Here is a 54,902-nt window from a genome sequence, read left to right on the forward strand (position 1 = left end):
TTTTCTAAATTCATCTGATTTTTTATTTCTTCTGATTGCGCTTGGTCCTTCCCTTTCATGATTTCTGAGAAAATTTGGTCCGGATCTGCCCGGAATAACGCAAAGATCGGATTGAGCATCACGACAATTAACAATAAGCTGACGACCATTTTTGCATACTTCTGCATGCTTGAATTGGGAAGCAAAAGATCAATCACAATCGCAAATAAAATAAATAGGATAATACTTGTGATCCATTCTGTGAGAAAACTCAAATGGTGTCCCCTCCTTACTTCATCATCATGGTGAGGTTGCCAGCTGTGATGATAACGGTAATGCTTAAAAAGAACATAAGCGATACAACAGCTAATGCAGCAAATATATAAAGAACACTTTTTGAAATGACATCAAGGCAGCTAATAATTGGCCCGCCCCCTAAAGGCTGAAGAATCGCAGCGGCCAGTTTATAAATCAGAGCGAGCGACAGCACTTTAATCGCTGGGAAAGCCGCAATTGAAATCAAAATGGCGACGCCTACAAGGCCAACCGTATTTTTCAGCAGCACAGAGGCGCTGATAACGGTATCTGTCGCATCTGTAAACATTCTGCCAAGGACAGGGATGAAATTTCCGGTAATAAACTTGGCTGTGCGAAGAGCGATTCCATCAGTGATAGCAGCAGATGCCCCCTGTACAGAAATGACGCCGAGGAATACAGTTAAAAAAACAGCGAGCCCGCCAATGGCGACATTTCTTAACAGCTGGGCAAGCTGGGTCACTTTGTATTGTTCGGTCAATGTACTGACTATGCTCAAGATCGCTGATAAAAAGATGAGCGGAAGAACGACATATTGAATAAAAACACCGCTCGTGTTCATTAAAAACAAAATCACAGGATGAAAGAATCCGGCTGAGACAAGCCCGCCTGATGAGGCAATAAGTGCTAATAAAAGAGGAATAAGAGCAAGAATAAAACTAGTCATCGTTTGAATGGCTTCTGTTGCATAAGAGATCGCAACATGAAAACTGTTTAATGCAATAATGATAAGCACCATATAAACAAGAGCGTATGCAACTTTACTAACAGTGCTTTGTTCAAACGCATTTTGCAAAAGCTGCAAAAGCGAACAAAAGATGGTAAGTAATATAAGTGTGCCTAAGAGCTTTCCATTGGCAATCAGCTCATGAAACAGATAATGAACAAAAGCCTTCAGCCACGTTTGGGGAGACAGCTCTTTATCGCCATCGATCATTTCCTTCACAGTACCTTTTTGGCTTTCAGGCAGAAAGCCGCCATACTCGTCCAATATCGTTTCCCAAAAGTCACTGATAGAATGAAGCTCTAAGGCATCAGCCTGTCCACCCGCAACTTCTTCTGCGACCGGTTCTTCACTTGATAAAGGCACACTTTCTTCTGCACCTGCATACGGAACGATCATCCAAAAGAACATCATAAACCCCAGCACAGCTGTCACCCGTTTCATCATCATCACCTCTTTTCCATCAAGTCATGGACGGGATCATACCTAGGATCGTCTCAATGATGACCGTTAAAATCGGTACCGCCATGACCAAAATAAGAATCTTGCCGCCAAGCTCTATTTTTGAAGCGATGGCGCCTTGTCCAGCATCCTTTGTGAGCTGGGCACCAAATTCTGCAATATAGGCAATGCCAATGATTTTCAAAATGGTTTCAACGTATTTCATATTGACGCCTGCACTTGCTGCAATTTTTTCAATCATGGAGATAATGGCATAGATTTGATCGATTAAATAAAGGAAAATGACACACCCAGTAAACACAACAAGCATAAAGGCAAAGGTTGGCTTTTGTTCTTTGACGATTAATGCTAGAAAAGTAGCGATTAAACCAAGTCCAACAATTTGAATAATTTCGATTTGTAAGCCCTCCCCTATCCTTGAAATAGAAATACGGCTTTAATCTTCTTAAACAAATCATCCACAATGGTAGCAACCATAAATAAAATGTAGATAAATCCAAGCAGTGTGACCCACTGTGCGTACTCTTTTTTCCCCATTTGATCTAAAATCGTATGGAGAAAAGCCACGACGATACCCACTCCCGCAATTTGGAAAATGACGTTTACATCAACGCCCATGCTCTCGACTCCCTTCCTCTCACATCAATAACAGAATCAGTAGTAACCCACTTAGAAAACCAAGACTTCTCACCATTTTTTCATTTTTCGCTTGGGCAACTTCAGCTTCTTTCTCCTCTGATTCCAAATGGCCTAAAGCTAGCTTGATATATTTTTGCTGAGCCGTCACATCATGCTGACCAAGGGTTTCTCCAAAGTGCTTCAGCGCCTCATATTCGCCTTTTTTTAATACGGTTTTTTTCCATACATCCTCTAGACTTTCATTCCATGCATGCCTCGCAGAAAAGGTTCCGACGTTGAGTTTTTCTGCAAATTGTTCAAATAGCCGATTCACAGGCGGTCCTACTTGGGACGCAATTTGGTCAGCGGCTCTAGCTAAAGGTGTTTGACCATACATAATTTCAGCTTCAAGAGATTGGAGTGCAAACCGGAGCTGGCGGATTTGCTTTGGCCGATCACTGTACCGCTTTGCAAACTCGAATCCTCCCCATGTCGTAGCCGCAACAATGAAAATAGCACCAATAAGCTTTAACATACGTCCACTCCCCGCCTCCGCTTCAGCTCTTGTCCCTCTTGGTCAAATATCCGTCCGATCGTGCCAGGCCCTTTTTCTCTATTTAATTCCACATATCGATCAAACACACGAAGCTGCCATAACGGTTCAAATGATGGCCGTTTAGATAAGTCTTCAAGAGAATACCCATGAGCTGAGACGATAATGGTGACTCCCGCATGGATTGCTTCTAACAGTGCCTGTACATCTTCACTTTTTCCGATTTCATCGACAATGATGACTTCTGGGCTCATGGATCTGATCATCATCATTAATCCTTCAGCCTTTGGGCACGCATCAAGTACATCAATCCGGTGCCCAAAAGAATGCTGCGGCACTCCTCTTATACAACCTGCGATTTCAGAGCGTTCATCTACAATCCCTGTTTTTCTAGGAGAAATGGCTGTTGTTCCTGTACTGACAAGACGTGCTAGATCACGCAGCAATGTCGTTTTCCCGGTTTGCGGCGGACCTATAATCAGTGTGTTACACCAATGTTTTTCATATAAATAAGGGAGAAACGGCAGAGCAATTCCGATCTTCTCTTTTGCGATGCGAATATTAAATGAAGAAATATCTCTTAAACCTTTGACGAATCCATTTTCGACGATGACCTTTCCAGCAAGCCCAACCCGATGTCCGCCAGATATGGTGATATAGCCCTGTTTTAACTCTTCCTCAAGTGTGTACATACTGTAATTACTGAGCCTGCCTAATAACTGAGCCGCATCTTCACCTGTTGTATAATAGGAAAGAAAGCGGGGTTTTCCTCCTTGCATCAGCTCAATTGGGCGATCGGTGCGAATGCGGATTTCTTCTATTTGCGCCCACTCTGCTTCTTTTAACATGCTGAGTTCTTGTCCAATTGAGTGCGGGAGAATATCCAACAAACTCCGCAACGAATTCCCCTCCTTTTTTTCTTCTCTAAAATGTATGATGCATGCCGTTAATTATGCCAAGCCATTTCACTTATAAATTCCAACAAGAATAAATACGACACCAATGAAAATAAACACAAGCTTCGCATAGGATAACTGCCCTGCAATTTGGTAGATTCCAATCGTCATCGTAATAATAAAAATGAGCGGCCCGATGATCGCTAATATACTATTGATGACAACCGCTTTACGCACATCATTTGTCACTAAAATGAGGATGGCGGCCGTCAGTTCAATCGCGGCAGATAAAAACCTCATCCCTGCCATGGCAGCGACTGATGGGTGTATACCCGGGAGAAATTGTTTCATATAGAACCTCCAGCTTTTTTTACACTATATGCTTCACTAGCTAGAAGTAGTCTTGTTTTTCAAAAGGAAGAGAGATGGATGAGAGAATAGAGTAAGGGGTGTCATAACGAGGCGTCCTATTTTTCAAATAAAAAAAGACTGTAAACACGAGGTTTACAGTCTCTCTCCGTTCATTACGCTCTTGAAACGTATGAACCGTCAGATGTATTGATCACTAGTTTATCACCTTGGTTCACAAAGAAAGGAACGTTCACGATTAAACCAGTTTCTGTTTTTGCAGGTTTTGATCCACCTGATGTCGTATCACCTTTAATACCAGGCTCTGTTTCTACTACTTCTAGTTCTACAGTGTTTGGAAGTTCTACTCCAAGTGTTTCATCACCGTACATGACGATTTGAACAGACATATTTTCAAGCAAATATTTCAGCTCATCTTTGATTTGCGCTTCGCTTAGTTCAAGTTGTTCGTATGAGCTTGTATCCATGAATACATGCTGATCGCCATTTGCATATAAATATTGCATTGTTTTTGTTTCAATTTGAGCTTTCGCTACTTTTTCACCTGCACGGAATGTTTTCTCTTGAATCGCACCTGTACGTAGGTTACGAAGTTTCGAACGGACAAACGCTGCGCCTTTTCCTGGTTTTACGTGTTGGAAATCCACTACACGCCAAATACCGCCGTCCACTTCAATTGTCAGGCCTGTACGAAAATCGTTTACTGAAATCATTTTGTCATCCTCCTACATTTCACCATCATAATATGATAAGTTCTTTCGGTGAGTGGGTCAATCGTTTATTGCCGTCAGCTGTCAGGACAATATCATCCTCAATTCTCACGCCGCCGACATCTGGCAAGTAAATGCCTGGTTCAACTGTCACAACCATTCCCTCTTCTAACACGACATCTGAGCGTGAGGAAAGGCCAGGTGCTTCATGTACTTCCATACCAAGACCATGTCCAGTCGAATGCCCGAAGTATTGACCGTAGCCATACTTTTCAATGATGTCTCGTGTGATGCGATCAGCTTCTTTTCCTGTTAAGCCTGGCTTGATTTTATCCACACCAGCGTTTTCTGCTTCTAATACGATATGATAAATTTCCTTTAATTTGTCGCTTGGTGTTCCTACAGCAATGGTTCTTGTCATGTCTGAGCAATAGCCTTTATAATAGGCACCGAAATCCAGTGTCACCAAGTCGCCAGATTCAATCACCTTTTCGCTCGCTCTCCCGTGTGGCAGGCTTGAACGAACGCCAGAGGCAACAATCATATCGAATGAAGATCCTTCTGCCCCTTCTTTTCTCATGAAAAATTCAAGCTCGTTCATGACCGCAATTTCTGTCAGGCCCGGCTTGATGTACGTGAGAATATGATCAAAGGCATGATCTGCAATCTTCGCAGCTTCCTCTAATATCTTAATCTCTTCATTAGACTTAATCAAGCGCAACTTTTCAACTGATTCTGAGACTGGAACAAGCTCGATACCGCTTGCTTTCCCCGAGTACTGCTGGTAGGTGGCAAATGTCATATGGTTTTGTTCAAAACCAAGACGTTTCACCCCAAATTCGTTTGCCGTTTGGACAGCAGTTTCCACAATGTTTCCTTTATGTTCAATGATGTCATAGCCCTTTACTTGATCCTTGGCTTGCTCCGTGTAACGAAAATCCGTAATAAAGGCGGCACGATCCTTTGAAACGATGGCAAGACCGGCTGATCCAGTAAAACTCGTCATATAATGTAAATTAAAGCTGCTCGTAATCACTAAACCATCTATGTCTAATTCGGCTAAAAGTTTTCTTAGTTTTTCAAGTTTCATGATACTGCTCCCCCTTCACTGACTAAATAACGAATCGCCAATTTATATCCTTCTAAACCAAGTCCAACGATTTGACCTTGGCATACTGGAGCAAGAACCGAATGATGGCGGAATTCCTCTCTCTTATGAACATTTGTGATATGTACTTCGATGACAGGTAACGTAATACTTGCAATGGCATCTCTCAGTGCATAGCTATAGTGGGTAAAAGCACCCGGGTTAAACACGACGCCATCGTACTGATCTTCTGCTTCATGAAGCGCATCAACCAAATCTCCTTCGTGATTCGATTGAAAGAACGTCAATTGAATATTTGCTCTTTCTGCAAACTGAAACAAATCCGTTTCTAAATCTGTTAGTGTTTTACTTCCATAAACTCCTGGCTCTCTCTTGCCGAGCCTATTTAAGTTGGGCCCATTCAGCACTAGAAAATGAGGCATATGACCACTCCTTCACCCTAATTCACTCTATATCGATGTCTGTTTCTTTTTCCTTAGAAACCTTTCGTTTCCAAAAATAATTTTATCATATGAATGGTGGATTTACACTTTATTCTGTCTTTTTCCCGAGTGCCCTTGCAAGCTTCTGACTCGTTAATTCATTGTATTCAAATGAAATACTGTATCCGACAAACATGCCATATAAAATATATAGGCAAAATGTCGTCACAATGGTGCTTTGCTGCAAATCTTGCACTTGCTTCACATCGGGGAATATAGGATTAAATACATAAAAAACAAGCAGCCACAAAATCCCTCCATAAATCAGTCCCATCCAAAAACCTTTGATCCGTTTGAGCAGTCCATAATAAATAAAGGCTGCCCCAATAGATAAAATCCCTAAAAGAACAATACTCATAAATGTACCAAGTCCGCCTTTTTTCCATTCACCAAGCACAAATGGCTGCAGCAGCATATTTGGACTCACCTCTGAAAAATGAAACATATGGGTCAGAAATCCGATAAAGCCCCAAAAAACTCCGCCGACAAAACCTGTGGCTGCTGCCCTTGCCACCATTGAAGACGTTTGTACTGATTGATTTTTTTCTTCTTGGTTTTTCTTTTCATCACGTTTCATATGAACACCTCCAGCAAGTAGTATGTCCAAAATGTCATGAAAAAAAAGGATTTCCGTGCGAGAGTGTAAAATTTTTATAACAGGGTATACTGGCTAAAAAGAGGTAGATAGAATTCTAGTAGATAATCGACCTGTGAGCTAGTGATTTCCCCTCTTTTCCTGTACAATAAAGGTATAAGGAAATGCATGTAAATTACAGGAAACAGGCAGGTTGATGAAATATGTCCAATCAAACAAAACCTCCAGCATATGGAGGGCAGGCAGTTGTGGAAGGTGTGATGTTCGGAGGTAAAAAGAACTATGTGACAGCGATCCGGCGTAAGGATCAGACCATTGAGTTTTTAAAGCTTCCCCGGACCTCCAATAAACGAACCGCCTTTCTTAAGAAAATCCCTTTTGTCAGGGGTGTTGCTGCACTTGTTGAAGCAAGCGCAAACGGCAGTAAGCACTTAAACTTCTCCAGCGAGCGCTATGACTTAGATCCTTCTGAAGATCATTCTCTTGAAAAAGAACAAAAAAGCTCGAAATTATCAATGATCTTTGGCATTGCTGTGATCGGAGTTCTCTCTCTTCTTTTTAGTAAATTTGTCTTTACTTTAGTGCCTGTCTTTTTAGCCGAACTTGTGCGTCCGGTGTTTTCTGGAAACTTCGCACAAATTGCAGTGGAAACATTCTTTAAATTGATCCTGTTATTAGGCTATATTTACTTTATTTCCATGACCCCTTTAATTAAAAGGGTATTTCAATATCATGGGGCAGAACATAAAGTCATAAACTGCTATGAACAGAATCTTGACATCACAGTGGAAAATGTCCAAAGCCAATCTCGCCTGCATTATCGATGCGGCAGCAGCTTTATTTTATTCACTGTCATTGTCGGCATGTTCGTCTATTTACTCGTACCGACAGATCCTTTATGGGTGAGAGTTCTGAATCGCTTGGCGCTTATTCCGGTTGTTCTGGGCATTTCATTTGAAGTGCTTCAGCTCACAAACAAACTCCGTGACGTGCCAGTGCTTAAAGTGCTTGGCTATCCTGGCCTTTGGCTGCAATTGCTCACAACAAAAGAACCCTCTGATGATCAAGTCGAGGTAGCCATTGCAAGTTTTAATGAACTTCTTCGTTTAGAGGAAGCATCTGCGAAACAAGCATCAGATTCTGCTCATCAAGTGATCTAGTTTATAAATCCGGTAAATTCTTTCGGAGGTGGACAGTTATGAATCGCCGAGTACATCCTGCTTTTACCATTATTTTCGCTTTAGGTGTTTTGGGATTTGTGTATTTACTCACAACGAATCCAAGCAGACTCTTTACAATGCTGCTATCAGTTGTGATCATTGGAGCGGTTATGTTTTTCCTATTTAGATGGCTGATGAATCGAAGAACTGGAACAGAAGGAAATCTTTATCGTAAAGCAGTCAAACAATCAAAACGTCGCTACCAGCAGCCTAAACCAAAAACGAAAAGCCAGATGAAAAACCGGGTCACTCATTTGCGAAGCGTGCCGACTGACCACAAGTCTAAGCCCGTCCTTCTCAAAAAGAAAAGCCAAACACATTTGACAGTCATTGAAGGCAAGAAAAACAAAAAGAAAAATCGCGCCTTATTTTAAAATGTCCAGCTCTTTAAAAATTGCTCGGCCTTCTGTCTGCCTAGATCGACGAGCGCCTTTTTCTTTTCTGTCATGAGATGAAAATCAGTGGCAATGACGTGTTCTACAGGGATAAAAATAATATGACGTTCGTGTTTTGTGGCAATATGTCTTTCGTCATGAGCACCACGCATCGTTTCAAATAGAGCGCCAAACAGTTCAAACGCATTGCGGATGGAATGTTGAGGGCGTTCTTTTTCGTTTGGGGTTAATGTGACACCGACAAACGGTCTTTTTTTCTCTTCAGCAAAAAGCCAAATCGGAAAGTTGCTGAGCACGCCGCCATCCACTATGGTACAAATTCCTTTTGAAGACCTTAGTTTGACGGGTTCAAAAAAATACGGCAGACTGCAGCTCATCCGAATGGCTCTGGCGACAGAAAACCGTTCTGGATTTAACCCATAGGAAGGAAGGTCATCTGGAAGGACAAGGATTTTGCCATTTGTTAAATCAGAAGCGACGATTTTGAGCGTATCTTTTTTCAGATCACCGAATACGGTGACGCCTTTTCGTTTTAACACGTCTGTCAGCCATTTTTCTAGACGGTCACCTTTGTAAAGGCCAAGACGCCAATAAATAGACACCCACCTGAGCATTTTAAACGGGATGAATTGACACCTTCGGTCAAGCAATTGATGCTCATCCATTTCGTCTAACAGCTCCCGAATCTCCTGACTCGTAAAACCCGCTGCGATGAGTGAAGCAATGATTGCTCCCGCACTTGTTCCAGCGAGACGGACAAATTGAAATCCTCTTGCTTCAAGCGCTTCATAGGCGCCTGCAAGTGCTGCACCCTTAATGCCTCCACCTGAGAACACACCATCTATCTTCATCAAGGAGCCCCCTTTTCTGTCACACTATTAATAGTGTAGGAGCATTTGCCTTTCATTAGAACTATATTCAAAAAGGACACCCTTCGCCAGGTGTCCTTTTTCTTAAGATTCTTGATTTGTTTGTTCGTTTTTCTTTTGAATCGCTTTCAGCTGAACGGATCGCTCATCGTTTTCTTCAAAGAATTGGACGAGGTCGCCGATGCGGTCAATGCTGTTCCAGCTGAGATGATGCTCAATACCTTCTACATCATCATAAATTTTCTCTTCATCTACACCAATGATTCTTAAAAATTGCTCTAGCAGTTCATGTCTGTATACGAGACGTTTTCCAATTTTTTTGCCTTTCGGGGTTAAAATTAGACCACGATATTTCTCATAAATGAGGTATTCATCTTTATCTAGCTTCTGAACCATTTTTGTTACAGAGGAGGGATGGACAGCGAGGGCTTCTGCAATATCAGATACTCTTGCATATCCTTTTTCTTCTATCAGCATATAAATTTGTTCAATATAATCTTCCATACTAGGTGTAGTCATAAAACCCCTCCAAAATGCACCTTTACTTAATAATCATAACAATTCTACACCATCGCCCATTAAAAAACAAGAAGAGTCCTTCGTCTTAACGCTTGTAATTCCAATCATCTGTGGCGTATTTCGTTTTGGCGAGGTGATGAACAAATGCCAACTCTTCATCTGTCAGCTCATAAGGCACAAGCTCGATATTTAATCCTTTTTCAAACCCTCGTTTAAATGCAACACGCGCATCGTCTATCGTACATGTTCGATCTGAAATTTCATTGATCGCCACCGCTTTGTTTTTAAAGCTGCGCTGCATCCGCTCTCTCACCCGGTCGTTTGGATACAGAAATAAATCAAACAATTTGTCCTCATCAAGATCAATTAAGATCGAGCCATGCTGGAGGATCACACCTTTTTGTCTTGTTTGCGCACTGCCTGCTACTTTTCTGCCTTCTACAACAAGCTCGTACCATGAAGGCGCATCAAAACATACAGACGATCTTGGATTTTTTAAGCTTTCTTTTTCTTTTTCTGTACGAGGAATGGCAAAATACGCATCGAGTCCCAGTTCTTTAAAGCCCTCTAAAATCCCTTCTGAAATGACGCGGTATGCCTCTGTCACCGTCGCTGGCATCTCTGGGTGCTCTTCTGACACGATCACACTGTAGGTCAATTCCTGATCATGAAGAACACCGCGACCTCCTGTAGGCCTGCGAACAAATCCAAGACCATAGCGCTCAACCGCTTCCATGTTGATTTCTTTTTCAACATGTTGAAAATATCCAACAGATAATGTCGCTGGATTCCAACCATAAAAACGGATCACAGGCGGGATCAGCTTCTCGCTATGCCAATAAAGCAAGGCTTCGTCCATGGCCATGTTAAAGGCTGGGTCTTGGTTTCCTGTATCAATGAAACACCATTTCTCTTTTTGCATATAAAATCCCTTCTCTTTTACGTAGTCAATGTTAGATAATGGTGGTGACCACCGATTTTCTCTCTTCATCAGTCTATCAAATAGGGAAGGAATTGAAAATAATTCTTACCATTTATGATGACAAGTTTCTTTTGCTTTACTATAATAGTATTTGTCTAAAACGTACCATCAGACAGGTGACTGTGCTGATGCTCAAGAAGGAGTCGAGTCGTATTGCCAATATTCAACTATATCGTCCTCTCACTTTGTGGACTTTTCGTTCTTTATTCCATCGGCAGTTACATTTATCAGCAGCGCATAATGAAAACGCTGACGGAAGCAGAATTTATCAAAGGTTACCGCAAAGCCCAACTCATTGATGTGAGAGAACCAAATGAGTTTGAAGGTGGACATATTTTAGGCGCAAGAAACATTCCCCTTTCACAATTAAAGCAGCGCAAAAATGAAATACGCCCTGACAAGCCTGTTTATCTCTATTGCCAAAATAATTTAAGAAGCGGAAAAGCTGCTCAAACGTTACGTAAAAATGGCTGTCGTGAGATTTATAATTTAAAGGGCGGCTTTAAAAAATGGGGCGGCCGCATTAAAACAAAGAACTAACAAAAAAGACTCTGGGAGCTAATGCCCCCATGAGTCTTTTTATTTTCTTTCAAAAACCAGCACTGGATTCCGTGCAGCCTTTGTTTCATCCATTCGTTTCACAACGGTTGTATGTGGTGCTTCCTGTACGATTTCTGGGTTCTCTTCCGCTTCTTTTGCAATTTGAATCATCGCTTCAATAAATGCATCAAGGGTTTCTTTTGATTCTGTTTCAGTTGGTTCAATCATGATACATTCCTCTACATTTAGCGGGAAGTAAATCGTTGGCGGATGATAGCCAAAATCAAGTAATCGTTTGGCAATATCAAGTGTCCGCACACCTAGTTTCTTTTGACGTTTACCTGAAAGGACAAATTCATGCTTACAGTGGCGGTCAAATGGCAAATCATAATGAGCACATAAGCGGCGCATCATATAGTTTGCATTCAACACCGCATGATCCGTTACAGCCTTTAAGCCGTCTGGTCCCATAGAGCGGATATACGCATACGCTCTGACATTGATACCAAAGTTCCCATAGAACGGTTTCACACGGCCGATAGATTCTGGACGATCGTAATCAAAGAAATAACGACCTTCTTTCTTCACAAGCACTGGCTTTGGCAAATATGGAATCAAATCCTTTTTCACGCCAACTGGACCTGAACCAGGGCCTCCTCCTCCGTGTGGACCTGTAAAGGTTTTATGAAGATTTAAGTGAACCACATCAAATCCCATATCCCCCGGTCTTGCTCTGCTTAATACAGCATTTAAGTTCGCTCCATCATAATAAAGCTTCCCGCCTGCTCCGTGGACGATTTCAGCCATTTCTAAAATATTTTCTTCAAAAAGGCCGAGTGTATTTGGATTTGTGAGCATGAGAGCCGCTGTTTCTTCATTGACAACACGGCGCAGGTCGTCTAAATCGACAAGCCCATGTTCATTAGATGCCACCGTAATCGTTTCAAATCCTGCTACTGTTGCAGATGCGGGATTTGTTCCATGAGCAGAATCAGGCACGATGACTTTTGTTCGTTTAAGATCTCCTCTTGCTTCATGGTATGCACGAATCATCATGAGCCCCGTCCATTCGCCATGTGCTCCTGCCGCAGGCTGTAATGTCACGGCGTCCATTCCTGTAATTTCTTCTAAATGGTCACCTAAATCATAAAGTAACTCTAATGCACCTTGCACAGTGTCTGCCTCTTGAAGTGGATGCACGTTCGAGAAACCTGCAAGACGTGCCACCTTTTCGTTAATCTTTGGATTATATTTCATCGTACAAGAGCCTAGAGGATAAAAGCCAGAATCGACCCCGTGATTACGCCTAGATAATGCTGTGTAGTGACGCATAATATCCAGTTCAGAAACCTCTGGCAGCTCCGCATCTTCATGGCGGATATACGCTTCATCAAATAAATCTGGGAGCTTCTCCTCAGGTACGTCTAAATCAGGCAGGCTGTAACCAATTCTTCCTTCTTTGGATAATTCAAAAATAAGCGGCTGATCTTGTTTATTCATGACGATCCCCCAATTCCTTGATGAACGTATCAATTTCTTCTTTTGTTCTTAGTTCTGTCACAGCGACGAGCATATGCTGCTGAAGCTCTGGATAATCCCGTCCCAAGTCATATCCGCCGATGATTCCTTTTTTAAGCAATCGCTCATTCGCTTCTTTCACAGGTTCATTCAGTTTCAACACAAATTCATTAAAATGAGCGCCCTCTATTTCAGCCTGTAACCCATGTTTTTCTGCCTGCGTCTTGGCATAATGGGCTTTTTGTACGTTTTGATAGGCAATGTCTTTGATACCTGTTTTCCCAAGCGCCGTCATCGCAACAGAAGCGGCTAACGCATTTAATGCTTGGTTTGAACAAATATTTGAAGTCGCTTTGTCTCTTCGGATATGCTGCTCTCGCGCTTGAAGGGTCAGCACAAATCCTCGCACACCGTTCTCGTCTTCTGTTTGCCCGACTAAACGCCCCGGCACTTTCCGCATTAATTTTTTCGTCACAGCGAAATATCCACAATGAGGTCCGCCAAATGCAGCTGGAATGCCAAATGGCTGCGCATCACCAACGACAATATCTGCCCCAAGCTTTCCTGGTGGTGTCAGTAAACCAAGTGCAAGCGGGTTACTTGAGACGATGAATAAACTTTTCCCTTTATGCGCAATCGGTTCAATGTCTTTTAATGGTTCAACAACACCGAAGAAGTTTGGGTATTGTACAAGGACCGCTGCTGTTTCGTCGCAGACGGCTTCTTCTAATGCGGCTAGATCGGTCTGACCTTTTCGCGCAGGTACCTCGATGACTTCAATATGCTGTCCTTTCGCATATGTTTTCAGCACCGCTCTTGATTCAGGATGAACCGTCTCAGAGACCACAATCTTTTTCTTTTTTGTATGTCCTGCTGCCAGCATCGCCGCTTCAGCTAATGCCGTTCCGCCATCATACATCGAGGAATTGGCAAGATCCATGCCAGTCAGCTCAGCAATCATTGTTTGGAATTCAAAAATTGCCTGCAATTCACCTTGAGAAATTTCAGGCTGATAAGGTGTGTACGCTGTATAAAATTCAGAACGTGAAATCACATGATCGACAATCACAGGCTGGTAATGATCATACACACCAGCACCTAAAAACGAGGCATAGGCCACTGTATCTTTATTTTTTGCAGCAAGACGAGACAATTCCCGCACTAGCTCTGTTTCAGATGCGGCTTCTTTGATGTTGTACGCACCTTTGAATCTGACTTTCTCTGGGATATCTGAGAAAAGCTCATCAATTGACTGAACACCGATGACATCCAGCATTTCTTTTTGATCTTGCTCTGTTTGCGGCAAATACCTGTGCTTCATCCTCTATTCCTCCTCGTTATTTGGCTCTTTTATAAAATGGTGTAGCGACGATTTTGGCTTTTAGACGTTTTTTACGAACTTGCACTTCCACTTCTGTCCCAAGCTGTGCCTCTGATGTTTCAATCAAGGCAAGCCCAATATTTTTCTTTAATGTTGGAGATTGTGTACCGGTTGTGACTACACCAATCTGCTTATCTCCTGAGAAGACCGGATAGTCTGTCCGCGGAATCCCCTTATCTATCATTTCAATCCCGACAAGCTTTCGCTTCGGTCCTTCTTCTTTTTGTTTTTTAAGTGCATCTTTTCCGATAAAATCTGCTTCTTTATCCGTTTTTACAGCAAAACCAATGCCGCCTTCTAAAGGAGAAATATCCTTCGTGAGCTCTTGGCCATAAAGCGGGAGTCTTGCTTCAAATCTTAAAGTGTCACGTGCACCGAGTCCACATGGGATCAGTCCTTTCGGCTGTCCGGCTTCTAATAAAGCGGTCCAAAGGTGAACAGCATCTTCTGACTGGCAGTAGATTTCAAAGCCATCTTCTCCTGTGTAACCGGTTCTTGAGACAAGCACCTCTTTTTGCGCAATTATCGCTTTTGATAAAAACGTAAATGGCTTCAGTGATGTTACCTCTTCATCCGCAACATCTTTGATGATGTCAGCAGCAAGAGGTCCTTGAAGGGCTAACAAGGCGGTTTGATCAGAGACATTTTTAATGAAAACGTCTTCCTCACCTTGATGTTTCAGCAGCCAATCCACATCTTTCTCAATATTTGAAGCATTGATCACAAGTAAATAGTTGTTCTTTTCTTTTTGGTAGACAAGCAGATCATCCACCGTTCCGCCATCTTCATAACACATGGCTGTATATAATGCCTTACCGTCTGTCAGCTTTGACAGATCATTGGTTAATAACCTTTGTAAAAAAGGAAGGGCTCCCTGACCTGTGACTTCCACCTCACCCATGTGAGACACGTCAAACAGCCCTGCTTTTGTTCGAACAGCTTCATGTTCTTCTTTAATGGAAGAAAATTGGACAGGTAATTCCCAGCCCCCGAAGTCAATGGTTTTTGCGCCAAACGTTTCATACGCATGAAAAAGCGGTGTTCGTTTCAACATCAATCGTTTCCCCCTTTTTTCTTACAGTGCACATCACAAGCTGAATTTTCAGAAAAAAATCACAGCAAAAAAGGACAGAGCGCTCCCTTTTATCAAAAAGAAGTCTCTGTCCTTGCACCTGAAAGTTTACAGCACAACATCATTGTGCGTTTTCCCCTTTGGTGGTTTGCTAAAAATCGCTGCGCAAACACTCTCCAGAGTTGCGTCCGGTAAGAGTACTTTTGCCTGAGAGATTCACTGAACCAATTCAGCTTGCTCCTTCGGCGCCTGTCAGTGCAAAATAACCGCTAGGTCTCTCCCCATACCATCATCCGCTCATATTCTTCACCTTTATTGGACATACTATCAAAATGGGTGACTTATTCTCTAGATCACTTACCAACATCCTACCATTAGAAATGGATGAAGAGCAACAGAAAAATCATTAACATTTTTAAAATAATCATTCATTATCGTTCGCTTTTATTGATATATAACATCTTTTAAATCGCTATGAAAAAATGAAGCGTTTAAAAACAGAACGATTTTATCATCACTCTACCAGAAAGGCAGGCGGTCACATTGAATATTCAAACGATATTTGATCAAAAATGGGCAAGTGAATTTCAAAAGCGGCTTACAGCAGACGGTCCCTGGGCGAATTGGGATATGTACCGTTTAGCAGCACAAGTACAAAAAGTGACAGCCATTGATTCATTTGAAGGACTGCAAGCACCTGCGCACCTGCCTGCATTTACTCCTTTAAAACACCAGCTCGAAGTCGCTAGAAGAGTCGTAGAAGAGATGAATGGGAAAGCCATTTTAGCAGATGAAGTGGGTCTTGGAAAAACCGTTGAAGCAGGACTGATTATCAAAGAATACATGATTCGCGGACTTGCCAAGAAGATTCTCATTCTCGTACCCGCATCCCTTGTGTCCCAATGGGTACAAGAACTGCGGACGAAATTTTACATAGATGCTGTCGAGCAAAAGAAGAGCTATGTGTGGGAGCAGTGCGATGTTGTGGTTTCCTCAATTGATACAGCCAAAAGACAGCCACATCGAGATACGATCTTATCCATCTCCTACGATATGGTCATTATTGATGAAGCACACAAACTGAAAAACAACAAAACGAAAAACTATGAGTTTGTGAGAAATTTGAATAAAAAGTTCTGCCTTCTGCTCACAGCCACACCTATCCAAAATCGGATAGGAGAAATTTTTAATCTCGTTTCTCTGTTGAAGCCAGGCCATTTAGGTAATGAAACACAGTTTAAAGACCTCTTTGCCAAAAAAGACCTTCAACTTGAGGACCATGACCGGCTAAAACAGTTAGTCAATAAAGTCATGATTCGGAACCGGAGACAAGACACTGGCATCGAATGGTCAAAGCGGCATGTAAAGACGATTTCTATTGATTTCTCCCCGACAGAACAAGCACTATATGATGAAATTTGTAAGTTAAAAGAAAACCCTTCCTATACGAAGCACATGTTTTCAATTATGACCTTAGAACGAGAATGCTGTTCGAGTCGTGAGGCCGTCTATATGACCATTAAAAAAATGCAAGAAGAGGAAAAACACATTCTAGGTGCTTCTGCGATGATGCACATCATGGAGAAAATCAACCAGGTAGAACAAAATTCTAAAGCACTTGAAGTCGTTAAACTCATTCAACAATTAAATGAAAAAGTCATTATCTTCACTGAATACCGTGCGACACAAATTTATTTACAATGGTTTCTCCAGCAAAACGGCATCAGTTCGGTTCCTTTTCGAGGCGGGTTTAAACGGAGTAAAAAAGACTGGATGAAAGATTTATTTAGAGAGCGGGCGCAAGTGCTCATTGCGACAGAAGCAGGCGGCGAAGGGATCAACCTTCAGTTTTGCAACCAAATCATCAACTACGACCTTCCGTGGAACCCAATGCGCTTGGAACAAAGAATTGGACGTATTCACCGGCTCGGTCAAGAGCGGGATGTCCACATTTACAATATGGCAACTAGCGGGACAGTCGAAGAACATATTTTAAAACTTTTATATGAAAAAATTCAGCTGTTTGAAAACGTCATTGGTGATCTAGATGATATTTTAACCCGAATTGATATCCAAGATGCTGAAACAGAATTGCATCAAATTCTCTTCCAGCACGAGTCTGACGTAGACATGAAAAAGAAATTAACCCAATTTGCTTCCTATTTAACAGAAGCACAAACACCGCTTTTAGAAGAAAGACAGCAAGGTTCATAAAGGAGAGTTGACCAATGGAGCAGCGCGAGATTCACACATTTCTTCTCCGTTTCTTTCAGGCAAATCAATGCGACATACTTGAAGAAAGTGCAGGACACATGACCGTACAGCTGACAATCGAAATGGATAAATTGATCATGAACCGTCCTTTTTATTGGCATTGGCTCGAAAAAACAGGAGGCGTACCTGAGCCGCGGCAATTGACTTTGATCACTGATCAAAAAAAAGCTGATGACTCGGTCGAAGGAGAATTTGTCCACTTCGGCTCCCCTCGTTTATTCCAAATATTCGAGGTTGTGAAACAGCAAGGCCGTTTTATTCGGCTGTACGAAAAAGTCAGACCGCTCACAAACAGCCAGATCGCGCTGGAGCCGTGGCTTGGTCTCAATGTCAAAATATCCTATCTGGCAGACCGTAAAAAAGACAAACTGCTGTCTCTTGGACTTCATCTAATACGTGGAGAAGTCATCGAACAATTTCAAGAGAAGCTGGAAGCGCGTGAGCTATCGTCTCAAATTCCTGATTATTGCTTCACAATGAGTACGATGATTAAGCCAGAGAGCGGCGTCAAACGGCTTTACAGCCTGATGGAACGTTATGCCAATGAAGAGCCGGATGATTGGGCGGTAAGAGCTGTTCAAAAGTGGAAAGAAGACTCGGAACTTTTAAACCAATTTTATGAAGGGACTTCAGACACATCTGTAGAATATGAAATAGAAAGACAAGCACTTAAAACTTTATACGAACCAAAAATCAGTCTTACGATTGAAAATGGCGGACTTTTTTACTTACAGCAAAAAAGAGGAGGCTGACTTAGCGAGTCTCCCTCCCTTTCATGTGATATCAAATTTTCGATCAATCAAAAGCAACGTTTGTCTGTTTGTATTGGGCGGAAACATGACGCAAGCAATCTATGAGGTCTTATCACCTGTGTTTTTCCATTTCATGCGTTAAGTGCCTGAAATACACGATTCAGTATTTTAGGAGGGTATTTGTATGGAAAAGAAAACGAAGTTATTAGACAGTGAATGGGTTCAATTATTACGCGAAGCGCGCAAAGCAGGACTAACAGTAGAAGAAGTCCGTCATTTTCTCAAATCACGCGAAAAGTCCTCTGAGTCTCCCCCTATGGCAAGAAGTCATTCTATCAAACCTTTCTGAATGTGCTATAATATCGAAAGGAAGGTGATGACATTGATTGGCCAGCGTATTAAACAATACCGCAATGAAAAAGGCTACTCACTATCAGAACTGGCCGAAAAGGCTGGGGTAGCGAAGTCTTATTTAAGTTCAATAGAAAGAAACTTGCAAACAAACCCCTCCATTCAATTTCTTGAAAAAGTCTCCGCTGTTCTGGACGTCTCGGTTCATACACTGTTAAACGAAAATGATGAAACCGAATACGATGGTCAATTAGATAGTGAATGGGAAAAACTAGTTCGAGATGCAATGACATCAGGGGTTTCGAAAAAGCAATTTCGTGAATTTTTAGATTATCAAATCTGGAAAAAAAAGCAAGAAGAGGAGTAATGCGCATATTTTAGCGCATACTCCTCCAATTGCTATGCAGATCTTGTTATCAGTCTAAAGACTGACTTTATTTTTTATCTTCGCTGTGTGCTTTTTCGTTTTCTTTCACGTAGCCTTTTTCATCCGTATGCTTTTTTGGATTGATCGTTAAACCATTCCACTGAGTCGCTTCGAAGGAAAGATCAACTTGAATCGCATCGCCTTGGTATTTATTTTGGATATAGTTACCCGCTTTATCCTTCGTCTGGTCATTGACAAATTCAATGATCATTTCCATTTTATCGTAATCAAACGGATTCTTTGGAATGCCGTCATACTCTGGAGCTGTTGATCCATCAACGGTGGCAACATTAATTTTACCACTTTCATGTAAAAACTTCTCATCGACGGCATGACGAAGCTTTTCAAATGCGGTCTGATCCTGCTTTGACGTTAATAGATGCAGGTCAAGCAGGTTTGCATGGTCTAAAATAATATTTTTCGGGTATCCATTCCCACCTTCGGCTCCAACCGTTAGAACACTCACCTGAAATTGGCTGAGGAATTCTTCAGCTGTATTCTTCCCGCCATTTTTCGCTGATGTTCCATCTTGAAACTGGCTATAATCAAGACTCATCAGCACTTGATTAATTGCAAGAGACCCTTTATTTTCAAAATTAAATTCCTTCTTTATACGGTCACCGGGTTTTATGTTCGCAAGGTTGATGGCGCCGGAATTCTCTTTTGCAGATAGATTCAGCTCTCCTGTAGAGTAGACCGCGTTTGCCGTCTCAACATCATTAAATGCAGCCCACGTTCCCCCGCCAATTAAAGCAAGACCTAACGCTCCCGATAAAACACCTAAACGAATTGATTTTTTCATTGCCATGATTGAACCCCCTAATAAATTGTTTTATTGAAACCTGATTTAGGTTACAAACGAAAATTTATGCTTGTTCCTCTGACATGTGTAACTCAGCCGTATGTCTTCGATGTTTGGCAGCACCAACAAAATGAATGGTTGAATAAACAAGCAGCATCACCCCTGGAATAATGAGCAAAAGAGCGGTCCCAGCAGAAGTTCCTGCATACGAAAGAAGCTTTCCTGCATAAGGAATGTTCACGCCCGTATACTGCGCAGTCACTTGATTCGCTTTGACGAGCGTGCCGTCTTGATACATATTGTGGTCTCCTTTTGTCTCAAAGGCTTTATTTACTCCTTTTCCTTTCACCCCAACAATGCGGTGAGTCACAAAGGATTGGTCTTGCTTCGTTTGAAACGTAATAATATCCCCTTTTTTGAGTGTTTCAGGTGAGGTGACATGTTTCACAATAATCAATGAACCAGTCGAAAATTCCGGTTCCATTGATCCAGATAATACTTGCTTGAACTCATAACCAAAGATCTGAGGATCTCCGCCTGTTGTCCTTGATGACAACACGACAATAATACACACAATCATCATCGTGAAGACCAGCGCGTAAAGAATACTCCCAGACATTTTCATCCACTTTTTCATACCTTTCTCCCCTTTACATATCATGTTTCATTCAGCAGGCAAACCCTATTTAGGACGCCTTTTCTTGACAATTCGAAAGCTGCATATGTTGAGACGTAAAGAATGGCTTTTCAGAACCACCAAACCCTTTAGGATAATAGATTTTAAACACATAGATTCCATTTGTTTTTGCTTTAACTGCCGTGACAGTCGTCGTTTCTTCTGATGAGAGGGACTGTATAGCACCTTTTTCAATAACATGGCCATCTTGTAATGGCATCTGAACACTCTCTACTTTATGTAGTTCCCACTTCCATTCAGAGTGCGCGATGGGTTGTCCAATATTTTTTAGTGACATGCTCAGCTTTTGAGGCGCACAGACTGTCCCCTCAATGATCGTTTGATCGATCAGTTTCAAATGACTTCTATCCCATTTCTTTGGCTGGCAATGCTGATCTGTCTCTTCGAAATTTTCACATGTTTTCATGACAAAGTTCGAATGCTCGACATCGTTAAAAGAAGCGTTAGTAGACGTAATAAAAAAAGAAGTGAAAATCAAACAAATAGCACAAAATAGTACAAAGAGCGGCTGTTTCATTGAATCTTTCAACTCCTTGAACAATTGTTCTTTAAAAAGAACGATTACACTCAGTATAAGGAATTACCTATAAAATCCAAAACGTCAAATTAGTCCATTTTGTTCTTAAACAAGAACATTACCGAGAAAATTCTTCCATTTTCTCATTCTTTCGCCATATTCAATATTTTTTTCTGTGACATTTGTACTTCTTAAAAATTTACATAAAAGTGCAGGATTTGGTCAGGATAATAATTGGTGAGGTGATGTTAGTTGAAATATGGAAGAATCATGATCATGCTCAGTTTACTGTTAAGCCCCTTGATACAAAGCGCCCATCTAGCTGATGCAAAAGGAATCACTGCTGCCGCAGATCAATGGGAAACAAGGGCAGTCAAAGAAGCAAAAAAACGGTATCCGTTAGCACATGTTTTATTCAAACAAAAAGTGTGGGATCGGCACCGGGAGAAAGAATCCGTGAAGCAATATCATATTATGTTGAAAGATCAGGCCAAAGAATTTGGGGTATATGTCACCATTTCCTATAACCCTTACTCGAACAAGGTCAATAAAGTCATTGTTGTGGAAGAATACAGCTAAAATGGCATGAAAAAAACCGCCTGCTGGCGGCTTTTTACTTTCGTCGATGACGTTGACGTTTTTTTAGCATCATTGAGAAGCCAAAAGGCAGAACACCGAATAAACGCTGAGAAAATGGTGGTTTTGTCTCCATTTTTTCCTGTTTATGTTCTTTCCGTTCGTCACGTGGTGTATTCATATATTTAATGATTTCCTGCGTCATATATTTTACATAATCATTTGTCTTCATCGAACACTCACCTCTTCTTCCTTAAAGTGTTACCAAGAAGAGGATCGTTTTATACACTCGCTAATAAGTGTTGATCCATTGATTGATTTCTCCTGTCTCTTTATTCAGCTCTAGTTCCCGCTCGTCAGTTACACCACCCTTTGTCTCGATATTAACCAAGAGCCGGACTAGCTTTTTTCTGTCATCGCACCCAATTCGCTTCAACGTCACTCGACCTTCTTCTGTGACAATTGGGCTCAATGGCTGATCACAAATACGATTTAATTTGTTTGCGGCTTCATTTAGACCCATTCGAAATAACTGTTGTTTTTGGTAAAAAGAAATCGTGAGCTCTGCACTTTTCAACTCTTTTTGAAACCCAATGGTCATCGATCCTAGAATCAATAAAAACAAAAGAATGACAGCAAGTACGTGGGGATAAATAAACCCGTCTTCTCTTTTCACGTTTTAGGAATCACTCCTTTGTAAGTGAAAAAAACAGCTTCATGTACTTGACCAAATACATCTGTGACTTGGAGAGTGGTGGTTTGCTCTTTTGTTCTTACATGGAATTGTTTCACCTTTTGTAATAAAGGGAGATGACCTGCCTGATCCGTTCGTTTACGAAGCATCTCTTGATACGGCTCAATCGTCACCACTCGCCCTTGATTTGAAATATACTCCAGTGCTGTTCCATTTTTCACCGCTCTTACAGCGACAGCACAATTTAGCTCCTCCTCTAATTGCAGGGCCGTTTGTTTCCACTCCATTTGCGAAAATTTGTTGATTTCTGCAAACGGATGAGCTTTTTCAGCAATTGATAAAAGCAGCATGCAGCCAAAAGAAAGCAGCAAAAATAGCTGCAATTGCCATATTGCTTGAGCGAGTGTAAAGCCTTGTTCATCGCTCCAAATGTCGAAAGCAAATCGTCTTCTTTTTTTGTACTTTGTATGAAACACATCCCTTCTCCTGACCCCAAATGAATTCATATGTGATCTCGCCTCGTTTCTTTGTACTTGATTCATTTTGACCTTCTATAAAAGCTTTATTCATATACTCATGTAAGATTTGATAAGCTTCCAGTTTAGCCCTTAATTCTTCTTTCCCAATTGTCAGTTTTTCAAAGGATGGCACGAGCACAAGAGCAGCAAATAGAAAGAGGTGGCAAGAAAAGAGCATCTCAAACGTACTAAATCCTTTATTGTTGCTGAACATGAATCCGCCCGCTCCCTAAGTAAATCGTGAGTTTATATATTTGACTGCCAAATTGAACAATGAGAGAACCGCCGCTATTTGGATGTCCGTTTTTATTAAAGTGAAGGCCTTGTTGAAATGTGGATTGCTTGATGGTGCCTTTTTTGTGTGGATTAGAAGCAATGATCTGCTCACTATTCTGTTCGATGACTTGATAAGATACATTGGGCGGGTGAAACTCAACAGTTACTCGTGTTTTTTTAATAAATGCAGTATAAGATGCCAATTGAAGATCTTGTTTTAGCAAGTTCACTTGCTTTTTTGCTTCAGCACTTTCTAATATATTGGGCACTTTTCCACCTATTATCGAAAATAAGATAGAGAAAATCATGACGATCAAGAGCTGCTCAATGAGTGTAAATCCTTTCTCCTGGAAAAGCGATTTATTCATTTTTCACATCCCCGTTTTGAATGAAAATTGCCTTTCCATTCGGACAAGTTAATCCTTTTTTGACATAGCCTTCTTTTTCTAATTCAGCTAAAGATGGCGTCTTGCCGTCATGCTCTAATTCATATGCCATTACCTGTGTACTCACCATTGATTTCAGCCCTTCACAGCCCTTTGCTTGAATGCTTTGATGATGCCGAGTGATATTTGGAATGGTGATCAATAAAAGAATGGAGATCACAAGCATGACAATTAACATTTCTAACAGTGTAAATCCTTTATCATTCATGCCTTAGTCCTCCTTTTCACACTTGTTCCATTAGTTGATACATTGGTAAAAGAATAGATAAATACACAATGAGTATAAGAAATGCTGTTAAGCCATAGATGACAGGCTGCAGCCATGAAACCCATTTTTCAATTTTTAATTCTGCATTCTCTAAAAGAAATTGACTATATGTGTACATCTCTCTTGCTAGCATCCCACTTGCTTCCCCATGCTTAATGACAGCCGCAAAATGCCTTTCGAAAAAAGGAGACCGGCTTATTTGATGTTCCATACTCTCACCTTTTCTTAACTCCCCTATCATTTGTTCAGACATTTCTTGAAGGAAGGGTAAATAGGTCTGCTGTTTAAAAGCTTGCAAACTTTCGTAAATCGATAATCCAGCTTGAAGAAGTCCGCTTAGCTGAAGGGAAAAAAGATACGTATGCATCAGCTGCACCCCTTTAAATACCACCGGCAGCCTGCTGATGACTTTCAGTTTCTCAAGGGTCGATTTTTTCTTAAAAAAGAGCTCATAATATCCAAAAAGACAGATGCATATACAACCGATCATAAGCAGCAAAGCGTGTAGGAATTGGAAGAGGCCAAACATCCCTTGAATCAGCCATGTCATGCTTGTATTCATAGATGAATATAATAAAGAAAATTGAGGGACGATCATTTGCTGAACAATGATGAGCACAACAAAAACCGTAAACATAAGAAAAATCGGATATCGTAACATACGCTTGAATGTGTCTACCTGCATGATTTTTTTCTCTAGAAATCGGGCGCTTTGTTCAAGAGCTCGCGCTAGGCTGCCATGTTTCTCTGAAAAACAAAGAATAGCGACGGCTTCCCGCTGAAAATGAAGTCGCTCAAGTACAACGTAAAAAGGCTCCCCTTCAAGCAGCCACTGAATGCCTGGCGTTAATCGCTGTTGCTGTTTTTTTGATAACTGAATATTCACCATCGTTAATGCCTCAACCAATGTATATCCAGCTTGAATCAATTGAGCCAGTTTCGATAAGAATTCAGCTTGTTCTTTTTTAGACCAGGGTTTAGAGGTTCGCTTCTTCATAAACCCAGCGATGATATGTGCTTTTTGATAAATAGCCGAGTGCCACTCCTTTCCGAATTAATCTTTGCAGTGTTTCGTATGACGAATGAGCGTATTCTCCTTTTGCCTCTTTGATACACTCACCAAGCTCCTTTCCGTAAAGCAATTCAAATACATTTGTTCGTCTGACTGGCCGATTTAGTTTGCAATAAAGCTCACACGTTTCGCCGCAAAATGGACATGCGAGTTCGATTAACCGCTGAGCAGCAATAGCAACCATTGTTTGTTCGAGTTCATTCACCGTCACACCAAATTCGAGCATTCGATAAAGAGCTCCTTTTGCATTCTTTGCGTGCAATGTGCTCATGACTAAATGACCTGTCAAAGCTGCTCTAATAGCTGTTCTGGCTGTTTCCGCATCTCTTATTTCTCCAAGCACAATCATATCTGGATCATGTCTTAAAATAGCGCGTAAACCTGCCGCATACGTGATACCAGCTTTTTCATTTACTTGAACCTGCAACACTTCTTCATTTCTTGTTTCCACAGGATCTTCAAGGGTAATAATATTCCGATTAAAATGTTTTTTGGCAAACTGAATCAATGAATAAAGTGTTGTCGTTTTCCCTGAATTTGTTGGTCCTGTAAATAAAATGAGCCCATGCGAATGATTCAGAAACGATAATAATCTCGTTGAAGCTTTCGGGAACAGTGACAAATACTTTGTTTTCGGCACATGATCCTGCGGTAAAATCCGAATCACTAGACTTTCATCATTTACAGTTGGTAGTGTAGAGAGCCGAACAAACACTTGACCGCGTCTTAACATCACAGCCAATGATCCATTTTGTGGTCTCCTTCTTTCACCAATATCCATAGAAGATAAAAATTTGAAATGAGCAATGAGCCGCTCTCCGCTCTTTTTGTCAATGATCCGCTGCTGAATGAGGTCAGCGTCTACACGAAAAGAGACTGAAGCTTCCTTTTCTCTCGGAACAATATGCACATCAGATGTTCTCATGCGGCACGCCTCTTCTAGCAGCTCTTGCCCCAAATATTCAATACCATACAAGTGATTCACTCCTTTCAGTGACCATATTGTATGATGGCGGAACGTGCCTGACAAAAACGCATTTCATGATTTTCATGACTGAAAAGGGTTGAAAATATTCAATTAGAGGTGTATTTCATCTATAAATAACAGAAGGACATATCAAAAAATTTGACTTTTACAACAGCGGGTTCCATTCAGAGGAGAAAAAAAAAGAAGTGCTATTGGCACCTCTTTTTTGATGATCATTTCATTTGGTTCTTTTATTATGGATGATCGGTTACAAGGAGGTGTCTCCAAATTTATTCCTCCTTAATAGATTACTGATTTGAAGATAAAGAATATCCTTTCGTGTCTGATTTATGGATAAAAAAAGAGACCAAATCTGTATGCGAATTGGTCATCTCATTCATATGCTCATTATATTGTTTCTCCTTGTGAACGAACCTGTTACTTTTACTAGTAACATTTTTTGGTTCACGTTGCTTCTTGCTGCTGCTCTTCAAAGATACGAAAGCCTCTTTTTTCTAAAGCTTTTGCAAGGCTGTGTTCAGTATTTACTTTTGAGAAATCAATGCCGAGTTTCACTACAGTTTGAGCGATTTCTGGACGAATACCTGATATAATCGTCTCAATTCCTAGCAACTTCGCACTATCAACCACTTTAAACAGCTGATATGCAACCATCGTATCAACAACGGGAACGCCAGATATATCAATAAATAAATGGGTTAGACGCAGTCTAGATGCCTGTTCTAGTACTGATTCCAAAATGATTTTCGCCCGGTACGTATCAATTTCACCAATCAGCGGCAAAATACCGATCTCTTTTGAAACTGGAATAACAGGCGCACTAAGCTCTTGAATCATTTCTCTTTGTGCATTAAGCTGATTGATTGTCACGCGGTCATACTCTTCTGATAAACGTGCAATCATGTCATCAAATGTGGCGTGAAAATGCTGATTCCAATCGCACACATCTTTGAGTGTCACTTCAAGCTCCGTTTGTTGTGTAAAGGTCTCAATTCTGGAACAAAAAATGTGGCGGAACACCTTAAATTGTCCGATGATTTCATATAAAGGTACTTCATGAACAGCTCGATCGCGGGCAATATCAACTGACCACTTTTTTAGATGGTCTTCTACTTTATCTGATAGCGTGACTAACGTTGCTGCAATCGTTTGAATAAATGCTGTGTTTTGTTCTTTCAGCTTCTTTTCTGTCTCCTCTGAAGCATGTTTGGAATATAATGAGCCTTCTTCTGTTCTTGTTTTCAGCCATTCTTCGGTCATGACAGGGGCTTCTTTAAGAATAAATTCATATAATTGCTCAGATTTTTCATTTTTCATTTCTGTCGTTCGCTCCTTTTTCACTTACAACTAGTGACAACCAACTTTTTATGTATAAATGACCGCAGATGGTGAACAATAGCATTACACGTTTCATATTGGGCTATAGCCAAGTGGTAAGGCAATGGACTTTGACTCCGTGATCGTTGGTTCGAACCCAGCTAGCCCAGTTCAGCACAAAAACGAAGACGGCTGAAACATCATTCAGCTGATCTTCGTTTTTGATTAGGAAACCGATTGATGAATCGCTTTCTTTTTTGAAATTTTCATGAGTTCCCCTGGATTATAGCCGACCACTAATTTATTTCCATCAATGATAATAGGTCTCCGGAGCAGCTTTGGTTTTTCAATGAGAAGCTGAAGTACCTCATTTACTTTTAGATCATTAATATTTAAATTTAAGCTTTTAAAAGCTTGGCTTCGAGTAGCTAAAATTTCATCCATTCCTTCTGTTGTTAAGGACAGGATTTTTTTCAATTCGTCTAGTGTTGGCGTTTCTCTGAAAAGGTGACGCTCTTTAAAATCAATTTGATTCGCCTTTAACCAATGTTTTGTTTTGCGGCAAGACGTGCAGCTTGGGTATGAATAAAAAGTAATGTCACTCATTAGTCTTCCTCCTTAGGTCGTTAACCTTTTCTCTTATGGACTAAGTACCCTCATGCATTTAGGCATAAACACTTTTTCATCACTTTTTCAAAAAAATTTTTTCTAACGAAAGAATGAATGTTCACACGTTGTCAAAAATGTAAATGTTTACATAACAAGTGATCATCAGCTATAATATGAATCAAAGGGGTTTTTTAAGGGGAGGGAAAGAAATGAATCGCATGTTCCGCGTTCTTGGGTTTTGGACGGGTATTTTTGCTGTCATGTTCTATTTAGGACATATGAAAGATGCATCCTTGCTGTTCTTCGGTCAAACCGTTCTTTTTGTATTTTTATCCTACTTGAATTTATCCGAAAGAATGTATATTTACATTTTCGGAGCGTACTTGACGATTTTCTTTGCCGGATTTACATATTATTCGATTTTCATCATGGTTCCCGGTACCGGACATTAATAGAAAAAAGCATCTCTTTTGAAAGAGATGCTTTTTTCGTGCGTGCTATTATAAAGAAAACCCATTGATAAACGGATTTTGCTCCTGTTCTGTAAGCACAGTTGTTTCCTCGCCATGTCCACTTAACACAAGAGTTGATTCTGGCAATGTCAACAATTTGTCATGTATCGATTGAAGCAACACGTCTTGATTACCGCCCGTTAAATCAGTTCTCCCGATACCACCTTGGAATAGAGTATCACCAGAAATCACAAATCCCTCTTCCGCTGAATAGTAAGACACACTGCCAGGTGAATGACCTGGTGTGTGGAACATTTCTAATGTAAACGATCCAATTTGAAGAGGTCCTTCTGACGTAATCAATTGTTCAGCTTCTTTGACCGTAATTCCGTTACCAATTAGTCGAGCTGAACCGTTTAACTGAGCATTTGTCAGCCATTCTTTTTCCTTTTCATGGACATAAAGCGGAATTCCCCATTCTTGACGCACCTCATCTGCTGCACCAATATGATCAAAATGGGCATGTGTCAATAAGACAGCAAGTGGTTTCAGCTGTTTTTCTTTCAGATAAGAAATTAGCTTTTGCGCTTCGCCGCCTGGATCAAAAATTAAACATTCTCCCTGTTCATTTTTCCAAATATATGCGTTCGCTTGCACATAGCCTAGCGGCATTCTTCTCCAATTCATTTTCATCACCTACTACTTTTTTCATTCTTTTTTATTATGAAGGCTATTCAATAAAAATTCAAACAATCGTCAACTTGAATGTACTCGACAAGCTTTATGAAAACGGTTAAAATGAAAAGAAAGGAAATCAAGGGGATTGATGACAAAGGGGGACTTTCATATGATGCTCGTCATTATTTTTGGTCTAGTCACGATTTTAGCCGCTCTCGGCATCTATCGCTCACTCAAAAAAGTGAACGTACTGGCCATTGCTTTCGCTGGCGCCACGTTTTTGGTTTTTGGATGGTTTACCGTCATGACCATCATCTATAGCGGTTATCCAACTGCACATTAAAAGCCTGCAATAAGCAGGCTTTTTCTATTGATTCAAATGTTTATTCACGCTTTCTAATTTGCTTGAAAGGGTGGTCGTTTGATCTCTTCTATCATCTATGCGGATATTGGTTGCTACTCGGTGTAAACCCTTTTCAAACGGAGCTTCATGAATACGCTGAATGACCTCAAATAAAACGGATAGCTCCCCTTCAATTAAAGTATTCATTGGTGTTAGCTGATATTTGATTTTCCCTTCTTGTTGAAAGCCCTCTAACAATCTTTGTACGTCTGCTACATATGCACTCACGCTTGGTGTCTCAGTGCCTATTGGAATGATGGTGACATCTGCTATTGCCATGGTTCTTGCTCCTTTCAATGACATCCTATTTCTTTCTCGTTCTCATTGTAACCCATCGTGATTCAAAAATGCCATGATCATGTGGCGTGTAAGCTTGGTTTGTCCCGTTCTATCGTCAAATCTGCTCTCTCTACCTTCCCAATATTTGTGAAAAGGAGCAAGCATATACCTGAAATAGCCTCTATCAGTCCTCCTGCTGCAATGACATAACCTGAACCGAATAACGTCGCCATATAACCACCAATGAGAGCGCCTAACGGTATCATTAAATACGAGATCATGTTAATAATCGCATACACTTGCGGCTGATCCTCCGCTTTTACTGACAATTGAATCATCGTATGTTCAGGTACATTGACTGCACTGATGGCTGCACCTAAGGCAAATGCAGATATAAACACAAGTGGTAATAAGGCATTCATCCCTGTAATGAAAAATGCAATTCCATCAACGATCCCTGCCCCGATAAACAACAGACCGTATCGATTCACTTTCACCTTTGTTAAAACGAATCCCATCAAAAATGCACCCAATGCCGTGGTCACTTTGATGAATGAATATACTACTGGTCCACTATGTAAATCTTCTGTTAAATAAATAACCGACAATGCCTCCCACGGTGCCGCAGCAAAATTGGAGCAGACACAAAAAATGGCTAATGGAAACAAAATATGATGACTTTTCACAAGTGAAAATCCTCTTATTAATCGTTTTCCGTATGATAATCCTTTTTTACCTTTATCCATGATCGCTTCCGTTTTATATGTAATCAGCAAAACCAGCAAAGCGGACATGAGGTAAAGAGGAATAATCACAAGCATTGTATATCCTACCCCTACAAATGCAATCATGACACCACAAATCGTCACAGTCACAAGCCTGACCACATGACTGGCTGATTGAATGGTTGCATTCGCCTTTTGTATCACATCTTCATGCACAAGCTTTGGAATAATGGACACCGAAGCTGGTTCATAGGAACCACCAGTCGCTGAATGCAGCAACATACCGCCAATGATGAGTGCCAAAGGAGAAAAATCATAAAAGTAACTCACCACAATCACAAGTATAATCGCCGCCCGAGTTAAATCAGCAAAGCACATCCAAAATTTCAATTGATGCGGCTTCATCATTGGGGTAATAAACGGCCCAATAATGGCTTGAGGGACAAAACTAACGGCAATAAAAAATGCTGTTCCAATTGCTCCTTTTCCCCCTAGCACTAAAAGCCACAAAATGGAGTTAAAAGATAAACTATCAGCAGTAATTTTACACATTTTAGAAACAAATAGATAAGTAAAATTCCGTTTCCACAGGCTTTGAGCATTCAATCATCGACATCTCCCTAATTCATATCCTTTTTTTTACATCCACTCTTTCACAATAGCTTACAGGAATGCTCTCGTCAATCACATCAGCACGGTTTTTATTGACCATAAGAAATTGATTGGTTTGAACGTATTAAAAGATTGTTGACAAAGGGCGAAAATGAACTTGATTTTAGCCCTTTGTCTTCTTTTCAGCGTGATAGAAAACCTTTGCAGCCCTAGGAAGGACGAGTACTGACGCGGAGTGAATTTCACATTCGTGAGCACCGGCACGCAGGACTAAAGAATGCGAGGGTTTGTCTACACGCTGAAAGCACCGATTAGGTGCTTTTAATACTTACATGCTTCCCACAATAACCGCTTTGTTTTTTCATAGATCGAATCAAATTGACTCATAGAAAGCGGGTTCTTTCCTCGCCCAAGTTCCACCGTATAGCCCTCACTTTTACATTGATAAATAAACCAATCTCGATAACCTGCATAGCTATCAAGATATTGAATCGCTTTGTAACCGCTCACCCGTTCTAACCGTTCGACCGTCTCTTTTGAAATGGCCGGTTCGTGGCCAAGAAAACCCCAGTATATCTCTTCTCCTTGTGTATGAAGGGCAATTAACCGGTCAAAGCGTTTTCGTAAGGCGAGATGTGCCATTGCTTTCGCTTCTGGTTCTGTTAACGGCTGATGCCCTGGGAAATCCCTATAAGACGGTGCCTTCGGCTTATTACGATAATATTCGATTTCCCAATAAGCAGGAAATTGATTGTTTAAATCAATTCCTCGAATATTCGCCTTCCATTCTCGATAATCGGAAAATCCACCATTTAGCGGCGCGAACTCCTCACGGCACAACCCTAAAGATTCTGGACCATTGCGAACCAAATCAACACCGTCTGGATTTACCATCGGGACAATAGACAAAGCAGTGGTCTGCAATATACGAACCGCTTCATGATGTCTTGCTTGCACTGGGTCCGAGGCCGCTAAACAAAGTGATTTAAGCCATTTTAATAAAACAGAGGTCGTGATCCATTCATTTGCATGAAAAGAGGCATTAACATGTATGGAATGTAAATGTTGTACAGGCTCCGTACGGATTTCATAAATGGGCGTATCAAGCACTGATTGACCAATCACACTCATCTGAAGAAAAGGAAAAACAGCTTTCAAATATTGAAGCTCTCGTTCTAAGTGAGCGCTATCATATTCAAATGTGCCGCTGATCCAATCATCTGATTGCTGGAGCCGGTAAGGCGCAATGAAGCTTTGCACCTCACCTACCGATTGAAATGAATGGGTCCCTTCTGGAAGTCTATACCCCGGTAAAAGGAGGTGCTCCGTATTTGACTGATTGGACAAACGGAAAGCTTCTTTTCCTATACCAAGCTGCTTTGCCACATCCTCCTTCCTTGCCTCATCCAGATGCCATTCAATTGTGCCAAACGACTTTTTCATTTACATCCCTCCTCTTACACTATATGAACCAGTAAGTAAAAAAAGAAAACCTCTGCATGTAAATAGCAGAGGTTTTCTTTTAAATTAAGACGCCTTTTTTAGCTCAGTGTCACCTTCTTTTTTAGATGGTGAATGGTCCGAGTTGTTTCGGTCATAAAATCTAAGAAGATCTCCATAGATAATTTGATCAGAGAATTGAAGCTCTTGTTTTGCCTTTTCTTCATAAGACTGACAAACAGACTCATCTTCTCTCGGCTCACCCGTTTCTTTGTTGTAGCACACACCAGCTGTAAAAACACTGTCCTTCGTAATAAAACTTCCATCTCGAAGCACTGTGAAGTCATTTGTATCTTTTGATAATAGGTCATGACCAAATTGAATTTGCTTGCTTGTATCGATTCCTAGAAGGTTCATGACTGTTGGACGGATATCTACTTGCCCGCCAACTGTATCAATCTCTTTTGGATGTTTATCCGTGATACCAGGAATGTGTACAACAAATGGTACTTTTTGAAGCTGAACTTCTTCAAAAGGTGTAATGTCTTTGTTTAAGAATTGTCCCATTGCTTCGTTATGGTTTTCAGAAATCCCGTAGTGATCACCATATAACACAAAAATGGAGTTGTCGTATAACCCTGCTTCCTTCATTTTTTTAAAGAAAAGCTTTAGTGCCTCATCTTGATAACGCACTGTAGGGAAGTATTTGTTCAACGTTTTGCTCTTTGAGTCATATTCATCAATGAGCTTATCTTCTTCATCTAAGTCAAATGGAAAATGGTTCGTTAATGTAATCAATCTCGTATAGAACGGTTGCGGGATCGTTTTCATTAAATCTACTGACTGCTCAAAAAACGGACCATCTTTCAGTCCCCAGCCAACTGAATTTTCTTCATTTACATCGAATGATTTAATATCAAAAAATTTGTCGTAGCCAAAGCTGTCATAGATCAGGTCACGGTTCCAGAAACTTTTGTTATTCGCATGAATAACAGAAGAATGATAGCCTTCCTCTTTTAACAACTCAGGTGCGGCTTTGAACTCGTTGCTTGGATTTGTGAAAAATACAGCTCCTCTTCCAAGTGGATAGAGTGAATTATCAACAATAAACTCGGAGTCGGATGTTTTCCCTTGACCCGTTTGATGATAGAAATTACTGAAATTGTAGCTTTTCTTGATCAATTTGTTTAAGAACGGCGTGATCTCTTTCCCATTCAATTTTTCATTGATCACAAAGCTCTGAGTAGACTCAAGCGATACTAGAATGACATTTCGTCCTTTTGCTTGACCAAACGTCTTTTCATTACGGTCTGTTTGATTTGCGCTTACATAGTTTTCAATTTCAGTTAAGCTATTGCTGTCGGCAAGTGCTCGCTGAGCGGATTGCTTCGATTGCAGAACCCCATCATAAATATGGAAGTTATATAAGCTGATGTTTTTCACTAGCATCTCACGGTCAAATGAACGAGTTAACAGCTCTGGTCTTTCTGTTTCAGCCAAACCAAGGTTAAAAAAGAAAGTGGCTGCCACAAATAAATAATAAGCTGCACGTCCCTTACGTGAAATCGTTACATCTGTTCTAAAGGAAGGCTGTTTTTTATAGAGCCAAATTAAAATGATGATATCAACAAACATCAGAAAATCAACTGGTTCAATTAAAGAGGTAATACTTGACCCGAGGTCACCCATATTGTTTGTTTGAAATAGGACGGGGATGGTTAGAAAATCACTGTAGAATCGATAAAATACAATGTTAGCTAACAAAATAAATGTCAGAACAAAACTCGTCACGATGATATATCGATTGCGATTTTTTTCTTTAAAGAATAAACCGATACCGAAGATAAACAAAAGAAAGCTAAGCGGATTAATAAACAGGATAAATTCCTGCATGAAATTTTCAATTTTGATATTAAAACTAGATTTATAGATAACATAGGTTTTCACCCACATTAACAAAGTCGCAATCAGTAAAAATGAAATCGCCTTTAATCTTTTCTTTCGCATTGTAACCTCCTTATGCTAAAAACGCACTCAGGTTAGGGACATCCCCAATTATTGGTGCTTCTTCAAAAATAACTAAAGTATATCTTATCCTGTCTATGCTGGAAAATCAATGTCTTTTTCCCCATGACAAACTTATGAATATGCTAAACATTCAATTTCATGCCTATCTATCGCTGATTTTAATAAAAATGACATCATTATGACATTTTTGTTCAAGACAGCCACTTGTTTTTTGCCATCCATGCACCGCCGATCACGCCTGCATCGTTTCCTAGTGAGGCAATCACCACTTCAACATCCTCAGCACATGGCGGGAAGGCATGATGTTTGACGACACGCTCTACTTTACTGCGAAGAAGCTCGCCCGCTTTAGATACACCGCCGCCAATGACGATTTTTGTTGGGTTTAAGGCACTGGCTAGATTCGCAAGGACAAGACCAAGATGGGTTGTTACTTCATCTACGACATGCATCCCAAGTTCGTCTCCGTTTTCTGCTGCCTCAAATACATCCTTTGCAGACAGCGAAGTAAGTGAGCCAAGTGATGATGTATGGCTCTTTGTTTGTAATGTATCTTTTGCGATTCGGACGATACCTGTGGCAGACGCAATGGTTTCAATACAGCCTGTTCTCCCGCAGTTACATGGTGCTCCTTGAAATGGAACGGCACAAATATGACCAATTTCTCCACCAGCACCTGTTTCGCCTTGAACCACTTCTCCATTGACAATAATACCGCCGCCAACCCCTGTGCCCAGTGTAACCATCAGGATGTTTTTGGCGCCATCACCTGCACCCTTCCACATTTCACCGAGTGCAGCAATGTTCGCATCATTTTCGATGACAGATGGAAGTCCTGTCTCTGCCTCTAAATGGTCTTTCAAGGGATAGTTTGTCCAGCCCAGATTCGTTGTTTTATAGACAATTCCGGATACTTTATCCACTGGTCCAGGTGCCCCCATACCGATCCCAATTAGGTCTGATTTCGGCATGCTGATCTCAACTAGTTTATGGTCAATTGACTTGGCAATGTCGACTGTAATTGTCTGCCCAGATTTATCCGTAGGAATCTCCCACTTATGCTGAATTTCACCATAAAGATTAATAAACGCAAGCTTAATTGTCGTACCGCCAAGATCAACTCCTACAAACCAATCCCCTGTCATATGTCCTCCACCTTCACATTGTTTTTCGATTTAATTTGGCTAGTTCCATTTGAAGGATGGTCATTGCGTTTGACCATTCAGTTCGATCGATGATGCCCGATGTGTACATTTCCTTCAATTCATCTGCCATAAATTCTAATTCCACTTCACGATCTCCGAAATACACGTAATTTCCAAATCTCATGAGCAGCTGCTGTACATCATATAACGTTTTCATTATTTTCACCATTTCTCTAAATCAACAGATAGGATAAGCGTATTCATAAATACGCTTTCAGTCAAGTCATTCAACGTGTTTGAGTGTTTTCAATATATTGTTTCAACTTTAAAAATTGGTCATTTTGCGGATCTTGTTTTAATGCTTTTTCGATGAAGTCGTCTGCTTCCGCTGTCTCGCCTTTTTCTACATACAACAACGATAAGTGATACAATTTATTCGGCTCATTTGGATCTTTTTCAAGCGACTTTTGCAAATACTCAATGGCCTTGTCAAGATGTCCAAGCTGCGCTTCGGAAAGCGCATATATATGAAGTGCTTCAGCTGAGGCATCCTTTTGCTTTACATATTCCTCTAGACGCTGACTTGCTTCGCTATAGTTCTTTTCATCAAATAAACTCGCTGCCTCGCTAGTTGCCGCCGCTTCTTTTTGATCGTCTGAATGAAACCCTGTATACAATCCAAAGCCGCCAATAAGGAGGAGAAGAAAACTAGCAAGAAGCATTTTGACAGGCTGAAACTGTTTAGGAAGACGGACCGCTAAAGCGGCTAAAAATCCCCCAGCGAGCCCCCCAAGATGCCCTGCATTATCAATCCCTGATACAGTGAAACCTATCCCTAAATTGATGAGGATAATCACGATAATATTTGTCCCCATTGTACGAAAGAAGAGCTTCCGGTTAGAGATCGCTAAATATAGCAATGCGCCTAAACAGCCAAAGATCGCACCTGATGCTCCTGCTGCGATGGCTGTATTAAACACAAAGCTCGCTATGGAGCCAAAGATGCCGGAAACTAAATAAATCAGCAAAAATCTTCCCGAACCATAAATTCTCTCAACAGCCGCTCCAACGGACCAAAGAGCAAATGTATTAAAGAGTAAATGCGTCAAACCAATGTGTAAAAACATAGGTGTCACAAAACGCCACCATTCACCCTCTAAAATCAGCACATTATTTTTCGCACCGAATGCTGTTAAAGTGGCTGTATTGGTACTTCCACCAGATAATTCAAGTAAAAGAAACATCACCACTTGAACTGCGATTAACAAGTAGGTAAAAATCGGTCTGCCATTTTGAAAAACGGCCCGTTCTTGTTCACGTTGCTTTTCCTGATCTTGAAATGCCTGAAGCACGTTCATTTTAAGCTGCATTACATCTTCGGCTGTATCTGCCTTCGCCTCTTCTACATCAATCGAGAGTGATGTATTCAGCCATTTTTGCAGCTCGTGTCCATCGTTTTGAAGGGTTTCTTCATTCAGTAAAACAGGTGTCACCATCACCTTTTGTTGTTTTTGCGGTTGACCGTTTATGTCTTCCCAATCATCTACTGGATGATCAGCTGTAAATTGTAGCTGCAGGAGATGAAGAGAACGTTTACGCATGGCTTCTCTCAACTGATTCATCCGAAAGGCCTGCTCTTCCATATCTCGAACGATCTCCTGTCTAAAATTCACATCTCTTCTATAGAGACGGATGAGATCATATCCTGAGTTTCGTGGTGCTTCAAAAAAGATTTCATCTTCTGGGTACGGACTTTGAATCATCTCGTATCCTTTTTGTCTGAGTTCATCAATCACTCGCCAAAATAGACTATCTATAACATTCATTCATTCGCGCTCCATTTTTTACATTATTATAGCAAGAATTACTCTTATACGCATTTCTCAACAAAAAAATCCCGGCTTTTGCGGGATTAGAATGCTTGGCGAATAAATTTCGTCCGAAAATATGGGATTTTCATCAGCCATTTAATAAAAAAGTGACGCACTTGGTTTTGCCCTAAGATCAAATTCATGAGCCGATAACGATTTTGCACAAGAACGAATGCAAACAGTGTGAACACAATGCTCCAAATCATTTTATTCATCATATTCCCTCCTATGTTCGTATCGTGGCTTAAATAGGATTTGTTTATGCATAAACCATCATTTTTATCTCTTACCATGCGATCTACTTTCACACTCTAATCCCTTGTTCTTTTGATTGAATATAATAGACCTCTTCACACTCTGATTGATCATAAGAAACGTCAAATTGATGAAGGGCGATTAAATCTTTGAACGCTTTGATATGCTCTCTTCTTATTTTTCCGACTCCAAAAAAATCAAGGTGTGTATGCCAAAAATAAACCCATGAATCATGTTCGAGTTGTAAGTCAAAAGTATTCACTTCCTCCCACAAATTACGGAAGTATCTTTTCTTTCCTCGAAATTTTTTCAATATATGCCTCCTGCTAGCTAAAATGCCATGAGCTAATGAAACGATCTCAACACAAAAAGCCCGTTTTTGGACAATGAGCGGGCTTTCACTTTTGATATAACGTACCTTTTTCACTGACAATCATAGACACCGGTATGTCGTGCGCTTCAGCCGGAATATGCCTCGTCTGCTGTAAAGACAAACAAAGGGCAATGGTTCCCCCGTGGTAGTCCGCTAAGTAGCGATCATAATAGCCCCCACCAAACCCAATCCGGTAACCACGTTGATCGAAGCACACCCCAGGGACAATGATCAAATCAATGGCTTCTTTATGTACAGCTGTAGACTCAAGAGGGTCTGGCTCCAATAGCCCAAAGTAGCTGGATGTCATCTTTGTTTCAGGTGTATATTCATAAAACACCATCTCTTTTGTTTTCGGAAAACAGGTGGGAATACAAACTGTTTTTCCTTCTTCCCACGCTTTTTCAATCAGAGGCATTGTCGGTATTTCTTTTCCCCTAGACATAGTCAAAGCAATCGTTTTCGCCTGTTTCCATTCTGACAGCTGCAACACGTGTTCATGAAGTAGAGAAGCGTGGCGATTGAACTCATCAGCGCTTATCTGATCAAGCATGGCTAATGTTTGAAGGCGGAGCTCCTTTTTCATACAGGTTCATCTCCCATCATAAAAAAACAGCAGGAAAATTCCCTGCTGCTTACTTTGTTTCACGATGTAAAGTTTGTTTTTTATCACGTGAGCAATACTTTTTGAATTCAACGCGATCTGGATTGTTTCGCTTATTCTTTTTAGTAATATAGTTACGCTCACCGCATTCAGTGCAAGCTAGAGTAATATTTACGCGCATGTTTTTCCCTCCAAACTAAAATCAATTCACATTCAGACCTAACTATAATACCACTTCTAGCTAAGGAATGCTAGAATGTTTTTTCACCAATTTCATTTTTCAATGCATTCCACCTGCATCCTGATCCATATTGTCTGGTCATGTGATGAAAAATCGCCTTCTCCCCTATAAAAACACGTTCTTTGTCGTACTGTATACATGAGAACCCCCTCTTTGTTCCACAGCTTTTTTTCATCTGATCCGTCTTCTTTTATTTTAACAGCGGGCAAGGTTTTCATACTTGGTTTCCCTATAAAAAGAAAAATGATGAAAAAAAGGTGATTTTTTCAGCAATTCCTTTTGAAACTAGCTTTTTTATGGTATAAAAAAGAAGGGTCGAAAACTGTCTGAAACAATCATGAGAGCCTTTTTTGGCTTTCAGCATTAAAATATGAATAAAAGGTGATGAAACATGGAAATTGCAATTATCGGATTGCTTGTTGTCAGTATTGTACTGATCGCATTCTCATATTTTCAAAGAGAGCCGATTAAAGAAGTCGAACAGGAACTTGAAACACTTCAACTATCTGCAATGCAAGAAATCTATAAACTGAAAAAGAAAATGAAGGTTCTTGAAGAAGAATTGCTTGAAACAAACATCGTTGTCCGCAAGCATTCAGAAATTGATCCATCTATTGCAAGACAAATCATTTCAAAGCATCAAAATGGCATGTCTCCTGAGGCGATTGCGCGCGCTGAGCATGTATCTGTAGAAGATGTGAACATGATCATTAAAGACAACGAGAGGGTGCTTGTATGACGAAAAAAAGCATCCAAACGTTTGCAGCAGGTATGATTCTTGCAACTGGTGTTCTGGCGATCGTCTTTTTCCTTACTGGAAAAGATGAAGCGGCAGCTGATTCTACAACAAAAGAAACCCTCGCAGCGAAAGTGACAGACACTGACGTGAAAAATTACTTAGACTCTAAAAAAGAAGTCTCCGTCAGCCGTGAAACATATCAACAACTTCTTGATTATAAAGAAAAAGCGCTGAAAGCAAATGAAGACGGCGATTCTCAGAACGATAAACAAACAACGGACAAACCAAAAGGCAAAACGGTTAAATTCGTGATTAAAAACGGTATGAGCACAAGTGATGTTTCAGACATGCTTGAAAAGGACGGAATCATCAACTCGTCTAAAGATTTTAATGATTACGTGATAGACGCAGGCTACCATAAAGAAATTCGTGCCGGCAAATTCAATTTAAAAACAGGTATGACATTTAAACAAATTGTCAAAGCCTTAACAAAATAACATCAAAAACCCCCTGGCGGCATTGACCTCCAGGGGGTTTTTGATTATCCAAATCGTCCTGATATATAATCATTTGTTCTTTGATCATTTGGCTCTGAGAACATCACATTCGTATCATTGACCTCAACAAGCTCGCCCATCAAAAAGAACGCTGTTCGGTCTGATACCCTTGCCGCTTGCTGCATATTATGCGTCACAATGGCAATCGTATATTTCTCTTTCAGTTTCATGATTAATTCTTCAATCTTTAATGTTGAAACAGGATCAAGCGCAGATGTTGGTTCATCCATTAATAGAATATCCGGGCTTGTGGCAATGGCTCTTGCGATACAAAGACGCTGCTGCTGACCGCCGGAAAGACCTAATGCAGGCGCATTTAATCGATCTTTCACTTCATCCCAAAGGGCAACATCACGAAGCGCTTTTTCAGCGATTTCTTTCAATTGCTGCTTGCTCTTCACCCCGTGAATTCTTGGCCCGTAGACGACATTATCAAAGATAGATTGAGGGAATGGGTTTCCTTTTTGAAAGACCATCCCGACGTTTTTACGCAGTTCCACTAGATCGACACGGCCTTTTAAAATATTGTCACCGTTATACATCATATCCCCGGTGATTTTCACACCTGGCACTGTTTTGACCATGAGATTTAAGGTCTTTATAAATGTTGACTTTCCGCAGCCGGACGGACCGATAATCGCTGTGACCTCATGCTCTTTAATGTCTAAATCAATATGCTTCAGTGCGTGATGCTGTCCGTACCAAAGGTTCATATCATTCACACGAAACACTTCTTTTTTGGCTGTTTCAGTTGCTACTGCATTCATCAAAATCCACCCGCCTTATCCGAATCGACCATTAATATAGTCTTCTGTTTTTTGCTGCGCAGGACGTGTAAAGATACGTTCAGTCGCATCGTATTCCACTAGATCACCGTTCAGGAAAAAGGCTGTATGATCAGATACACGTAACGCTTGCTGCATATTGTGTGTGACAATGACAATCGAATAATCATGTTTTAATTCCGATAATAGTTCTTCAATTTTTGCATTTGAGATCGGGTCTAAGGCAGAAGCCGGTTCATCTAATAAAAGCACGCTAGGTTTCATCGCAAGGGTACGTGCAATACAGAGGCGCTGCTGCTGGCCGCCTGATAATGATAAAGCAGAGCGGTGCAAGCGATCTTTGACCTCATCCCATAGCGCTGCCTTTGTTAAGCTTTCTTCTACGGCATCATCAAGCACTGATTTCCTTTTTTCACCCGCATATTTTAGCGCATGCGTAATGTTGTTGTAGATAGATTTAGGAAATGGATTTGGCTTTTGGAAGACCATCCCGATTTCTCTTCTTAAATTCACCACATTAATACGGTCATCCAAAATATTTAACCCTTCGTACATGATCGCCCCTTCACTTCGTGCACCTGGAATTAGGTCGTTCATGCGGTTAATGCTGCGTAAAAAAGTCGATTTTCCGCACCCTGATGGGCCGATTAATGCAGTAATTGCATTTTTTTCAATTTCAAATGAAATTTGATTGACTGCTCTTTTTTCACCATAATAAATACTTAAATCCTGCACCTGTAGAATCTGTTCCGCTTGAAGTGGAGCCTTTTTTGCTGCAATCTCTTTTTTTTCTGCTAGCATTTGAACCATATCCCCTTCACACCTCTCACTATTTATTTTGACGTAAGCTTCTTATGAATAAATGAACCAAGCCATCTAGCTGCTAAGTTGAATACTAATACAGAGAGCACAAGTACGGCTGATGCACCATTTGCAATGGCCTCTGCATCTGGAATAATCCCCTGTGTATTGACGTTCCATATATGAACGGCTAATGTTTCTGCCGGTCTAAAAATATTGAGTGGTGACGTATCGGAGAAAGGACTCCAGTTTGTAAAATCAAGACGCGGTGTTGAAAGACCTGCTGTGAAAAGAAGAGCAGCCGCCTCACCGAAAACTCTTCCCGATGCTAAAATTGCTCCAGTTATAATGGATGGAATCGCACCTGGGATCAGAACCGTCTTCACTGTATGCCACTTTGTCACACCGAGCGCAAGCGATGCTTCCTTTTGATCCTTCGGTACAGATCGAAGTGCATCTTCTGTCACCCTGACCATCACTGGCAGGTTAAAGACAGTCAGCGCAAGGGCTCCTCCGATAATCGTATAGCCCCATCCTGTTAAATTAACAAACATCAGCAAACCAAACATACCGATGACGATCGATGGCAGAGAGGATAACACTTCAATACATGTACGAATAAAATCGGTTACTTTGTTTTGAGGTGCATATTCTGCCATGTACACCCCGCCGCCCACGCCAAGAGGCACGGTAAACAGCATCGTAATAAATAGAATGTAAAACGAGTTAAACAGCTGATCCCTAATACCGCCACCAGAGCCAATCGCACTTGAGCGGGTAGTCAAAAAGTCAAAATTTAATTCTTTGGCACCGTTGAAGATGATATAAGAAAACAAGCCAACAAGTATCGCCGTGATAATGGCGGCACATAATCCAAAAACGATTGTGGCAAAACGATCGGTCATTTTGCTATTCATTAAATCTTCCTCCTAGATGACAAGTATCTGATAATGAGTATGAACATAAATGATACAACTAGAAGGACAAGTCCCATTGACCAAAGTGTATTGTTTTCAACACTTCCATACGTTGTATGTCCCATGTTTAACGTAATAATGGTTGTTAATGTACCAGCTGTGTCCATAATACTTTCTGGTAGATTACGCGTGTTTCCAATGACCATCTGAACGGCAAGGGCTTCTCCAAATGCTCTTGCCATTCCAAGCACGACTGCTGTCATTAATGTCGGAAGCGCTGCAGGTACAAGAACACGTCTGATCGTTTGCCATCTTGTTGCGCCTAATGCATACGATCCCTCACGTAAACTTTTTGGAAGTGAAGCCATTGCGTCAGTTGCAATGGATGTAACAGTCGGCAAAATCATAATAGAAAGGACAATCGTTCCTGCTAAAACACTGTGCCCTGAACCGCTTGACTTAAAATGTCCAATAAACGGCACCAATACTGTAAGACCTATGAATCCGTAAACAACGGATGGAATCCCTACAAGCAGTTCAATCACTGGCTGGAGAATTTTCCGTCCCCATGCAGGTGCAATTTCTGTCATAAAGATCGCTCCTGCGATGCCTAGCGGTGCTGCTATGAGTGCTGATAGAAGCGTGACAGCGATTGATCCAAAGATAAATGGAAATGCGCCGTATTGCGGATTTTCTGCTGTAGGGTTCCAATTGATACTGGTTAAGAACTCAATTGGGCTTACACCATTTACGATGAAAGATTGTAAACCCTTAATGCCAAGGAAGATTGTGATGGCAATTGATACAGCAATCATTAAGAATGCGCAAAATTTCACCAAAATACTTCCTCTTACTTCATCCATTTGCCTATTTTTTTTCGAGCTGATCAGTCGATCGCTCGCTTCTGTATGTTCTATCTGTTTCATCTTTTTCTACACTCCTATGAATGTCATAAAAGGAAAAGTGAAAAGCTCCACTTTTCCTTCATCATCAATTCAAGACCTTTTACTTATCTGTTTGTTTGCCTGTTGCGTCTCTTTCTACTTTCATATTAGAGACTGAGATGTAGCCTTGGTCTTTAACGATTTCTTTTTGTACTTCGTCACTCATCAAGTAATCTAAAAATTGTTTTGCTAAACCTTCTGGCTCACCTTTTGTATAAGAGTGCTCGTATGCCCAAATTGTATATTTACCGCTTTCTACATTGCTTTCTTCTGGTTTCACACCATCAATGCTAAGCGATGTAATTTTGTCATCTGTTAAATAAGAGAATGCTAGGTACCCAATCGCACCTGGTGTTTCTGCAATCAATTTTTTCACTGTGTTTGAAGAATCCTCTGTGATTCCTTCTGCAGGTGTCGCGCCGTCAAGTGCATATTTCACAAATGTTGCACGAGTTCCTGATGAGTCTGGTCTGTTCACAAGTGTGATTTTTTGGTCTTTCCCGCCAAGCTCTTTCCAGTTTTTGATTTTACCAGTGAAGATTTTTTTCAATTCGTCCTTTGTGATGTCTTTGACACCAACTTCAGGGTTAACAGCTGCCGCCATTCCAACAACTGCTACTTTGTGGTCTTTTAAAGCTTTTGCGTCGATTCCGTCTTTCTCTTCTGCGAATACATCTGAGTTCCCAATTTGTACAGATCCTTCTGATACTTGAGAAAGTCCTGTTCCTGAACCGCCGGCTTGTACTTGAATATCGGCTTTTGGATGTTTATCCATGAATTTTTCTGCTGCCGCAAGAACTAAAGGCTGCATCGCAGATGATCCTGAGATGGTAATGGAACCTGATGCCTCATCTTTGTTTGAAGCATTTCCTTTACTGTCTTTTGAATCTCCGCTTGAGCTGCTGTTTCCGCATGCTGTGACGAATGCTAACAATGCGATAGTAAGGAAAGTAAGCAGCCATAATTTGTTCTTTTTCATTTCAAGAATACCCCCTGAATAATTTGTCCTACGAGTAATACATTAAAGGTTCTTTATTAATTTCGTTTAAATGGAATGTTAAGGTTTTGTAAATGTCGAAGATTTGTAGAGAAATTGCGGGGTTTTTTATGATTTTTGTCAATTTATATCGAAAAGTTTGAAGAAAATATAAAAAAACGCCCACAAAAAGTGAGCGTTTTTACCTAGAAAAGGTCTAGTTATTTGTTTCTGCTTCATTTTCAATTTTGTTTTTGTTCTTCGCTTGTGTATCATTGCTTTCCTGTTTTGATTTCAGTTCAAAGTACTTGTCTAATACTTGTTCACCAATATCATTTGTAATCGGATAGCGCTGGTTGTAATCTTGATACACCCAAGGCACGACAACTGAAATCGCTACTTCTGGATTATCAGCAGGCGCATACGCAACAAGTGTTGTGTTATACGTTGGTGTGCCGCGTTTACTTTTAATCGGGCCGTCATAGAATGATTGAGCGGTCCCTGTTTTGCCAGCTGGATTGTATTTTTTGTTGCCAAAGTTCGAATATGCTGTCCCTCTTGGGTTCTGCATCACAAGCTTGAATCCTTGCTGTACGCGTTTGATCTCATCACTTGTCATATCGAGCTTATTCAGTACATCCGGCTTGACGGACTCTGTTACAGCCCCAATGCCTCTTTGCGGATCTGGCTCTCTCACTTCTTTTACGAGCTGAGGACGTAAACGATAGCCGCCATTGGCAATCGTAGAAACGTATTGCGCCATTTGCAGCGGTGTAAACGTGTCATATTGTCCAATCGCATAGTCAAGTAAGAGACCGGATTGTGTAGACGTTCCACGATAGCCAGTTGCTTCGTTTGGCAGGTCAATACCTGTCTCCACTCCAAGACCAAATTTACTAAAATTGTAACGGAACGTATCAAACGCCTTTGTATCAATTGGGAGCGGCTGATTCTTACGATATTCCCCTTTCCCAATTGCAATCGCTGTTTTAAACATATACACGTTTGATGAACGTTCTAGTGCGGTTAAATCATTAATGAGTCCCATATTTTGATAGGATTTTTTCGGCGGTGACTGAGCGATATAGAGCGGTTCATCGTATTGGGTGCTTCCAATGTGAAGGACGCCTGTTTTATAACCTGTCAGTACCGTTGCCCCTTTTACTGCTGATCCCATCGCATATGATGATGTCATCGTTCCTAGTGCATAGTCATCAAATTTGTATGTCCCATTCTTATTGGTAATCTGTTTACCCGCAATCGAGAGCACTTCCCCATTTCTCGGGTCCATCATGACAACAAACGCACGATCAAGAAGTTCTGTGCCGCCTCTTTGCTTCGCACTTTTCAAGTTCTTTTCGATGATTTTTTCCACCGCTTTTTGCAGCTGAATATCAATCGTCAGCACAAGGTCTTTTCCGCTCTTTCCTTCTGTTAACACTTTAGAGCTTGTGACATTGCCTTCTTTATCCGTTGTACTTTGTTCTTTTTCTTTTTGACCTTGCAGGACATCTTCATATTGATATTCAAGATAGCTTTTTCCTACACGATCATTTCGGCTGTAGCCGAGTGATAGATAATGTTCAAGCAGTGACGACGGAAGACCTTCATCACTTGAAGACACACTGCCGAGCATACTGCGGAGCAGTCCTTTATAAGGATAGCTGCGTGACCAGTCTGTTGTGACATCTACACCTGGCAGCTCGTCCAAATGCTCAGAGACGTAAGCAATTTCACTTGGTTTAACATCTTCGTTTTTAATGAATTGAGGCGTAAGTGCATAGCCTGCATCCATTTGTCTTTTAATCGCAAGCACTTGCAAATCTTTTTTCGTCAGTTGATTTAATTCCTTGTCTGTGATGCGTTTCAGCTGGAGCTCGTATAGTTTATCATCAGAGACCTTTTCGTCACCCTTTAAATCGGCTTCTTTTTGAACAAGCTTTTTCGCTTCATTCGGATGGGTTAAGATCCAGAAATCTTTTTTATCACGATCTGTGATTTTCTTCGTACTTACATGAATCATATCTGCTAATTTTGTTGCCACTTTGAGCCGCTCTTCTTGTGAAGTCGTCGAGGTTCTCGTATATGTAATGGCATTTAGCGCTTTATTGCTGACAATCGTGTTATAGTTTCGATCATAAATTTTTCCGCGCGGAGCAGATGAGCTGACATTTACGTCTTCTTGTTTTTCTGCCTGCTTTTTATAATCTTCTCCATTCACAATCTGCACAAAACCGAGTCTGACCACAACACCGGTAAAAATAATAAACGCAGCTAAAAATAATAAATTCAGCCGGATCGGAAGTGTTTTGCGCCCTTCCTTCGCGTCTTTTTTGTTTTTCTTGTTTCTCATCACATCACCTTTTCTATCAAGAAAGAAATGGCACCCCTTTTTGTGTATAAAAGGTGCCATCATCATTTTAGCGGTTTTTCTATCATTTATCTAGAAATTTGATGTTCCATTGGTAAGAAATTTTACCTTTCTCCCTTCATAAGGTTCGTTTGAGAAACAGGCTTTTGACCGTCAGCCTCTTCTATATCAGCTGTTTTCTCTTTTAAATGAATGTCCTTTACAAAATAATAAATAAGGGTGTGCCCCGCTCCGAGTACGACAAGTGAAGCAGGAATCCCAAGCCGATCGCCCAGTAAGGTGACAGATAAAAGAAAAAAGACAATCGAACAAATACGCCCTGCATTTAAAAATAGTTCTCTGACGACAATATATTCAATTCGGGCTTTTCTTGCATATCTGGCATGACCGATGACATCGTAAGTTAAAGAGACATACGGAACAAGCAGAAGCGGGTAGCCGATCGCAATGGCTACTGCGTACATAAGCAGTGATACATAGGACAAGTGAAAGACGATTAAAAATAAAGCGCCGTATAAAATAAGCCCGCCAAACATAATCGCTTTTTTGCGCCATTTTTTCTTAATCAAACGGGTAGCAAAGAAATAGGCAAAAAAGGCAACACCTGAATTGACTAGACCAAATGTGCCTAAAGCAAGCTCACTGTTTGTTGCAATAAACACAAAGACACTTATTAAAAAGACAAACACGCCTTCACGGAGCCCCTGAAAAAAGTGAGCAGTTGTGATCTTACGCCAATTCTCGTCCGCATGGCGCTCTTTCCAAATTTGCTTAATGATAAATTTTCCTTTTGATTGTCTCCTCTTGAGGAAAAAACTCATCACAACCGCTAGTGAAAACAAAAAAAGCGATAAAGTGAAAATCACTGTATAGCCAGTATCATCCGTTAATTGAGAAATCACAATTCCTGCAATGAGCGGCCCGATCATACCGGCTGTAGAGGTAAGCACTCCTAAAAATCCATTAAAGAAATCCCTTGTTTCAGGTTCAGTAATCTCAAAAGTGAGCACGTTAAAGGCAAGCCAGTAAAAACCATAGCCGATTCCAAGCACACTGCCTAATAACACGAGCCGAGCTGCCGCTTGCTCTCCTGCCATGAGAACAATTAAGTAAAAAGCGGCTAAGAAGATGACACCGAAACGAAGGACAAATGCACGATCTATTTTTTTAGCGAGCCGACCAGCAAATAAAAAGGTAATGGGCTGAAGGACAACTATCGCCAAGTTATAAATCGCAAGGTCTGTAAATCGCCCAGACTGTTTCCATAAATACACGTTCACAAACGTATTCGAAAGCGCAATCGCAAGTGCGTATAATCCGCCAATCGTGAGGAGGAGCAATAAATCTCTTGTGACATCCATATCCCCGAACATTTTCTTTAATCTGCTCATATCATTCATTCTCCTTTTCTACACAATAGTCTGTCTCATCAAAAGGCAGATATGTAAAAAAAGGAGGGAAAATATAAAAAGACCCGCTCTCAGAGAGAAGCAGGTCTTTTCAAATCAAATCATTTATTTAGCTTCGCTGTAAAGGCGAGCCACTTCATCCCAGTTCACAACATTCCAGAATGCTGAAATGTAATCAGGACGACGGTTTTGGTAGTTTAGGTAGTAAGCATGCTCCCAAACGTCTAGTCCTAGGATTGGTGTTTTTCCTTCAGTTAAAGGAGAATCTTGGTTTGGTGTGCTTGTGATTTCAAGTTTGCCATTGTTCACAACAAGCCATGCCCAACCAGAACCAAAGCGTCCTGCAGCTGCTGCAGCGAAATCAGATTTGAATTTTTCAAATCCGCCTAATTCTTTTTCGATCGCATCTGCAAGTTCACCAGTTGGTGCGCCGCCACCGTTTGGTGAAAGAAGCGTCCAGAATAATGAGTGGTTCGCATGTCCTCCGCCATTGTTACGTACAGCTGTACGAATGTTTTCAGGCACAGAGTTCAAGTTAGCCACTAGCTCTTCAATTGATTGATCTTCAAGAGCTGATACACCTTCGATTGCTTTGTTTAAGTTTGTTACATAAGTGTTATGGTGTTTTGTGTGGTGAATCGTCATTGTTTCCTTGTCAATATGTGGTTCTAATGCATCGTAAGCATATGGTAATTCTGGAAGTTTAAAAGCCATGGTTAAATTCCTCCTTAGAAATGTATGTACTGAAATGCTTCCTTAGTAAGCAAGCAATTCACCCTAATCAAAGAGTATCAAAAGAAACGGCTTGTTTCAACGTTATTGCTCATGATCTGAAACATTTCAGTGTTTATTTTGTATTTAACCCTTCAGAAAGAGTGTTAAACACCGATTTTCCATTTAGCGAAGCACATAAAACAAAAAGATTCCCAGCATCAGTGCTTGAATCAACCCTTTTGCAAATACGCCTGACACAAAACCAATTAATGAGCCAAGCCCAACTTTCACACTTGTCTTCAGATCTTTTTGATGAACGAGCAGCTCTGCGATGACACTGCCGATAAATGGACCAATGATAATTCCAGCAATCGGAATCACAAAAGGACCGGCTAAAAGCCCAATGGTACTTCCCCAAATGGCCGCCCGGCTGCCGCCAAAGCGTTTCACCCCAATCAGATTGGAGACATAATCCGCGGCAAATAACACAGCTGTAAACATGGCTTGAATGAGCCAAAAGGTGAGCGTCAATTTCTCAAAGCTAAAAAAGAGCCCATATAAAATAAACCCAAGAACCATAAAAACCACACTAGGAATGATTGGATAGACAAGTCCCACAAACGCAATGATAAATGCACAGCCGATCAAAATCCAATACAGCACGTCCAATCCGCTGCCGCCTCCTTTTTATATGCTGTATACATTATGCCTCATTCCTTCTATCTTAACCAGTAATGAAGGCCGTACTTGTACTGGATGGATAGACATTGATACAATGTGAGAAATAGAAAAGAATGTAGGAAGTGAATCGGTTGAACGTATTTAGTTTATTGTTAAAAGGAATTTATTCACCAAAAGATATTGCCAGAGCTCGTTTTACTGGGATTGGAAAGGCCATTTTATTCATCTTTATCCTTTCGATCATCGCAGCTGTCCCCCAGGGCTATCATATGAGCCAAGAGATTTCAAATGCGATGTCAGGATTTCAACATGTGATTAAAAAAGATTTACCCGACTTTTCCATTGAAAAAGGAACGCTTCAAGCGGATCAAAGCACGCCGATCGAAAAAGAAGAAAATGGCATCACGATTATCTTTGATCCCAATGACAAAATAAAATCAAGTGAGCTTGAATCAAAACAAACAGCCATTGCGTTATTGAAAGAAAAAGCAGTGATTGCCATTGACGGACAAATGACAGATATTCCATACCAGCTGCTTGGCGGAACACTCACAAAAGATGAACTTGCCAGCGTCACAAACCAGAATCAAGCGATCATTATCCCTGTCATTTGTGTCCTGCTGTACCTATCTACTGCTGCTCTCATGTTCATCAGCGCAACATTCCTAGCCATGCTTGGCACATTTATTAAACGAATGCAGCAAAAAGAGCTGTCCTTTCAAATGCTTTGGAAGCTCTCTGCCTATTCACTCACATTAACAACCGTCTTTTTCGCCATCATGAGTGCATTAAACACGCCGGTTGCGAACTCATTTTTATTAAATTGGGTGATTAACTTTATTTTCTTATATCTTGTCGTTAAAGAAATACCTGCAAAAAAATAAGCTCTCTCATTTTGAGGAGCTTTCAGATTGTTGACAAAGGGCTAAAATGTTGTTGATTTTAGCCCTTTGTCTTCTTTTCAGCGTGATAGAAAACCTTTGCAGTCTAGGAAGGACAGCTACTTGCGCGGAGCGAATTTGTCATTCGTGAGTACCAGCGCGCAAGACTGACAAAGAATGCGAGGGTTTGTCTACACTCTGTAAGCTCCCTCATTTTGGGGAGCTTTTTTATTTGTTTTGACCCTATGACTCATCTGGATGGATGATCGCAAACAAATAGTGATCCTCCCACTTATCATTGATCTTTACTTTTTTACGATGAAGTCCCTCATTTTCAAACCCTGTCTTCTCAAGCACACGAATGGAACCAATGTTAGATGGTTTTACGCCAGCCTCAATACGGTGAAGGTACAGTTCATAAAAGGCATAATCGATAATCAAACGAATCGCCTCTGTCATATACCCCTTCCCACCTTGCTTTTCATCAAGTACATATCCAAGCAAAGCCCCTTGAATCGGTCCTCTTTCAACAGAATTGAGTGAGATCGTTCCAATTAATGCATCTGTTTCATTTAAGAAAATACCGTGCATATAGGCTTCATCTTTTGCACGCCTTTGCATACTGCGGTTAATCCGTTCCTTTTGACGAGGTACAGTAAAAAAATCATCCTGAACCAAAGGAGTAAATTGCTGAAAATAAGTGCGGTTTTCTCGTTCAAGTGTTAATAGTGCTTCTGCATCACTTTCTGTTAGTGTTCTTACATATATATGCTGACTGATTTTCTTCATATACTCTCCCCCTGTTTTGATTTTATCATAATAAAGAAAGGGCTTAAGATTGCTTTTTCCAAACTTTTTTCACTTACAAGTCATACTAGGACTCACTAGAACCACCCTTCCTAGCTTTTCCACTCTTTTTTGTTCTATCAACTCAGGGACATGCATAATCTGAAGTAAACTCTTAAAAGCGGTGAGTAAAATGCGGCGAATTATTTTTTTACTAGTCAGTTTGTTTGTCCTCTTTATTATCTTTTTTGATTTAAAAAATGGAACGATCCCCGTTCAGGAAGGCCCTGCTGTTCCCGCCAGCGCCTTTCAAACAGCTGAAAAACAGGCATATAAAACTGTCACTGTTAAACAAGGACAAACCGTCGTCTCTATCGTGCATACAAGTAAGCCATTAGATGAAGTGATCGAAGACTTTGAAGCACTGAATCAAGGCGTCAAAGCGAACGAAATTCGGGCAGGCAGCACATACAAGTTTCCGGTCTATAAGAGATAAAACGTTAATTCCTTGTCATTCATACAAAGAGACTGTTACAATATGAGATGTAAAACACGTCGTACACTGCAAACGAATTGCATGTACACTAAGGAGCGATTGACAAGTGAGTGAAGTCACACATCGTACAAAAACGCGTCCCGTCAAAGTGGGACCTTTAACTATAGGTGGAAACAATGAAGTCGTCATTCAAAGTATGGCGACAACCAAAACACATGATGTCGAAGCGACAGTAGCTGAAATTAAACGTTTAGAAGAAGCTGGCTGTCAAATCGTGCGTGTCGCATGCCCAGATGAGCGTGCAGCAAATGCGATTGCGGACATAAAAAAACAAATCAACATCCCCCTTGTTGTCGACATTCATTTTGACTACAAGCTTGCACTGAAAGCGATTGAAGCAGGTGCAGACAAAATTCGTATCAACCCAGGAAACATCGGAAGACGAGAAAAAGTCGAAGCTGTTGTGAAAGCTGCAAAAGAAAAAGGCATTCCAATTCGTATTGGGGTAAACGCCGGTTCGCTCGAGAAAAAGATTCTTGATAAATACGGCTATCCAACAGCAGATGGTATGGTTGAAAGTGCACTGCATCACATTAAAATTTTAGAAGACCTAGACTTTCATGACATCATTGTCAGTATGAAAGCATCTGATGTAAACCTTGCGATTGAGGCATACGAAAAAGCAGCAAAAGCCTTTGATTATCCTCTTCATCTTGGGATTACAGAATCAGGTACGTTATTTGCAGGTACGGTCAAAAGTGCAGCTGGTCTTGGCGCAATCTTGAATATGGGGATTGGTAACACACTCCGTATTTCATTAAGTGCTGACCCGGTCGAAGAGGTCAAAGTGGCACGTGAATTATTAAAATCATTTGGCCTTGCATCAAATGCAGCAACACTCATCTCATGTCCAACTTGTGGACGAATTGAAATTGACCTCATTAGCATTGCAAATGAAGTCGAAGAATATATTTCTAAAATTAAAGCACCGATCAAAGTAGCTGTTCTCGGATGTGCTGTAAACGGTCCAGGTGAAGCGCGTGAAGCTGATATCGGCATCGCTGGCGCTAGAGGTGAAGGCCTCTTATTCCGCAAAGGTGAAATCGTTCGGAAAGTGCCAGAAGAAACAATGGTCGAAGAACTGAAAAAAGAAATCGATAAAATCGCTGAAGAACATTATGCAAAAATGGAAGCTGAAAAAGCAAAACAAGCGAACGCATAACAAAGAACGCCTGACATCACTGTCAGGCGTTTTTCTGTTCCTGTCCTGTTAAAAGAACGGGGTGATAAAGATGCCGAGGATGACGGAAACGATTCCGATCCCGATTGACCACGCGCCAAGCGCATGTGCTCCTTTTCTTCTTGCAATATAACCAACGACGATTGCCGCTACGCCTAATAGCACCGGCAAGACAAATAATGAGATAATCGCAATCGCGAGTGCTGTATAGCCTATCCCCTTACTGCCTGAATCGTCACCTACATGGTCACGTTCTCTTCTGTCTTCACGATCTCTTGATGCTTGATATGGCTCTGCTATTTCAGCAGCTGTTTCCTCTAAATAGCCATCATCATTACTAAAGTGTGTGTCGATTTCACGATCATTTCTTCTGAAATCTTCGTCTCTTTCCATGATCAATTCCCCCTTTTGGTTAATAGAAAGGAGCTTTTTTAGTATGAGCAAAAATGTCTGTTTCATGTTTGCTAAAACTTGCTGGAATTGTGAATTGATTATGTTACACTTTAAGAGGATAAATATGAGGAGTGTGGGCATGTTACGTTTAGGAATTGATATCGATGGCACAGTCACGGCGCAGGACACCTTTGTCCCCTACTTAAATGAGTCGTTTCAATGTGACATCACACTAGATGATATGACGGAATATGATTTGACGAAGCTTTTAAAGATTTCAAATGAAGAATTTTGGGGCTGGATGAATGAGTATGAGCCTCTTATTTATAAACAGGCAAAGCCTGCCGAGGGTGCAAAAGAAATCCTCAATCAAATGAAACATCATCATCAATTGATTTATATCACAGCCAGAAGGCAGCATCACTCAGACATCACCTACAAATGGTTTGAGGAGAATCATGTCCATTACGACGATATCGAGCTTGTTGGCGGACATCATAAGGTGGAAGCTGTTCAAAAACATAAGATCGATGTGTTTTTTGAAGATCACCATGGCAATGCCACAATGATTGCAAAAGAAGCTGATATTCCAGTGATTCTGTTTAACTCACCGTATAATCAAATGCCAATTGATGAACGGATCATTCGCGTTAATAACTGGCAAGAAGCATCCCAATGGATCAAACAGTATGAAAAGCGTCTGCAAACTGCTTACTAAAACAGATCAAAAGCCGATACGTTTTTAATGTATCGGCTTCAGATTGTTGACAAAGGGCTAAAATGAAATTTATTTTAGCCCTTTGTCTTCGTTTCAGCGTGATAGAAAACCTTTGCAGCCCTAGGAAGGACGAGTACTGGCGCGGAGCGAATTTGACATTCGTGAGCACCAGCACGCAGGACTGACAAAGAATGCGACGGTTTGTCTACACGCTGAAGCCGATCCGTTTAATGTATCGACTTTTTGATTGTACGATGATGTCCTTCTTTTAATAAAAAATGATAAAGTGCACCCATCATACCTGCCTGATTGAAGTAATAGCACGTTTCCAGTGTCACCTGTATGTTTTTCCATGCATGCAAAGTATGTAAATGTTTCTCAATGTTTGGAATCAAATCGGGCCTTGCACTCACGCCTCCGCCAATGAGGATTTTCTCTGGATTGAGAACTGTTGCCACATTGTAAATGCCAATTGCGATTCGCTTGTACCACTGATC

General features: G+C 40.8%; 70 protein-coding genes, 1 tRNA gene and 1 riboswitch (2 of these 72 cut by a window edge). Of the genes, 17 read left to right on the forward strand and 54 right to left on the reverse strand.

Features of this window, described 5'->3' with window-relative positions; all coding sequences use genetic code 11:
- The 11 genes from spoIIIAF to NSQ52_RS11375 all read right to left on the reverse strand — a co-directional run.
- Window positions 1–254 carry the 5' portion of a stage III sporulation protein AF gene (gene spoIIIAF, locus NSQ52_RS11325; RefSeq protein WP_024718859.1) on the reverse strand. It extends 379 nt beyond the left edge of the window, so only the first 254 of its 633 coding nucleotides appear in the window; the start codon lies at window positions 252–254; its stop codon lies off the left edge, out of view.
- Window positions 255–268: 14 nt separating this feature from the next.
- Window positions 269–1,462 (reverse strand): stage III sporulation protein AE, encoded by a 1,194-nt coding sequence (gene spoIIIAE, locus NSQ52_RS11330; RefSeq protein WP_017357967.1) that lies wholly within the window; start codon window positions 1,460–1,462, stop codon window positions 269–271.
- Between the two features lie 19 nt (window positions 1,463–1,481).
- Window positions 1,482–1,895: a stage III sporulation protein AD gene (gene spoIIIAD / locus NSQ52_RS11335; RefSeq protein WP_087978339.1), complete on the reverse strand. Its 414-nt coding sequence runs from the start codon at window positions 1,893–1,895 to the stop codon at window positions 1,482–1,484.
- The gene (gene spoIIIAC / locus NSQ52_RS11340) at window positions 1,892–2,098 is read right to left on the reverse strand and encodes a stage III sporulation protein AC (RefSeq protein ID WP_003153142.1); all 207 of its coding nucleotides are present in this window, start codon (window positions 2,096–2,098) and stop codon (window positions 1,892–1,894) included. Before spoIIIAC ends, spoIIIAD begins: the two co-directional genes overlap by 4 nt.
- Before the next feature lie 19 nt (window positions 2,099–2,117).
- On the reverse strand, window positions 2,118–2,633 hold the full coding sequence (gene spoIIIAB / locus NSQ52_RS11345) for a stage III sporulation protein SpoIIIAB (protein ID WP_007501189.1): 516 nt from the start codon (window positions 2,631–2,633) through the stop codon (window positions 2,118–2,120).
- The gene (gene spoIIIAA, locus NSQ52_RS11350) at window positions 2,627–3,550 is read right to left on the reverse strand and encodes a stage III sporulation protein AA (protein WP_024718857.1); all 924 of its coding nucleotides are present in this window, start codon (window positions 3,548–3,550) and stop codon (window positions 2,627–2,629) included. The genes spoIIIAB and spoIIIAA overlap by 7 nt, the downstream gene beginning before the upstream one ends.
- Window positions 3,551–3,616: 66 nt before the next feature.
- The gene (locus NSQ52_RS11355) at window positions 3,617–3,898 is read right to left on the reverse strand and encodes a YqhV family protein (RefSeq protein WP_017367580.1); all 282 of its coding nucleotides are present in this window, start codon (window positions 3,896–3,898) and stop codon (window positions 3,617–3,619) included.
- 173 nt (window positions 3,899–4,071) lie between these two features.
- Window positions 4,072–4,629 carry an elongation factor P gene (gene efp / locus NSQ52_RS11360; protein WP_007501192.1) on the reverse strand — a complete coding sequence of 186 codons (558 nt, stop codon included), beginning with the start codon at window positions 4,627–4,629 and terminating at the stop codon, window positions 4,072–4,074.
- 25 nt (window positions 4,630–4,654) lie between these two features.
- Window positions 4,655–5,716 (reverse strand): Xaa-Pro peptidase family protein, encoded by a 1,062-nt coding sequence (locus NSQ52_RS11365; protein WP_007501193.1) that lies wholly within the window; start codon window positions 5,714–5,716, stop codon window positions 4,655–4,657.
- The gene (gene aroQ / locus NSQ52_RS11370; protein WP_007501195.1) at window positions 5,713–6,156 is read right to left on the reverse strand and encodes a type II 3-dehydroquinate dehydratase; all 444 of its coding nucleotides are present in this window, start codon (window positions 6,154–6,156) and stop codon (window positions 5,713–5,715) included. The genes NSQ52_RS11365 and aroQ overlap by 4 nt, the downstream gene beginning before the upstream one ends.
- 109 nt (window positions 6,157–6,265) lie before the next feature.
- Window positions 6,266–6,793 carry a YqhR family membrane protein gene (locus NSQ52_RS11375; protein WP_017367582.1) on the reverse strand — a complete coding sequence of 176 codons (528 nt, stop codon included), beginning with the start codon at window positions 6,791–6,793 and terminating at the stop codon, window positions 6,266–6,268.
- A gap of 221 nt (window positions 6,794–7,014) precedes the next feature.
- Between NSQ52_RS11375 and NSQ52_RS11380 the strand changes: the two genes are divergently transcribed.
- Window positions 7,015–7,971: a DUF1385 domain-containing protein gene (locus tag NSQ52_RS11380; protein ID WP_255835850.1), complete on the forward strand. Its 957-nt coding sequence runs from the start codon at window positions 7,015–7,017 to the stop codon at window positions 7,969–7,971.
- Between the two features lie 38 nt (window positions 7,972–8,009).
- Window positions 8,010–8,405 (forward strand): SA1362 family protein, encoded by a 396-nt coding sequence (locus NSQ52_RS11385; RefSeq protein WP_008342206.1) that lies wholly within the window; start codon window positions 8,010–8,012, stop codon window positions 8,403–8,405.
- Here NSQ52_RS11385 and NSQ52_RS11390 read toward each other — a convergent pair.
- The 3 genes from NSQ52_RS11390 to NSQ52_RS11400 form a co-directional block, all read right to left on the reverse strand.
- A complete protein-coding gene (locus NSQ52_RS11390) occupies window positions 8,402–9,277 on the reverse strand; it encodes a patatin-like phospholipase family protein (RefSeq protein ID WP_041091753.1) in 876 nt (291 codons plus the stop codon). The genes NSQ52_RS11385 and NSQ52_RS11390 overlap by 4 nt on opposite strands.
- Window positions 9,278–9,379: 102 nt before the next feature.
- The gene (mntR, locus tag NSQ52_RS11395) at window positions 9,380–9,814 is read right to left on the reverse strand and encodes a transcriptional regulator MntR (protein ID WP_003215946.1); all 435 of its coding nucleotides are present in this window, start codon (window positions 9,812–9,814) and stop codon (window positions 9,380–9,382) included.
- Between the two features lie 85 nt (window positions 9,815–9,899).
- Window positions 9,900–10,736, reverse strand: a complete 837-nt coding sequence (locus tag NSQ52_RS11400; protein WP_017357972.1) for a biotin/lipoate A/B protein ligase family protein — start codon at window positions 10,734–10,736, stop codon at window positions 9,900–9,902.
- Between the two features lie 219 nt (window positions 10,737–10,955).
- Here NSQ52_RS11400 and NSQ52_RS11405 point away from each other — a divergent pair, with 219 nt between their 5' ends.
- Window positions 10,956–11,336, forward strand: a complete 381-nt coding sequence (locus NSQ52_RS11405; RefSeq protein WP_024718853.1) for a rhodanese-like domain-containing protein — start codon at window positions 10,956–10,958, stop codon at window positions 11,334–11,336.
- A 39-nt stretch (window positions 11,337–11,375) separates the two neighbouring features.
- Here NSQ52_RS11405 and gcvPB read toward each other — a convergent pair whose 3' ends face one another.
- From gcvPB to gcvT, 3 genes are read right to left on the reverse strand one after another with little or no spacing between them, the layout of a single operon-like run.
- Window positions 11,376–12,836, reverse strand: a complete 1,461-nt coding sequence (gene gcvPB, locus NSQ52_RS11410) for an aminomethyl-transferring glycine dehydrogenase subunit GcvPB (RefSeq protein WP_024718852.1) — start codon at window positions 12,834–12,836, stop codon at window positions 11,376–11,378.
- Window positions 12,829–14,175, reverse strand: coding sequence for an aminomethyl-transferring glycine dehydrogenase subunit GcvPA (gcvPA, locus tag NSQ52_RS11415; RefSeq protein ID WP_342473344.1), 1,347 nt, complete (start codon window positions 14,173–14,175; stop codon window positions 12,829–12,831). Before gcvPA ends, gcvPB begins: the two co-directional genes overlap by 8 nt.
- Before the next feature lie 16 nt (window positions 14,176–14,191).
- The gene (gene gcvT / locus NSQ52_RS11420) at window positions 14,192–15,289 is read right to left on the reverse strand and encodes a glycine cleavage system aminomethyltransferase GcvT (RefSeq protein ID WP_072367814.1); all 1,098 of its coding nucleotides are present in this window, start codon (window positions 15,287–15,289) and stop codon (window positions 14,192–14,194) included.
- Window positions 15,290–15,492: 203 nt separating this feature from the next.
- Window positions 15,493–15,600, reverse strand: a riboswitch (glycine riboswitch).
- A gap of 250 nt (window positions 15,601–15,850) precedes the next feature.
- On the opposite strand from gcvT, the gene NSQ52_RS11425 reads away from it, so the two are divergent.
- The 4 genes from NSQ52_RS11425 (at window position 15,851) to NSQ52_RS11440 (ending at window position 19,051) form a co-directional block, all read left to right on the forward strand.
- On the forward strand, window positions 15,851–17,521 hold the full coding sequence (locus tag NSQ52_RS11425; protein ID WP_008342199.1) for an SNF2-related protein: 1,671 nt from the start codon (window positions 15,851–15,853) through the stop codon (window positions 17,519–17,521).
- 14 nt (window positions 17,522–17,535) lie between these two features.
- Entirely contained in the window at window positions 17,536–18,333 is a 798-nt protein-coding gene (locus NSQ52_RS11430) for a YqhG family protein (RefSeq protein ID WP_017367588.1), read from the forward strand.
- Between the two features lie 184 nt (window positions 18,334–18,517).
- Complete coding sequence (locus NSQ52_RS11435; RefSeq protein ID WP_008342197.1) at window positions 18,518–18,682, forward strand: anti-repressor SinI family protein; 165 nt, start codon at window positions 18,518–18,520, stop codon at window positions 18,680–18,682.
- A gap of 33 nt (window positions 18,683–18,715) precedes the next feature.
- Window positions 18,716–19,051 (forward strand): helix-turn-helix domain-containing protein, encoded by a 336-nt coding sequence (locus NSQ52_RS11440; protein ID WP_017357978.1) that lies wholly within the window; start codon window positions 18,716–18,718, stop codon window positions 19,049–19,051.
- 67 nt (window positions 19,052–19,118) lie between these two features.
- Here the strand turns inward: NSQ52_RS11440 and NSQ52_RS11445 are convergent, their stop codons facing one another.
- Genes NSQ52_RS11445 through tapA form a run of 3 tightly spaced genes read right to left on the reverse strand, consistent with a single transcriptional unit; the run spans window position 19,119 to window position 21,127 of the window.
- Complete coding sequence (locus NSQ52_RS11445) at window positions 19,119–19,919, reverse strand: TasA family protein (RefSeq protein ID WP_008342195.1); 801 nt, start codon at window positions 19,917–19,919, stop codon at window positions 19,119–19,121.
- A gap of 58 nt (window positions 19,920–19,977) precedes the next feature.
- Window positions 19,978–20,550 (reverse strand): signal peptidase I, encoded by a 573-nt coding sequence (locus tag NSQ52_RS11450; protein WP_058336655.1) that lies wholly within the window; start codon window positions 20,548–20,550, stop codon window positions 19,978–19,980.
- Window positions 20,551–20,599: 49 nt separating this feature from the next.
- Complete coding sequence (gene tapA, locus NSQ52_RS11455; RefSeq protein WP_058336654.1) at window positions 20,600–21,127, reverse strand: amyloid fiber anchoring/assembly protein TapA; 528 nt, start codon at window positions 21,125–21,127, stop codon at window positions 20,600–20,602.
- 252 nt (window positions 21,128–21,379) lie between these two features.
- Here tapA and NSQ52_RS11460 point away from each other — a divergent pair, with 252 nt between their 5' ends.
- Window positions 21,380–21,706, forward strand: a complete 327-nt coding sequence (locus NSQ52_RS11460) for a DUF3889 domain-containing protein (RefSeq protein ID WP_058336653.1) — start codon at window positions 21,380–21,382, stop codon at window positions 21,704–21,706.
- Window positions 21,707–21,740: 34 nt separating this feature from the next.
- Here the strand turns inward: NSQ52_RS11460 and NSQ52_RS11465 are convergent, their stop codons facing one another.
- The 9 genes from NSQ52_RS11465 to NSQ52_RS11505 form a co-directional block, all read right to left on the reverse strand.
- Window positions 21,741–21,935: a YqzE family protein gene (locus tag NSQ52_RS11465; protein WP_024718846.1), complete on the reverse strand. Its 195-nt coding sequence runs from the start codon at window positions 21,933–21,935 to the stop codon at window positions 21,741–21,743.
- Window positions 21,936–21,995: 60 nt separating this feature from the next.
- Window positions 21,996–22,379: a competence type IV pilus minor pilin ComGG gene (comGG, locus tag NSQ52_RS11470; RefSeq protein ID WP_058336652.1), complete on the reverse strand. Its 384-nt coding sequence runs from the start codon at window positions 22,377–22,379 to the stop codon at window positions 21,996–21,998.
- Window positions 22,376–22,873, reverse strand: coding sequence for a competence type IV pilus minor pilin ComGF (gene comGF / locus NSQ52_RS11475; RefSeq protein ID WP_039166031.1), 498 nt, complete (start codon window positions 22,871–22,873; stop codon window positions 22,376–22,378). The genes comGG and comGF overlap by 4 nt, the downstream gene beginning before the upstream one ends.
- Window positions 22,815–23,129 (reverse strand): competence type IV pilus minor pilin ComGE, encoded by a 315-nt coding sequence (comGE, locus tag NSQ52_RS11480; RefSeq protein WP_007501227.1) that lies wholly within the window; start codon window positions 23,127–23,129, stop codon window positions 22,815–22,817. Before comGE ends, comGF begins: the two co-directional genes overlap by 59 nt.
- Window positions 23,113–23,559 (reverse strand): competence type IV pilus minor pilin ComGD, encoded by a 447-nt coding sequence (comGD, locus tag NSQ52_RS11485; RefSeq protein WP_058336650.1) that lies wholly within the window; start codon window positions 23,557–23,559, stop codon window positions 23,113–23,115. Before comGD ends, comGE begins: the two co-directional genes overlap by 17 nt.
- A complete protein-coding gene (comGC, locus tag NSQ52_RS11490) occupies window positions 23,552–23,845 on the reverse strand; it encodes a competence type IV pilus major pilin ComGC (protein ID WP_008342186.1) in 294 nt (97 codons plus the stop codon). Before comGC ends, comGD begins: the two co-directional genes overlap by 8 nt.
- Window positions 23,846–23,861: 16 nt before the next feature.
- Entirely contained in the window at window positions 23,862–24,902 is a 1,041-nt protein-coding gene (gene comGB / locus NSQ52_RS11495; protein ID WP_058336649.1) for a competence type IV pilus assembly protein ComGB, read from the reverse strand.
- Window positions 24,883–25,953, reverse strand: a complete 1,071-nt coding sequence (gene comGA / locus NSQ52_RS11500) for a competence type IV pilus ATPase ComGA (RefSeq protein ID WP_342473345.1) — start codon at window positions 25,951–25,953, stop codon at window positions 24,883–24,885. Before comGA ends, comGB begins: the two co-directional genes overlap by 20 nt.
- Before the next feature lie 456 nt (window positions 25,954–26,409).
- Window positions 26,410–27,282 (reverse strand): STAS domain-containing protein, encoded by an 873-nt coding sequence (locus tag NSQ52_RS11505; protein WP_035390819.1) that lies wholly within the window; start codon window positions 27,280–27,282, stop codon window positions 26,410–26,412.
- Window positions 27,283–27,381: 99 nt separating this feature from the next.
- Between NSQ52_RS11505 and NSQ52_RS11510 the strand changes: the two genes are divergently transcribed.
- Window positions 27,382–27,452 (forward strand) — tRNA-Gln (locus NSQ52_RS11510).
- Window positions 27,453–27,507: 55 nt separating this feature from the next.
- Here the strand turns inward: NSQ52_RS11510 and NSQ52_RS11515 are convergent.
- On the reverse strand, window positions 27,508–27,888 hold the full coding sequence (locus tag NSQ52_RS11515) for a Spx/MgsR family RNA polymerase-binding regulatory protein (protein ID WP_007501232.1): 381 nt from the start codon (window positions 27,886–27,888) through the stop codon (window positions 27,508–27,510).
- A gap of 212 nt (window positions 27,889–28,100) precedes the next feature.
- Here NSQ52_RS11515 and NSQ52_RS11520 point away from each other — a divergent pair, with 212 nt between their 5' ends.
- Window positions 28,101–28,343, forward strand: a complete 243-nt coding sequence (locus NSQ52_RS11520) for a DUF2626 domain-containing protein (RefSeq protein ID WP_003217440.1) — start codon at window positions 28,101–28,103, stop codon at window positions 28,341–28,343.
- Between the two features lie 48 nt (window positions 28,344–28,391).
- On the opposite strand, the gene NSQ52_RS11525 is transcribed toward NSQ52_RS11520, so the two are convergent.
- Complete coding sequence (locus tag NSQ52_RS11525) at window positions 28,392–29,030, reverse strand: MBL fold metallo-hydrolase (RefSeq protein WP_342473346.1); 639 nt, start codon at window positions 29,028–29,030, stop codon at window positions 28,392–28,394.
- A gap of 160 nt (window positions 29,031–29,190) precedes the next feature.
- On the opposite strand from NSQ52_RS11525, the gene NSQ52_RS11530 reads away from it, so the two are divergent.
- On the forward strand, window positions 29,191–29,364 hold the full coding sequence (locus tag NSQ52_RS11530) for a DUF2759 domain-containing protein (protein WP_003217333.1): 174 nt from the start codon (window positions 29,191–29,193) through the stop codon (window positions 29,362–29,364).
- A 24-nt stretch (window positions 29,365–29,388) separates the two neighbouring features.
- On the opposite strand, the gene NSQ52_RS11535 is transcribed toward NSQ52_RS11530, so the two are convergent.
- From NSQ52_RS11535 to rpmG, 11 genes are all read right to left on the reverse strand, one after another.
- Window positions 29,389–29,703 carry an MTH1187 family thiamine-binding protein gene (locus NSQ52_RS11535; protein ID WP_017367597.1) on the reverse strand — a complete coding sequence of 105 codons (315 nt, stop codon included), beginning with the start codon at window positions 29,701–29,703 and terminating at the stop codon, window positions 29,389–29,391.
- Between the two features lie 77 nt (window positions 29,704–29,780).
- Window positions 29,781–31,034 carry an MFS transporter gene (locus NSQ52_RS11540; protein ID WP_342473347.1) on the reverse strand — a complete coding sequence of 418 codons (1,254 nt, stop codon included), beginning with the start codon at window positions 31,032–31,034 and terminating at the stop codon, window positions 29,781–29,783.
- Between the two features lie 327 nt (window positions 31,035–31,361).
- A complete protein-coding gene (locus NSQ52_RS11545) occupies window positions 31,362–32,483 on the reverse strand; it encodes a M14 family metallocarboxypeptidase (protein ID WP_056705261.1) in 1,122 nt (373 codons plus the stop codon).
- An 84-nt stretch (window positions 32,484–32,567) separates the two neighbouring features.
- Complete coding sequence (locus NSQ52_RS11550) at window positions 32,568–34,487, reverse strand: LTA synthase family protein (protein ID WP_342473348.1); 1,920 nt, start codon at window positions 34,485–34,487, stop codon at window positions 32,568–32,570.
- A 212-nt stretch (window positions 34,488–34,699) separates the two neighbouring features.
- The gene (locus NSQ52_RS11555; protein WP_342473350.1) at window positions 34,700–35,653 is read right to left on the reverse strand and encodes an ROK family glucokinase; all 954 of its coding nucleotides are present in this window, start codon (window positions 35,651–35,653) and stop codon (window positions 34,700–34,702) included.
- 13 nt (window positions 35,654–35,666) lie between these two features.
- Window positions 35,667–35,870: a YqgQ family protein gene (locus NSQ52_RS11560; RefSeq protein WP_008342322.1), complete on the reverse strand. Its 204-nt coding sequence runs from the start codon at window positions 35,868–35,870 to the stop codon at window positions 35,667–35,669.
- 70 nt (window positions 35,871–35,940) lie between these two features.
- On the reverse strand, window positions 35,941–37,479 hold the full coding sequence (locus tag NSQ52_RS11565; RefSeq protein ID WP_338705557.1) for a rhomboid family intramembrane serine protease: 1,539 nt from the start codon (window positions 37,477–37,479) through the stop codon (window positions 35,941–35,943).
- Between the two features lie 86 nt (window positions 37,480–37,565).
- Entirely contained in the window at window positions 37,566–37,739 is a 174-nt protein-coding gene (locus tag NSQ52_RS11570) for a hypothetical protein (protein ID WP_017367602.1), read from the reverse strand.
- Window positions 37,740–37,828: 89 nt separating this feature from the next.
- Window positions 37,829–38,092 (reverse strand): hypothetical protein, encoded by a 264-nt coding sequence (locus NSQ52_RS11575; RefSeq protein ID WP_024718832.1) that lies wholly within the window; start codon window positions 38,090–38,092, stop codon window positions 37,829–37,831.
- 85 nt (window positions 38,093–38,177) lie between these two features.
- Window positions 38,178–38,738: a 5-formyltetrahydrofolate cyclo-ligase gene (locus NSQ52_RS11580; protein ID WP_335364401.1), complete on the reverse strand. Its 561-nt coding sequence runs from the start codon at window positions 38,736–38,738 to the stop codon at window positions 38,178–38,180.
- Window positions 38,739–38,787: 49 nt separating this feature from the next.
- Window positions 38,788–38,937, reverse strand: a complete 150-nt coding sequence (gene rpmG, locus NSQ52_RS11585) for a 50S ribosomal protein L33 (protein ID WP_008360061.1) — start codon at window positions 38,935–38,937, stop codon at window positions 38,788–38,790.
- A 451-nt stretch (window positions 38,938–39,388) separates the two neighbouring features.
- On the opposite strand from rpmG, the gene NSQ52_RS11590 reads away from it, so the two are divergent.
- On the forward strand, window positions 39,389–39,736 hold the full coding sequence (locus tag NSQ52_RS11590; RefSeq protein ID WP_003217285.1) for a hypothetical protein: 348 nt from the start codon (window positions 39,389–39,391) through the stop codon (window positions 39,734–39,736).
- Window positions 39,733–40,233, forward strand: a complete 501-nt coding sequence (locus NSQ52_RS11595) for an endolytic transglycosylase MltG (RefSeq protein WP_008342335.1) — start codon at window positions 39,733–39,735, stop codon at window positions 40,231–40,233. The genes NSQ52_RS11590 and NSQ52_RS11595 overlap by 4 nt, the downstream gene beginning before the upstream one ends.
- Before the next feature lie 44 nt (window positions 40,234–40,277).
- Here the strand turns inward: NSQ52_RS11595 and pstB (NSQ52_RS11600) are convergent, their stop codons facing one another.
- The 9 genes from pstB (NSQ52_RS11600) to NSQ52_RS11640 form a co-directional block, all read right to left on the reverse strand.
- Window positions 40,278–41,060 (reverse strand): phosphate ABC transporter ATP-binding protein PstB, encoded by a 783-nt coding sequence (pstB, locus tag NSQ52_RS11600; protein ID WP_024422991.1) that lies wholly within the window; start codon window positions 41,058–41,060, stop codon window positions 40,278–40,280.
- 15 nt (window positions 41,061–41,075) lie between these two features.
- Entirely contained in the window at window positions 41,076–41,879 is an 804-nt protein-coding gene (gene pstB / locus NSQ52_RS11605; protein WP_008342339.1) for a phosphate ABC transporter ATP-binding protein PstB, read from the reverse strand.
- A gap of 32 nt (window positions 41,880–41,911) precedes the next feature.
- Window positions 41,912–42,796, reverse strand: a complete 885-nt coding sequence (gene pstA / locus NSQ52_RS11610) for a phosphate ABC transporter permease PstA (protein WP_007501259.1) — start codon at window positions 42,794–42,796, stop codon at window positions 41,912–41,914.
- On the reverse strand, window positions 42,796–43,722 hold the full coding sequence (pstC, locus tag NSQ52_RS11615; protein ID WP_017357999.1) for a phosphate ABC transporter permease subunit PstC: 927 nt from the start codon (window positions 43,720–43,722) through the stop codon (window positions 42,796–42,798). The genes pstA and pstC overlap by 1 nt, the downstream gene beginning before the upstream one ends.
- Window positions 43,723–43,801: 79 nt before the next feature.
- Entirely contained in the window at window positions 43,802–44,719 is a 918-nt protein-coding gene (locus tag NSQ52_RS11620) for a phosphate ABC transporter substrate-binding protein (RefSeq protein ID WP_342473351.1), read from the reverse strand.
- 214 nt (window positions 44,720–44,933) lie between these two features.
- Window positions 44,934–47,069 carry a penicillin-binding protein 2 gene (locus tag NSQ52_RS11625; protein WP_035702956.1) on the reverse strand — a complete coding sequence of 712 codons (2,136 nt, stop codon included), beginning with the start codon at window positions 47,067–47,069 and terminating at the stop codon, window positions 44,934–44,936.
- Between the two features lie 122 nt (window positions 47,070–47,191).
- Window positions 47,192–48,478 (reverse strand): MFS transporter, encoded by a 1,287-nt coding sequence (locus tag NSQ52_RS11630; protein WP_008342348.1) that lies wholly within the window; start codon window positions 48,476–48,478, stop codon window positions 47,192–47,194.
- 123 nt (window positions 48,479–48,601) lie between these two features.
- Window positions 48,602–49,210 carry a superoxide dismutase SodA gene (gene sodA, locus NSQ52_RS11635; protein ID WP_007501264.1) on the reverse strand — a complete coding sequence of 203 codons (609 nt, stop codon included), beginning with the start codon at window positions 49,208–49,210 and terminating at the stop codon, window positions 48,602–48,604.
- Window positions 49,211–49,393: 183 nt separating this feature from the next.
- Window positions 49,394–49,879 (reverse strand): DUF456 domain-containing protein, encoded by a 486-nt coding sequence (locus tag NSQ52_RS11640; RefSeq protein WP_007501265.1) that lies wholly within the window; start codon window positions 49,877–49,879, stop codon window positions 49,394–49,396.
- A gap of 143 nt (window positions 49,880–50,022) precedes the next feature.
- Here NSQ52_RS11640 and NSQ52_RS11645 point away from each other — a divergent pair, with 143 nt between their 5' ends.
- Window positions 50,023–50,775 (forward strand): DUF1189 domain-containing protein, encoded by a 753-nt coding sequence (locus NSQ52_RS11645; RefSeq protein WP_212359974.1) that lies wholly within the window; start codon window positions 50,023–50,025, stop codon window positions 50,773–50,775.
- A 240-nt stretch (window positions 50,776–51,015) separates the two neighbouring features.
- On the opposite strand, the gene NSQ52_RS11650 is transcribed toward NSQ52_RS11645, so the two are convergent.
- Entirely contained in the window at window positions 51,016–51,561 is a 546-nt protein-coding gene (locus NSQ52_RS11650; protein WP_045034379.1) for a GNAT family protein, read from the reverse strand.
- 190 nt (window positions 51,562–51,751) lie between these two features.
- Between NSQ52_RS11650 and NSQ52_RS11655 the strand changes: the two genes are divergently transcribed.
- Window positions 51,752–52,054 (forward strand): hypothetical protein, encoded by a 303-nt coding sequence (locus NSQ52_RS11655; RefSeq protein WP_007501268.1) that lies wholly within the window; start codon window positions 51,752–51,754, stop codon window positions 52,052–52,054.
- Window positions 52,055–52,160: 106 nt separating this feature from the next.
- A complete protein-coding gene (ispG, locus tag NSQ52_RS11660) occupies window positions 52,161–53,276 on the forward strand; it encodes a flavodoxin-dependent (E)-4-hydroxy-3-methylbut-2-enyl-diphosphate synthase (RefSeq protein ID WP_008342357.1) in 1,116 nt (371 codons plus the stop codon).
- A 48-nt stretch (window positions 53,277–53,324) separates the two neighbouring features.
- Here ispG and NSQ52_RS11665 read toward each other — a convergent pair whose 3' ends face one another.
- A complete protein-coding gene (locus tag NSQ52_RS11665; protein ID WP_008342359.1) occupies window positions 53,325–53,687 on the reverse strand; it encodes a DUF308 domain-containing protein in 363 nt (120 codons plus the stop codon).
- Between the two features lie 139 nt (window positions 53,688–53,826).
- On the opposite strand from NSQ52_RS11665, the gene NSQ52_RS11670 reads away from it, so the two are divergent.
- Window positions 53,827–54,405, forward strand: a complete 579-nt coding sequence (locus tag NSQ52_RS11670) for a nucleotidase (RefSeq protein ID WP_008342361.1) — start codon at window positions 53,827–53,829, stop codon at window positions 54,403–54,405.
- A gap of 227 nt (window positions 54,406–54,632) precedes the next feature.
- Here the strand turns inward: NSQ52_RS11670 and NSQ52_RS11675 are convergent, their stop codons facing one another.
- A protein-coding gene (locus NSQ52_RS11675) for an ROK family protein (RefSeq protein WP_342473352.1) crosses the window boundary here: on the reverse strand, window positions 54,633–54,902 show its final stretch. Its footprint extends 648 nt past the window's final position; the window shows 270 of its 918 coding nt (coding positions 649–918); its start codon lies beyond the right edge, outside the window; it ends in the stop codon at window positions 54,633–54,635.

Source organism: Bacillus sp. FSL W8-1141 (assembly GCF_038593205.1).
In the GTDB taxonomy this organism is placed as follows: Bacteria; Bacillota; Bacilli; order Bacillales; family Bacillaceae; genus Bacillus; species Bacillus altitudinis.

Bases quoted from the DNA above. Each gene is read 5' to 3' on its own strand.
- spoIIIAE (WP_017357967.1), bottom strand. From the start codon at position 1,462: ATGAAACGGGTGACAGCTGTGCTGGGGTTTATGATGTTCTTTTGGATG.
- spoIIIAC (WP_003153142.1), bottom strand. From the start codon at position 2,098: ATGGGCGTTGATGTAAACGTCATTTTCCAAATTGCGGGAGTGGGTATC.
- spoIIIAB (WP_007501189.1), bottom strand. From the start codon at position 2,633: ATGTTAAAGCTTATTGGTGCTATTTTCATTGTTGCGGCTACGACATGG.
- NSQ52_RS11355 (WP_017367580.1), bottom strand. From the start codon at position 3,898: ATGAAACAATTTCTCCCGGGTATACACCCATCAGTCGCTGCCATGGCA.
- efp (WP_007501192.1), bottom strand. From the start codon at position 4,629: ATGATTTCAGTAAACGATTTTCGTACAGGCCTGACAATTGAAGTGGAC.
- NSQ52_RS11365 (WP_007501193.1), bottom strand. From the start codon at position 5,716: ATGAAACTTGAAAAACTAAGAAAACTTTTAGCCGAATTAGACATAGAT.
- aroQ (WP_007501195.1), bottom strand. From the start codon at position 6,156: ATGCCTCATTTTCTAGTGCTGAATGGGCCCAACTTAAATAGGCTCGGC.
- NSQ52_RS11375 (WP_017367582.1), bottom strand. From the start codon at position 6,793: ATGAAACGTGATGAAAAGAAAAACCAAGAAGAAAAAAATCAATCAGTA.
- NSQ52_RS11380 (WP_255835850.1), top strand. From the start codon at position 7,015: ATGTCCAATCAAACAAAACCTCCAGCATATGGAGGGCAGGCAGTTGTG.
- NSQ52_RS11385 (WP_008342206.1), top strand. From the start codon at position 8,010: ATGAATCGCCGAGTACATCCTGCTTTTACCATTATTTTCGCTTTAGGT.
- NSQ52_RS11390 (WP_041091753.1), bottom strand. From the start codon at position 9,277: ATGAAGATAGATGGTGTGTTCTCAGGTGGAGGCATTAAGGGTGCAGCA.
- mntR (WP_003215946.1), bottom strand. From the start codon at position 9,814: ATGACTACACCTAGTATGGAAGATTATATTGAACAAATTTATATGCTG.
- NSQ52_RS11400 (WP_017357972.1), bottom strand. From the start codon at position 10,736: ATGCAAAAAGAGAAATGGTGTTTCATTGATACAGGAAACCAAGACCCA.
- gcvPB (WP_024718852.1), bottom strand. From the start codon at position 12,836: ATGAATAAACAAGATCAGCCGCTTATTTTTGAATTATCCAAAGAAGGA.
- gcvPA (WP_342473344.1), bottom strand. From the start codon at position 14,175: ATGAAGCACAGGTATTTGCCGCAAACAGAGCAAGATCAAAAAGAAATG.
- gcvT (WP_072367814.1), bottom strand. From the start codon at position 15,289: ATGTTGAAACGAACACCGCTTTTTCATGCGTATGAAACGTTTGGCGCA.
- NSQ52_RS11430 (WP_017367588.1), top strand. From the start codon at position 17,536: ATGGAGCAGCGCGAGATTCACACATTTCTTCTCCGTTTCTTTCAGGCA.
- NSQ52_RS11435 (WP_008342197.1), top strand. From the start codon at position 18,518: ATGGAAAAGAAAACGAAGTTATTAGACAGTGAATGGGTTCAATTATTA.
- NSQ52_RS11445 (WP_008342195.1), bottom strand. From the start codon at position 19,919: ATGGCAATGAAAAAATCAATTCGTTTAGGTGTTTTATCGGGAGCGTTA.
- NSQ52_RS11450 (WP_058336655.1), bottom strand. From the start codon at position 20,550: ATGAAAAAGTGGATGAAAATGTCTGGGAGTATTCTTTACGCGCTGGTC.
- tapA (WP_058336654.1), bottom strand. From the start codon at position 21,127: ATGAAACAGCCGCTCTTTGTACTATTTTGTGCTATTTGTTTGATTTTC.
- NSQ52_RS11465 (WP_024718846.1), bottom strand. From the start codon at position 21,935: ATGAAGACAAATGATTATGTAAAATATATGACGCAGGAAATCATTAAA.
- comGE (WP_007501227.1), bottom strand. From the start codon at position 23,129: ATGTTCAGCAACAATAAAGGATTTAGTACGTTTGAGATGCTCTTTTCT.
- comGD (WP_058336650.1), bottom strand. From the start codon at position 23,559: ATGAATAAATCGCTTTTCCAGGAGAAAGGATTTACACTCATTGAGCAG.
- comGC (WP_008342186.1), bottom strand. From the start codon at position 23,845: ATGAATGATAAAGGATTTACACTGTTAGAAATGTTAATTGTCATGCTT.
- comGB (WP_058336649.1), bottom strand. From the start codon at position 24,902: ATGAAGAAGCGAACCTCTAAACCCTGGTCTAAAAAAGAACAAGCTGAA.
- NSQ52_RS11505 (WP_035390819.1), bottom strand. From the start codon at position 27,282: ATGAAAAATGAAAAATCTGAGCAATTATATGAATTTATTCTTAAAGAA.
- NSQ52_RS11515 (WP_007501232.1), bottom strand. From the start codon at position 27,888: ATGAGTGACATTACTTTTTATTCATACCCAAGCTGCACGTCTTGCCGC.
- NSQ52_RS11520 (WP_003217440.1), top strand. From the start codon at position 28,101: ATGAATCGCATGTTCCGCGTTCTTGGGTTTTGGACGGGTATTTTTGCT.
- NSQ52_RS11525 (WP_342473346.1), bottom strand. From the start codon at position 29,030: ATGAATTGGAGAAGAATGCCGCTAGGCTATGTGCAAGCGAACGCATAT.
- NSQ52_RS11530 (WP_003217333.1), top strand. From the start codon at position 29,191: ATGATGCTCGTCATTATTTTTGGTCTAGTCACGATTTTAGCCGCTCTC.
- NSQ52_RS11535 (WP_017367597.1), bottom strand. From the start codon at position 29,703: ATGGCAATAGCAGATGTCACCATCATTCCAATAGGCACTGAGACACCA.
- NSQ52_RS11545 (WP_056705261.1), bottom strand. From the start codon at position 32,483: ATGAAAAAGTCGTTTGGCACAATTGAATGGCATCTGGATGAGGCAAGG.
- NSQ52_RS11550 (WP_342473348.1), bottom strand. From the start codon at position 34,487: ATGCGAAAGAAAAGATTAAAGGCGATTTCATTTTTACTGATTGCGACT.
- NSQ52_RS11555 (WP_342473350.1), bottom strand. From the start codon at position 35,653: ATGACAGGGGATTGGTTTGTAGGAGTTGATCTTGGCGGTACGACAATT.
- NSQ52_RS11560 (WP_008342322.1), bottom strand. From the start codon at position 35,870: ATGAAAACGTTATATGATGTACAGCAGCTGCTCATGAGATTTGGAAAT.
- NSQ52_RS11565 (WP_338705557.1), bottom strand. From the start codon at position 37,479: ATGAATGTTATAGATAGTCTATTTTGGCGAGTGATTGATGAACTCAGA.
- NSQ52_RS11570 (WP_017367602.1), bottom strand. From the start codon at position 37,739: ATGAATAAAATGATTTGGAGCATTGTGTTCACACTGTTTGCATTCGTT.
- NSQ52_RS11580 (WP_335364401.1), bottom strand. From the start codon at position 38,738: ATGAAAAAGGAGCTCCGCCTTCAAACATTAGCCATGCTTGATCAGATA.
- rpmG (WP_008360061.1), bottom strand. From the start codon at position 38,937: ATGCGCGTAAATATTACTCTAGCTTGCACTGAATGCGGTGAGCGTAAC.
- NSQ52_RS11590 (WP_003217285.1), top strand. From the start codon at position 39,389: ATGGAAATTGCAATTATCGGATTGCTTGTTGTCAGTATTGTACTGATC.
- NSQ52_RS11595 (WP_008342335.1), top strand. From the start codon at position 39,733: ATGACGAAAAAAAGCATCCAAACGTTTGCAGCAGGTATGATTCTTGCA.
- pstB (WP_024422991.1), bottom strand. From the start codon at position 41,060: ATGAATGCAGTAGCAACTGAAACAGCCAAAAAAGAAGTGTTTCGTGTG.
- pstB (WP_008342339.1), bottom strand. From the start codon at position 41,879: ATGCTAGCAGAAAAAAAAGAGATTGCAGCAAAAAAGGCTCCACTTCAA.
- pstA (WP_007501259.1), bottom strand. From the start codon at position 42,796: ATGAATAGCAAAATGACCGATCGTTTTGCCACAATCGTTTTTGGATTA.
- pstC (WP_017357999.1), bottom strand. From the start codon at position 43,722: ATGAAACAGATAGAACATACAGAAGCGAGCGATCGACTGATCAGCTCG.
- NSQ52_RS11620 (WP_342473351.1), bottom strand. From the start codon at position 44,719: ATGAAAAAGAACAAATTATGGCTGCTTACTTTCCTTACTATCGCATTG.
- NSQ52_RS11625 (WP_035702956.1), bottom strand. From the start codon at position 47,069: ATGAGAAACAAGAAAAACAAAAAAGACGCGAAGGAAGGGCGCAAAACA.
- NSQ52_RS11630 (WP_008342348.1), bottom strand. From the start codon at position 48,478: ATGAGCAGATTAAAGAAAATGTTCGGGGATATGGATGTCACAAGAGAT.
- sodA (WP_007501264.1), bottom strand. From the start codon at position 49,210: ATGGCTTTTAAACTTCCAGAATTACCATATGCTTACGATGCATTAGAA.
- NSQ52_RS11650 (WP_045034379.1), bottom strand. From the start codon at position 51,561: ATGAAGAAAATCAGTCAGCATATATATGTAAGAACACTAACAGAAAGT.
- NSQ52_RS11655 (WP_007501268.1), top strand. From the start codon at position 51,752: ATGCGGCGAATTATTTTTTTACTAGTCAGTTTGTTTGTCCTCTTTATT.
- NSQ52_RS11665 (WP_008342359.1), bottom strand. From the start codon at position 53,687: ATGGAAAGAGACGAAGATTTCAGAAGAAATGATCGTGAAATCGACACA.
- NSQ52_RS11670 (WP_008342361.1), top strand. From the start codon at position 53,827: ATGTTACGTTTAGGAATTGATATCGATGGCACAGTCACGGCGCAGGAC.